The organism is SAR86 cluster bacterium (assembly GCA_023703575.1).
Classification (GTDB): Bacteria; Pseudomonadota; Gammaproteobacteria; order Magnimaribacterales; family Magnimaribacteraceae; genus Magnimaribacter.
Window position 1 is genome coordinate 807,399 of sequence record CP097969.1, and the last position, 57,671, is coordinate 865,069.

General features: G+C 35.3%; 52 protein-coding genes, 1 tRNA gene and 1 pseudogene (1 of these 54 only partly in view). 14 read left to right on the top strand and 40 right to left on the bottom strand.

The annotated features are described in order from the left end of the window. The 8 genes from nqrE to M9C83_04130 all read right to left on the bottom strand — a co-directional run. Nucleotides 1-202: the 5' end (the start) of an NADH:ubiquinone reductase (Na(+)-transporting) subunit E gene (gene nqrE / locus M9C83_04095; protein URQ65842.1), read on the bottom strand. The gene continues 398 nt to the left of window position 1, outside the view; 202 of the gene's 600 nt are visible here — the first part of the coding sequence; its start codon is at nucleotides 200-202; its stop codon lies beyond the left edge, outside the window. After that, complete coding sequence (locus tag M9C83_04100) at nucleotides 202-870, bottom strand: NADH:ubiquinone reductase (Na(+)-transporting) subunit D (protein ID URQ65843.1); 669 nt, start codon at nucleotides 868-870, stop codon at nucleotides 202-204. The genes nqrE and M9C83_04100 overlap by 1 nt, the downstream gene beginning before the upstream one ends. Then, nucleotides 863-1,645, bottom strand: a complete 783-nt coding sequence (locus tag M9C83_04105; GenBank protein URQ65844.1) for a Na(+)-translocating NADH-quinone reductase subunit C — start codon at nucleotides 1,643-1,645, stop codon at nucleotides 863-865. The genes M9C83_04100 and M9C83_04105 overlap by 8 nt, the downstream gene beginning before the upstream one ends. Further along, nucleotides 1,645-2,850, bottom strand: coding sequence for an NADH:ubiquinone reductase (Na(+)-transporting) subunit B (locus tag M9C83_04110; GenBank protein URQ65845.1), 1,206 nt, complete (start codon nucleotides 2,848-2,850; stop codon nucleotides 1,645-1,647). The genes M9C83_04105 and M9C83_04110 overlap by 1 nt, the downstream gene beginning before the upstream one ends. After that, a complete protein-coding gene (locus tag M9C83_04115; GenBank protein URQ65846.1) occupies nucleotides 2,851-4,203 on the bottom strand; it encodes a Na(+)-translocating NADH-quinone reductase subunit A in 1,353 nt (450 codons plus the stop codon). It lies immediately after the preceding gene. A gap of 69 nt (nucleotides 4,204-4,272) precedes the next feature. Continuing rightward, nucleotides 4,273-5,754: a glyceraldehyde-3-phosphate dehydrogenase gene (locus M9C83_04120; protein ID URQ65847.1), complete on the bottom strand. Its 1,482-nt coding sequence runs from the start codon at nucleotides 5,752-5,754 to the stop codon at nucleotides 4,273-4,275. Then, nucleotides 5,755-6,882 (bottom strand): acyl-CoA dehydrogenase family protein, encoded by a 1,128-nt coding sequence (locus M9C83_04125; protein ID URQ65848.1) that lies wholly within the window; start codon nucleotides 6,880-6,882, stop codon nucleotides 5,755-5,757. A gap of 2 nt (nucleotides 6,883-6,884) precedes the next feature. Further along, nucleotides 6,885-8,078, bottom strand: a complete 1,194-nt coding sequence (locus tag M9C83_04130) for an acyl-CoA dehydrogenase family protein (GenBank protein ID URQ65849.1) — start codon at nucleotides 8,076-8,078, stop codon at nucleotides 6,885-6,887. Between the two features lie 82 nt (nucleotides 8,079-8,160). On the opposite strand from M9C83_04130, the gene M9C83_04135 reads away from it, so the two are divergent. Together M9C83_04135 and M9C83_04140 are read left to right on the top strand one after the other, a co-directional pair. Further along, nucleotides 8,161-11,118 carry a DEAD/DEAH box helicase gene (locus M9C83_04135; GenBank protein URQ65850.1) on the top strand — a complete coding sequence of 986 codons (2,958 nt, stop codon included), beginning with the start codon at nucleotides 8,161-8,163 and terminating at the stop codon, nucleotides 11,116-11,118. Beyond that, entirely contained in the window at nucleotides 11,108-12,046 is a 939-nt protein-coding gene (locus tag M9C83_04140) for a CsiV family protein (GenBank protein ID URQ65851.1), read from the top strand. Before M9C83_04135 ends, M9C83_04140 begins: the two co-directional genes overlap by 11 nt. Here the strand turns inward: M9C83_04140 and M9C83_04145 are convergent. Both M9C83_04145 and M9C83_04150 read right to left on the bottom strand, forming a co-directional pair. Beyond that, nucleotides 12,039-13,445, bottom strand: coding sequence for a hypothetical protein (locus M9C83_04145; GenBank protein URQ65852.1), 1,407 nt, complete (start codon nucleotides 13,443-13,445; stop codon nucleotides 12,039-12,041). The genes M9C83_04140 and M9C83_04145 overlap by 8 nt on opposite strands. 3 nt (nucleotides 13,446-13,448) lie before the next feature. Further along, a complete protein-coding gene (locus M9C83_04150; protein URQ65853.1) occupies nucleotides 13,449-14,036 on the bottom strand; it encodes a NifU family protein in 588 nt (195 codons plus the stop codon). Nucleotides 14,037-14,114: 78 nt separating this feature from the next. Between M9C83_04150 and trmA the strand changes: the two genes are divergently transcribed. After that, entirely contained in the window at nucleotides 14,115-15,185 is a 1,071-nt protein-coding gene (gene trmA, locus M9C83_04155; GenBank protein URQ65854.1) for a tRNA (uridine(54)-C5)-methyltransferase TrmA, read from the top strand. An 8-nt stretch (nucleotides 15,186-15,193) separates the two neighbouring features. Here the strand turns inward: trmA and M9C83_04160 are convergent, their stop codons facing one another. Continuing rightward, nucleotides 15,194-16,123: an FAD-binding protein gene (locus M9C83_04160; protein ID URQ65855.1), complete on the bottom strand. Its 930-nt coding sequence runs from the start codon at nucleotides 16,121-16,123 to the stop codon at nucleotides 15,194-15,196. After that, complete coding sequence (locus tag M9C83_04165) at nucleotides 16,120-16,872, bottom strand: electron transfer flavoprotein subunit beta/FixA family protein (protein URQ65856.1); 753 nt, start codon at nucleotides 16,870-16,872, stop codon at nucleotides 16,120-16,122. Before M9C83_04165 ends, M9C83_04160 begins: the two co-directional genes overlap by 4 nt. An 85-nt stretch (nucleotides 16,873-16,957) precedes the next feature. Between M9C83_04165 and M9C83_04170 the strand changes: the two genes are divergently transcribed. Beyond that, complete coding sequence (locus M9C83_04170; GenBank protein ID URQ67395.1) at nucleotides 16,958-18,598, top strand: electron transfer flavoprotein-ubiquinone oxidoreductase; 1,641 nt, start codon at nucleotides 16,958-16,960, stop codon at nucleotides 18,596-18,598. Nucleotides 18,599-18,916: 318 nt separating this feature from the next. Here M9C83_04170 and M9C83_04175 read toward each other — a convergent pair whose 3' ends face one another. From M9C83_04175 to trpS, 13 genes are all read right to left on the bottom strand, one after another. Next, nucleotides 18,917-19,459, bottom strand: a complete 543-nt coding sequence (locus tag M9C83_04175; protein URQ65857.1) for a DUF1285 domain-containing protein — start codon at nucleotides 19,457-19,459, stop codon at nucleotides 18,917-18,919. 2 nt (nucleotides 19,460-19,461) lie between these two features. Next, nucleotides 19,462-20,073, bottom strand: a complete 612-nt coding sequence (locus M9C83_04180) for a LysE family translocator (GenBank protein URQ65858.1) — start codon at nucleotides 20,071-20,073, stop codon at nucleotides 19,462-19,464. Continuing rightward, the gene (gene murB, locus M9C83_04185) at nucleotides 20,070-21,068 is read right to left on the bottom strand and encodes a UDP-N-acetylmuramate dehydrogenase (protein URQ65859.1); all 999 of its coding nucleotides are present in this window, start codon (nucleotides 21,066-21,068) and stop codon (nucleotides 20,070-20,072) included. Before murB ends, M9C83_04180 begins: the two co-directional genes overlap by 4 nt. Beyond that, entirely contained in the window at nucleotides 21,065-21,781 is a 717-nt protein-coding gene (gene kdsB, locus M9C83_04190) for a 3-deoxy-manno-octulosonate cytidylyltransferase (GenBank protein URQ65860.1), read from the bottom strand. The genes murB and kdsB overlap by 4 nt, the downstream gene beginning before the upstream one ends. Further along, a complete protein-coding gene (locus M9C83_04195; protein ID URQ65861.1) occupies nucleotides 21,771-21,947 on the bottom strand; it encodes a Trm112 family protein in 177 nt (58 codons plus the stop codon). Before M9C83_04195 ends, kdsB begins: the two co-directional genes overlap by 11 nt. After that, on the bottom strand, nucleotides 21,944-24,751 hold the full coding sequence (gene msbA / locus M9C83_04200; GenBank protein ID URQ65862.1) for a lipid A export permease/ATP-binding protein MsbA: 2,808 nt from the start codon (nucleotides 24,749-24,751) through the stop codon (nucleotides 21,944-21,946). Before msbA ends, M9C83_04195 begins: the two co-directional genes overlap by 4 nt. Nucleotides 24,752-24,756: 5 nt before the next feature. Beyond that, nucleotides 24,757-25,416 carry an ABC transporter ATP-binding protein gene (locus tag M9C83_04205; protein URQ65863.1) on the bottom strand — a complete coding sequence of 220 codons (660 nt, stop codon included), beginning with the start codon at nucleotides 25,414-25,416 and terminating at the stop codon, nucleotides 24,757-24,759. Continuing rightward, a complete protein-coding gene (locus tag M9C83_04210; protein ID URQ65864.1) occupies nucleotides 25,409-26,653 on the bottom strand; it encodes a lipoprotein-releasing ABC transporter permease subunit in 1,245 nt (414 codons plus the stop codon). Before M9C83_04210 ends, M9C83_04205 begins: the two co-directional genes overlap by 8 nt. A gap of 27 nt (nucleotides 26,654-26,680) precedes the next feature. Beyond that, nucleotides 26,681-28,117 carry a coniferyl aldehyde dehydrogenase gene (locus M9C83_04215; protein ID URQ65865.1) on the bottom strand — a complete coding sequence of 479 codons (1,437 nt, stop codon included), beginning with the start codon at nucleotides 28,115-28,117 and terminating at the stop codon, nucleotides 26,681-26,683. Between the two features lie 24 nt (nucleotides 28,118-28,141). Beyond that, nucleotides 28,142-29,035, bottom strand: coding sequence for an SDR family oxidoreductase (locus M9C83_04220; protein URQ65866.1), 894 nt, complete (start codon nucleotides 29,033-29,035; stop codon nucleotides 28,142-28,144). Between the two features lie 61 nt (nucleotides 29,036-29,096). Further along, entirely contained in the window at nucleotides 29,097-30,347 is a 1,251-nt protein-coding gene (locus tag M9C83_04225) for an MFS transporter (GenBank protein ID URQ65867.1), read from the bottom strand. After that, the gene (locus M9C83_04230) at nucleotides 30,340-30,906 is read right to left on the bottom strand and encodes a hypothetical protein (protein URQ65868.1); all 567 of its coding nucleotides are present in this window, start codon (nucleotides 30,904-30,906) and stop codon (nucleotides 30,340-30,342) included. Before M9C83_04230 ends, M9C83_04225 begins: the two co-directional genes overlap by 8 nt. Continuing rightward, the gene (gene trpS, locus M9C83_04235) at nucleotides 30,906-31,916 is read right to left on the bottom strand and encodes a tryptophan--tRNA ligase (protein ID URQ65869.1); all 1,011 of its coding nucleotides are present in this window, start codon (nucleotides 31,914-31,916) and stop codon (nucleotides 30,906-30,908) included. The genes M9C83_04230 and trpS overlap by 1 nt, the downstream gene beginning before the upstream one ends. An 83-nt stretch (nucleotides 31,917-31,999) precedes the next feature. Between trpS and thpR the strand changes: the two genes are divergently transcribed. Beyond that, complete coding sequence (thpR, locus tag M9C83_04240) at nucleotides 32,000-32,545, top strand: RNA 2',3'-cyclic phosphodiesterase (GenBank protein URQ65870.1); 546 nt, start codon at nucleotides 32,000-32,002, stop codon at nucleotides 32,543-32,545. Between the two features lie 214 nt (nucleotides 32,546-32,759). Here the strand turns inward: thpR and M9C83_04245 are convergent, their stop codons facing one another. Beyond that, nucleotides 32,760-33,341: a TIGR00730 family Rossman fold protein gene (locus M9C83_04245; protein ID URQ65871.1), complete on the bottom strand. Its 582-nt coding sequence runs from the start codon at nucleotides 33,339-33,341 to the stop codon at nucleotides 32,760-32,762. Nucleotides 33,342-33,384: 43 nt separating this feature from the next. On the opposite strand from M9C83_04245, the gene M9C83_04250 reads away from it, so the two are divergent. From M9C83_04250 to waaC, 3 genes are read left to right on the top strand one after another with little or no spacing between them, the layout of a single operon-like run. After that, nucleotides 33,385-34,047, top strand: a complete 663-nt coding sequence (locus M9C83_04250; GenBank protein ID URQ65872.1) for a DsbA family oxidoreductase — start codon at nucleotides 33,385-33,387, stop codon at nucleotides 34,045-34,047. Next, complete coding sequence (locus M9C83_04255; protein ID URQ65873.1) at nucleotides 34,031-34,657, top strand: 2OG-Fe(II) oxygenase; 627 nt, start codon at nucleotides 34,031-34,033, stop codon at nucleotides 34,655-34,657. Before M9C83_04250 ends, M9C83_04255 begins: the two co-directional genes overlap by 17 nt. 38 nt (nucleotides 34,658-34,695) lie before the next feature. After that, nucleotides 34,696-35,619, top strand: a complete 924-nt coding sequence (waaC, locus tag M9C83_04260; GenBank protein URQ65874.1) for a lipopolysaccharide heptosyltransferase I — start codon at nucleotides 34,696-34,698, stop codon at nucleotides 35,617-35,619. 4 nt (nucleotides 35,620-35,623) lie between these two features. Here waaC and M9C83_04265 read toward each other — a convergent pair whose 3' ends face one another. From M9C83_04265 to M9C83_04280, 4 genes are read right to left on the bottom strand one after another with little or no spacing between them, the layout of a single operon-like run. Next, nucleotides 35,624-36,805, bottom strand: a complete 1,182-nt coding sequence (locus tag M9C83_04265; protein ID URQ65875.1) for a phytanoyl-CoA dioxygenase family protein — start codon at nucleotides 36,803-36,805, stop codon at nucleotides 35,624-35,626. Further along, nucleotides 36,805-37,953: a beta-lactamase family protein gene (locus M9C83_04270; protein ID URQ65876.1), complete on the bottom strand. Its 1,149-nt coding sequence runs from the start codon at nucleotides 37,951-37,953 to the stop codon at nucleotides 36,805-36,807. Before M9C83_04270 ends, M9C83_04265 begins: the two co-directional genes overlap by 1 nt. After that, complete coding sequence (locus tag M9C83_04275) at nucleotides 37,954-39,063, bottom strand: esterase family protein (GenBank protein URQ65877.1); 1,110 nt, start codon at nucleotides 39,061-39,063, stop codon at nucleotides 37,954-37,956. Between the two features lie 24 nt (nucleotides 39,064-39,087). Then, nucleotides 39,088-41,241 carry a TonB-dependent receptor gene (locus M9C83_04280; GenBank protein URQ65878.1) on the bottom strand — a complete coding sequence of 718 codons (2,154 nt, stop codon included), beginning with the start codon at nucleotides 41,239-41,241 and terminating at the stop codon, nucleotides 39,088-39,090. A 199-nt stretch (nucleotides 41,242-41,440) separates the two neighbouring features. Here M9C83_04280 and M9C83_04285 point away from each other — a divergent pair, with 199 nt between their 5' ends. Beyond that, complete coding sequence (locus M9C83_04285) at nucleotides 41,441-41,866, top strand: bacterioferritin (GenBank protein ID URQ65879.1); 426 nt, start codon at nucleotides 41,441-41,443, stop codon at nucleotides 41,864-41,866. Nucleotides 41,867-41,874: 8 nt separating this feature from the next. Here the strand turns inward: M9C83_04285 and M9C83_04290 are convergent, their stop codons facing one another. The 4 genes from M9C83_04290 to M9C83_04305 form a co-directional block, all read right to left on the bottom strand. Then, on the bottom strand, nucleotides 41,875-42,111 hold the full coding sequence (locus M9C83_04290; GenBank protein ID URQ65880.1) for a TIGR03643 family protein: 237 nt from the start codon (nucleotides 42,109-42,111) through the stop codon (nucleotides 41,875-41,877). Continuing rightward, a complete protein-coding gene (locus M9C83_04295) occupies nucleotides 42,098-42,748 on the bottom strand; it encodes a hypothetical protein (protein URQ65881.1) in 651 nt (216 codons plus the stop codon). The genes M9C83_04290 and M9C83_04295 overlap by 14 nt, the downstream gene beginning before the upstream one ends. Continuing rightward, complete coding sequence (locus tag M9C83_04300) at nucleotides 42,741-43,043, bottom strand: VOC family protein (protein ID URQ65882.1); 303 nt, start codon at nucleotides 43,041-43,043, stop codon at nucleotides 42,741-42,743. The genes M9C83_04295 and M9C83_04300 overlap by 8 nt, the downstream gene beginning before the upstream one ends. Before the next feature lie 26 nt (nucleotides 43,044-43,069). Then, nucleotides 43,070-43,161: transfer RNA gene (locus M9C83_04305), tRNA-Ser, on the bottom strand. Between the two features lie 214 nt (nucleotides 43,162-43,375). Between M9C83_04305 and nadA the strand changes: the two are divergent. The 3 genes and pseudogenes from nadA (at nucleotide 43,376) to nadB (ending at nucleotide 46,692) form a co-directional block, all read left to right on the top strand. Beyond that, a pseudogene (gene nadA / locus M9C83_04310) lies at nucleotides 43,376-44,293 on the top strand (quinolinate synthase NadA). Beyond that, complete coding sequence (gene nadC / locus M9C83_04315) at nucleotides 44,286-45,134, top strand: carboxylating nicotinate-nucleotide diphosphorylase (protein URQ65883.1); 849 nt, start codon at nucleotides 44,286-44,288, stop codon at nucleotides 45,132-45,134. The pseudogene nadA and the gene nadC overlap by 8 nt, the downstream one beginning before the upstream one ends. Beyond that, nucleotides 45,127-46,692, top strand: coding sequence for an L-aspartate oxidase (gene nadB, locus M9C83_04320; protein ID URQ65884.1), 1,566 nt, complete (start codon nucleotides 45,127-45,129; stop codon nucleotides 46,690-46,692). Before nadC ends, nadB begins: the two co-directional genes overlap by 8 nt. Here the strand turns inward: nadB and M9C83_04325 are convergent, their stop codons facing one another. The 3 genes from M9C83_04325 to M9C83_04335 are packed head-to-tail and all read right to left on the bottom strand — an operon-like array spanning nucleotide 46,693 to nucleotide 50,565. Next, nucleotides 46,693-47,466: an enoyl-CoA hydratase/isomerase family protein gene (locus M9C83_04325; protein ID URQ65885.1), complete on the bottom strand. Its 774-nt coding sequence runs from the start codon at nucleotides 47,464-47,466 to the stop codon at nucleotides 46,693-46,695. A gap of 2 nt (nucleotides 47,467-47,468) precedes the next feature. Next, the gene (locus M9C83_04330; GenBank protein URQ65886.1) at nucleotides 47,469-49,175 is read right to left on the bottom strand and encodes an MBL fold metallo-hydrolase; all 1,707 of its coding nucleotides are present in this window, start codon (nucleotides 49,173-49,175) and stop codon (nucleotides 47,469-47,471) included. Between the two features lie 10 nt (nucleotides 49,176-49,185). Further along, nucleotides 49,186-50,565: an MATE family efflux transporter gene (locus M9C83_04335; GenBank protein URQ65887.1), complete on the bottom strand. Its 1,380-nt coding sequence runs from the start codon at nucleotides 50,563-50,565 to the stop codon at nucleotides 49,186-49,188. A gap of 40 nt (nucleotides 50,566-50,605) precedes the next feature. Between M9C83_04335 and M9C83_04340 the strand changes: the two genes are divergently transcribed. Continuing rightward, nucleotides 50,606-51,184 (top strand): thymidine kinase, encoded by a 579-nt coding sequence (locus M9C83_04340; protein ID URQ65888.1) that lies wholly within the window; start codon nucleotides 50,606-50,608, stop codon nucleotides 51,182-51,184. Here the strand turns inward: M9C83_04340 and M9C83_04345 are convergent. Then, nucleotides 51,181-52,431, bottom strand: a complete 1,251-nt coding sequence (locus tag M9C83_04345) for a Na+-dependent nucleoside transporter (protein URQ65889.1) — start codon at nucleotides 52,429-52,431, stop codon at nucleotides 51,181-51,183. The two genes, M9C83_04340 and M9C83_04345, sit on opposite strands and share 4 nt — an antisense overlap. Next, nucleotides 52,431-53,336 (bottom strand): isopenicillin N synthase family oxygenase, encoded by a 906-nt coding sequence (locus M9C83_04350; GenBank protein URQ65890.1) that lies wholly within the window; start codon nucleotides 53,334-53,336, stop codon nucleotides 52,431-52,433. The genes M9C83_04345 and M9C83_04350 overlap by 1 nt, the downstream gene beginning before the upstream one ends. Before the next feature lie 74 nt (nucleotides 53,337-53,410). On the opposite strand from M9C83_04350, the gene M9C83_04355 reads away from it, so the two are divergent. Beyond that, on the top strand, nucleotides 53,411-54,307 hold the full coding sequence (locus M9C83_04355; GenBank protein URQ65891.1) for an adenosine kinase: 897 nt from the start codon (nucleotides 53,411-53,413) through the stop codon (nucleotides 54,305-54,307). A 40-nt stretch (nucleotides 54,308-54,347) separates the two neighbouring features. Here the strand turns inward: M9C83_04355 and M9C83_04360 are convergent, their stop codons facing one another. Beyond that, entirely contained in the window at nucleotides 54,348-57,500 is a 3,153-nt protein-coding gene (locus tag M9C83_04360) for a carboxypeptidase regulatory-like domain-containing protein (GenBank protein URQ65892.1), read from the bottom strand. Nucleotides 57,501-57,671: the final 171 nt, after the last annotated feature.

The window sequence follows — 57,671 nt, forward strand, 5'->3', positions numbered from 1 at the left end:
CTGCTTTTAAGAAATAATTGAAAATTAAGTTATTTATTGGCACTGCAAGTCCTAATACAACAATAACGGCAATCCCTAAACCAATCGCAGGTTGGATTCTTTTGGAAATGGCAAGAAAAGTACACATGCCAAGAAAAAAGTTGATCGCTATATTCTCAATGAAGACAGCTTTAATAAAAATACTAAGATAAGCTTCTAGCATTAAGCTGCTCCCTTCTCACTTTCAAGACTATTATTAGATATCTTAAATTCTGGTTCTTCTATTTGTTCTGTTTTCCATTGTCTGAGTGCCCATATAGTAAATCCTATGATGAAAAAAGAACTTGCTGGAGTTAAGAAAAAGTTATTTGCAAGATACCATCCACCATTAGTTGTCAGAGGCATTATTTCAATTCCATAAAATGTTCCAGCACCTATGAATTCTCTTATGATGGCAATAACAATTAAGATAACGCTGTAACCAAGCCCATTGCCAAAACCATCAATAGCGCTCATCATTGGCCCATTCTTCATGGCAAAGGCTTCTGCTCTACCCATAACTATGCAATTAGTAACGATTAAACCGACAAATACTGACAATGTCTTACTACTCTCATAATCGAAAGCTTGTAAGACTTCATCTACAAGCATGACAAGTGTGGCTATTATAGATATCTGTACAATGATTCTAATATTCGTTGGGATATGATTTCTTATTAGAGATACAGAAAGATTTGACAAGGTTACAACGGTAGTTAGAGCAACACACATTATTAATGTTATGTAGAGGTTGCCCGTAACAGCAAGTGCAGAACAAATGCCTAAGATTTGCAATGCAATAGGATTGTCATTAAAGATAGGATTGAGTAAAACTTCTTTCGCTTTAGACATCTTTTACCTCGCTTTGCTTAAGTCGGTCTATTAGAGGCCCATAACCCATATCACCAAGCCAAAAAGAAAGTAAATTTGTAACTCCATTACTTGTAATGGTTGCACCAGATAAGCCGTCAACTTGATATTTTGCAAGAGTACTGCTTTTATCAACAGAGCCTTTAATTACAGAAATAAGGATATCTCCAGAATCAGAATATATCTCCTTTCCTTTCCATATGGATTTCCACTTAGGATTATCTATCTCACCACCAAGACCAGGTGTTTCTTTATGATCGAAAAACTCTAATCCAATGATTGTTTTAAGATCTGGTTCAAGAGCTAGATAACCTTTCATAGTTCCCCATAGTCCATAACCTCTCACAGGCAAGATAACGGCGTTTAAAGAATCGAAATCATAATGAAGATAGACTGTTTGGAAATTCTCACGTCTTTTTAGAAGTGCAATGTCATTTTCAGCGGTCAGTTCAATAGATGTAGCTGGATTTCTAGAAAAGGCGCTTTCTTCATAATCAGTTAAACTAATTTCAGAATCAAACTCACCAGTTTCTAGATTAACTATTCGTGCTTCTATAGACTGAAAGAGCTCAGTTACATCAGTTTCATCGTCAAGCAAACCAGCAGCAGAAAGTATCTTACTTTGTTTATCAAGTGTCTTGTTAGCTTCTTGAAGATCTCTAAGTTCAACGGCTGAAAAAGAAATTAAAGCAGAACAAACAAGGCATAGTGAGACTGCGACAATAAGAGTTTTTCTGATTGTATCGTTATTGTTCATTAGTTTGCCCTCCTCAATCTTTGTTTGATATTTCTCTCTTGAACAAAATGATCAATAAGTGGCGCAAATAAATTTGCAAATAAAATTGCCAGCATCATACCTTCTGGATAAGCTGGATTGACAACTCTGATCAATACCACCATTACTCCAATTAAAATTCCGTAATACCATCTACCTAAATTTGTATGAGAACCAGAAACTGGCTCGACAGCCATAAATGTTAGGCCGAAAGCGAAGCCTCCAATTACTAAGTGCCAGTGAAAAGGCAATGAAAACATTGGATTGCTATCTGAACCAATTAAATTAAATAATTCTGATGTTAAGAATGTTCCTAGTAAGACTCCGGCAATTATCCGCCATGAAGCAATCCTTGTATAGAGGAGAACTATCAAACCTATAAGAATAAACAAAGTTGAAGTTTCACCTATTGAACCCGGTATTGAGCCAAAAAATGCGTCGCTCCATGAATATTGAGACTGTATTCCATTAAGACCTTCTTGCGCTCCTATTCCTAATATTGTTGGTGAGCTATAACCGTCAACTGCAACCCAAACAGAATCGCCAGACCAATCTACTGGGTAGGCAAAATAAAGAAATGCTCTTCCAGCTAAAGCGGGATTTAGAAAGTTTTTTCCTGTGCCTCCGAATATTTCTTTTGCAACAACGATACCAAAACTTATTCCAACTGCCACTTGCCACAGGGGAGCATCGGGAGGACAACATAATGCGAATAAAACAGTTGTTACAAAAGCACCTTCATTGATTTCATGTCCTCTGAAAATGGCAAATACTACTTCCCATGCTATTCCTACTATAAAGGTAACAAGGTAAATAGGTATGAAATAGCATGCTCCAAACCAAATACAGTCAACTATACTTTTAGGGTCATAGTTGCAAAATATATCTATAAAAAAGAAGTGCCAATCATCTTTGTTTATAGTTCCCAATTCTTCAAAAGCAGCGAGTGACTGATATCCCAAGTTATACATACCATAGAACATGGCAGGAAATGTAGCCATCCAAACCACAACCATAACTTTTTGTAGATCTACACTATCTCTTACATGAACAGATCCAAAAGTTCTTTTGTCAGAAGAATAAAAAAGATTCTCAACAACATCATATATGGGAAAGTATTTTTCTAAAGAACCCCCACTAGTGAACCTAGGTTTCAAACCATCTAGAAATTTTCTTAATGGTTTCATCTATCCTTCAACCTCAATTTTTGTAAGTCCAGCTCTTAATAAAGAGCCAAAATCATATTTTCCTGGGCAAATATAGCTACATAAAGAAAGATCTTCTTCATCTAACTCTAGTCCCCCTAATGCTTGTAATTTTTCTGTATCCAATAAAACAATGTTTCTAAGAAGCATTATTGGCAGCATGTTGAATGGTAAAACTTCTTCATATGAGCCAATTGGCACTATAGGACGGTCTGAACCATTCATTAAAGCTTTAAATTTAAAAACTTTCTTGGGAAATAAGGAAGAGAGAAATACTGGCATCTTTGAAAATTTTCTTGGACCAGGAGTGAGCCAGTTCATAAACTCTCTATCTTTGGAATTAGGCTCAGCTATTACTGAAATTTGATTATGGTATCTCCCTAAATAAGCAAAGGGGCCGATAGCTTCTCTTCCAGATATGATTGATCCTGAAATAATTCTATTTTCTCTCTGTGTCAGTTCTCCGGCTGTTATTTCTTCTGTAGAAGCTCCAAGTCTTGTTTTAATGTAGCTCGGACTATTTACTTGAGGTCCAGCCAAAGAAACTATTCTATCGTTATCAATGTACCCAGACTTAAACAACTTTCCAATCGCAATAATATCTTGATAACCAATAGTCCAATTAACATTGGTTAAAGAAGCAGGAGAAATAAAATGCATGTGAGTCCCTACGAGCCCAGCAGGATGTGGACCAGAGAATATGTGTCTTTTAAGTTGGTCATCTTCTTGTATTTCAAGCGAAGAATTATTAGAAACAGAGACATGAATTGGACACTCAACTAATTGCTTTAGAACCAAAAGCCCAAAGTCGAAATCTTCTTTACTCAAGTTAATAATTATTTCAGGGTTAGGACTTAAAGGTTGAGTATCAATAGCCGAGATAAATATGTTAGCAGGTAATGATTTTACAGTTGGGACCTTACTGTAGGGTCTAGTTCTAAAGGATGTCCACATACCAGATTCTATAAGCTGGTCTCTGATAACATTTGAAGAGCAGTTTTTTAAAGTATCTACTGTAAAATTGTCAAACTGAACAGAATCCTCTGCTTGAGAAATTTCTATGACAATTGATTGTAAGACCCTTCTGTCTCCACGATTTATTGCTTCAACCCTACCACCTGCTGGTGATGTAACAAGGACTCCTGGATTTTTCTTATCTTCAAAGAGAGGTTGCCCTATTTTTACACTATCACCTTCTTTAACTAACATGGTGGGTTTCATGCCAATATAGTCGCTTCCCAAAATAGCAACAGATCTGCTTTTTTTGGAGTCAACTATATCTTCGGCAGGTGAGCCGTATATGGGTATATCTAAACCTTTTTTTATTCTAATCATTCCCTATTTGATGTATGGGAAAAGTACCCTAGAGCGCGGTGGTATTATAATGATCTGAGGTCTAATTTACTAGGATGTTTCGCTAAAATTTGGATATCGTTGATAAGTTAATCCGACCATCTCTTTTGCCAATCCCAAAAGTTGTGCGGTATATCCAAACTCATTGTCATACCAAACGTAAAGAACACATTTATCTCCATTTACGATTGTCGCAGCTGAATCAATTATGCCTGCATGCCTATCCCCTACAAAATCTGTAGAAACAACTTCTGGAGAATTTGTAAAACCGATCTGTTCTTTTAAATCTGAATGAAACGCCTGTTGTCTAAGGAAGTTATTGAGCTCTTCTAACGAAGTTTCTTTACCTAGTTGAAGATTCATTATTGCGAGAGATACATTTGGAGTAGGAACTCTTACAGCATTTGCTGTCAATTTGCCTATAAGTTCAGGAAGCACCTGACCTACTGCTTTTCCCGCTCCAGTTTCAGTAATCACCATGTTAAGGGCTGCACTCCTTCCTCTTCGAGCTTTTTTGTGGAAATTATCTATTAGATTCTGATCATTAGTGTAGGAATGTACGCTCTCGATGTGACCTGAGATAATATTAAACTCATCATTTAGGACTTTTAAAGTTGGAACTATAGCATTCGTTGTACATGAAGCAGCTCCTAAGATTTCATCATTATCTATAATTTCGTTATTTATACCATGAACAATGTTTTTTATACCTTCTTTTGCTGGGGCAGTAAGTAGTACCTTAGAAATTCCATTGCAACTTAAATGAGTATTTAAACCTTCTTTTGTTCTCCAGACTCCAGTATTGTCAATCAGTAAAGCTTTATTTATGCCGAAGTCAGTATAGTCAATCTCTGAAGGATCGTTGGCATAAATTATTTTTACTTCATTACCATTTATGATTAATTTGTTCTCTTCTTCTATAACACGAATTGTTCCTTTGAAGGGACCATGAACAGAATCAGTTCTCATTAGATTTGCTCTTTTAATGATGTCATCATCGACAGCTTTTCTAACTACTATTGCTCGCAACCTTAGATTATCTCCTCCACCAGAATCTTGAATTAACATTCTTGTTAACAATCTTCCTATTCTTCCAAAACCATAAAGAACAACATCCTGCGCTTGTTCCAATATTGATCCTTTAGTGCCAATCAAATCATTTACTGATTCTTTTACGAAATCTTCGATAGAGAGATCCTTATCATCAAACAGGTATGCTGCAGCAATAATTCCAATGTCAACTTCAGCCGGTCCTAATTCTAGATCACTAAGAGCTACAATGACTTGATAGGTTTCAAATTCACTCATCTCATTGTTTTCGGTTTCTCTTACAAATCTATGAGCATTCATAATTTCTGAAACTGATAAGTTCACCAGTGGCTTTCCATATAAAAGAAGATGGACATTGTCTCTATAGATTCTTCCAATCATAGGAAGCATCTCTTCTGCTAATGCTTGTCTATATTGAAAGTCGCCAAAAGGATCTTTTGGAAGCTCAGGACGAGTCCTTTGATCGGGCTGATTTTTTTTCATCTAAAGAGAGGTATATTTTTTGAGGTGGTAATCTGTATTACCAAAAATCGTCCCTACAGTTGTGAGCCTTTTAAAGTAATGTCCCACATTTAACTCATCAGTAACACCCATACCACCATGAAGTTGAACAGCTTGTTGACCAATAAATTTACCAGCTTTACCGACTTGATATTTTAAGCCTGATATAGCTTTTTTTGCATCAGAAGCTCCTTCTTCATGTTTCATAGTTGCCATGTAGAGGAGAGACTTACATTGTTCATACTCCATGAACATATCCACCATTCTATGTTGCAAAACTTGGAATTTACCTATTGGAGTACCGAATTGTTCTCTGGTTTTTGTATATTCCACTGTTGTTTTATAAAGAACCTCCATCGCGCCTACAGCCTCTGCTGAAATTGCAAGAATCGCTTTATCAATGGCAGAATCTAAAATCTCAAAACCTGAATCTAAATTACCTATAATGTTGTCTTTTGAAACAGAAACATTTTCTATGGTTAGATCTGATGCTCTTCTTCCATCTACAGTTTTATAATTTGTTTTCGACAATCCTTTAGAATCAGAATCCACTATAAATAAAGTTATACCATTTTCGTCTAATTGAGAGCTTGAAGTTCTTGCTGAGATAATGATTTTATTAGCAGAAGGACCGTTCATAACTACTGACTTGTATCCATTCAAAATATAATTTTCACCCTCAGATTTAGCCTCTGTAACAACATCTGATAAATTGAATCTGCTTTGTGGTTCTGCATATGCTAGAGCAAGATGCATTTCTCCTGAAATTGCAGGCTCTAAAATGGATGACTTTTGTTCATCAGAACCATGATCATCAATAAGGCTTCCGGCCATGATCATAGTTTCTAAAAATGGCTCTACTACGAGTCCTTTTCCAAAAGCCTCCATAATTAGCATGGACTCAATTGCAGACCCACCGAACCCTCCACTATCTTCAGAGACACTTATACCTAGCCAACCTAGTTCAGCAAACTTTTGCCAGTTAGATTCACCAAATCCTAGATCAGAATTAGATAAAGATTGTCTCGTTTCCCAGTCGTATTCTTTTTGAACAAACTGATCAACTTGATCTTGAATTAATGTTTGTTCTTCATTAAAAGTAAAATCCATTGTTATAACCCCAATATTGCCTTAGAAATGACATTTCGTTGAATTTCATTACTTCCACCATATATAGATACTTTTCTGTAGTTTAAATAATGAGGCATTACAGGCGCTGCATAGTCCGGTCCAACTGTTTCATTTGTACCAATCTCGTTCTCTAAGTAAAAGGGATGAGCGTAGTAAGCTAACATTTCAACGAAAAGCTCTGAAATAGTTTGTTGTAATTCAGTGCCTTTAATTTTTAATATGGAAGATTCTGCACCAGGAGAGCCACCTTGAGACATTGCTGCAAGTGTTCGAAGCTCGGTAAACTCAGTAGCAGTAAGTTCGATTTCAGTTTCTTCAATTTTATTTCTAAACTGAACATCTTCAAGCAATGTTCCTTCACCTAATGGTATATCTGATGATAAATCCTTAAGTCTAGATAGTTCTCTTTTTAAGGCTGCAATACCCGCTATTCCACTTCTTTCATGAGCTAATAAAAATTTTGCTATATTCCATCCTTGGCCTTGCTCACCTACTAGATTTTCAGCAGGCACCTCAACGTTATCAAAGTACACCATATTAACTTCATGCGAACCATCAATAGTTATTATTGGCTTAACCTCTATTCCAGGTGTTTTCATGTCGATGAGTAGGAAACTTATTCCTTCTTGCTTGATGTCAGTGGTTTCGGTCCGCACAAGGCAAAATATCCAATCAGCATGTTGAGCCAATGTTGTCCAAGTTTTGGCTCCGTTAACAATATACTTATCTTCTTTCAATTCTGCTTTGGTTTTTAAAGAAGCGAGATCTGATCCTGAACCCGGTTCAGAATAGCCTTGGCACCACCATACTTCACTATTTAATATAGAAGGAAGAAACTTTTTTTTCTGTTCATCGGTGCCGAATGTATAAACAACAGGCGCGCACATACCAACACCAAATGGAATAGTTGTCGGTGTGTTAGCTTTTGCTAGCTCTTCTTGAAGAATATATTTCTGAGTGACAGAAAGTTCTGCTTGATTTGTATAATCAGTTGGCCAGTTGATGGCAAACCAACCTTTCTTATTTAGAATTTGTTGCCATCTGACAATTTCGTCTTTTTCAAGAGGAATCCTTTTATCTTGTTTCTCTTTGATATCATCCGGATATTCAGTCTCTAAAAAGTTAACAACTTCTTCTCTAAAAGTAACATCTGCTTCTGAAAATTTTAAGTCCATTTTGTTCCTATGTAATAAAAAAAAATAATTATACACTTCCATATATAATTTGCTTTTTTTTTAGGAAAAAACCAATAAATAAGTGGTAGAAAAGATCACATCATCCTCGGATATTTTAAATCTGGGATTAGACCTGTCTGAAAAAAATTTAGTCATAACTAAAGATTCTCAATCGGCAGTTCAATTTGCCAATTTCTTAAATAAACCCAATGTTCTTGTTCTAGAAAACTCTGAATTACTTCCTTACGACTTCTTCTCGATGGCACCTATAACAAGAGCAAGAAGAATATCGACTTTATCTGCTTATTTAAAAGAAAAAGAAATAACATTAATTTCCTCAATAGCTACATTATTGTCACCTGTGCCCAAACCAGTTCATATATCTCCTCTAAATAATTTGTCAGTCGGAGATCCTTTCGATCCGGAATCAGTAATAAACGAAATAATCCTAAACGGATATACAAGAGAAGATTTTGTATCATTGCCTGGACACTATGCTTTAAGAGGATCTGTTATGGATATATTTCTTACTAGCGGGACAGAGCCTATTAGAATTGAATTCTTTAATAATCAAATTGAAAGTCTAAGAATATTTAACCCTGAATCGCAAATTACTCACGAGAAAATTAATCATATTAATTTCTTGCCCTCATATGAATATCCTTTGAATAGGAATTCTGCTGAAATTTTTAAAAAAGAATGGAGAAAAAGGTTTGAACTCTTTGAAGAAGATTCAGAGTTATTTAGAAAGATAATGAACTTAAGGCATCCGGAAGGAGCTGAAATTTACTTTCCTCTATTCTATGGCACAAAATCTGATTTCATTCCATTTCTACAATATGCCGATCAAATTTATATACAAGATAATGTAAATGAAAAAGGTCATGAGTTTGAAGAACTCATAAATCAGAGATATGAAGAATACAGATATGATCAAAAGCGACCATTACTTGCACCTGAAGATTTATTTTTGAGTATGAATGAACTCAATACAAATATAAAAGATAGCCTCACTTTTGACATAGAGACAGATTATTCAGAAATAATTGAAAATGATGTTCTTCAAAATGAGAGGAAAGAGAAGGCTGATATTTCTTCTTCGAAAATGCCCAATAAAGGTGATCTAGTTGTTCATCTAACACACGGTATTGGTAAATTTCTGGGACTTAAGCAATTGAAAACTTTTGTTGGTGTTAGTGATTGCTTAGAAATTCTTTATAAAGATGAAAGTAAAGTCTTTGTTCCTATAGAACATATGAATCTGATTTCGAAGTACTTTGGTCCGGTTGACAGAGATATTGATTCACTTAATTCAAAAAAATGGAAAAAAAGAAAAGATAAAGCTCTCAAGCAAACTTTTGATACTGCAGCAGAATTACTTGAAGTCCAAGCCAAAAGATATGCTGCAAATGGATATTCGTTTGATTTATATGAAGATGAATACTTAAATTTTATTAAAAAGTTTCCATATGAAGAAACCTTTGATCAAAAAAGAACTATCGATGAAGTGTTACAGGATATGCATTCCTCAAGACCGATGGATAGATTAATTTGTGGAGAAGTAGGTTTTGGAAAGACTGAAGTTGCAATGAGGGCAGCGTTTATATCTGCATTGAATGGCAAACAAACTTGTATCTTGGTTCCAACAACTTTACTGACATCTCAACATCTAGATAGCTTTGAGCAAAGATTCAAAGATACCGGTGTGCATATAGCTTCGTTATCTAGGAATATAACTCCAAAAGAGAAGGATAAGTTGGTTCATAGTCTAGCTTCAGGTGAGATTGATATCGTAATTGGAACTCACGCACTGATCCAGGGAAATATAAGGTTCAAAGATCTTGGGCTCTTGATAATTGATGAAGAGCATCGATTTGGAGTTCGTCAAAAAGAAAAGATCAAATCACTTAAGGAAGAATTGGATATTTTGAGCTTATCAGCTACGCCTATTCCGAGATCATTGAATTTTGCCCTCACAGAACTTAAAGATCTATCAATTATTGCAACAGCGCCAGATGATCGCTTACCGGTTAAGACTTTTACTTATAGTTTCAATGAAAATTTAATCTTTGAAGCCATCCAAAGGGAGAATCTACGGGGTGGTCAAGTCTATTACCTTTGTAATGATCTCTCATTAATAGAGGACAGAAGATTGAGACTTAAAGAAAAGTTTAATGATCTTGTTATCGAAGTTGTTCATGGCCAATTAAAAGCAAATGTTATAGAGGAAATTATGTTGAAATTTAATGCAGGTGAAATAGACATACTTGTGTGCTCTACTATTATAGAGAGTGGTATTGATGTCTCAAATGCAAATACATTGATTGTGGAAGATGCTGATAAATTTGGTCTATCACAACTCCACCAACTTAGAGGTCGTGTTGGAAGAGCGGAGAGACAAGCTTATGCATATTTTTTAAGATCTAGAAATATCATAAATAAGAAGAATGCCGACAAAAGATTCGATGCCCTGATGAGCGCAGACTCTTTGTCAGCAGGATTCCTGCTAGCCCTAAAAGACCTTGAAATAAGGGGAGCTGGAGAAATCCTTGGATCAAATCAAAGTGGTGTATTTGAATCCATAGGCCTTGAGTTATATACAAGGATGATAAAGAAAGCGTCAGATTTCATTAAGAATGGAGACCTTGATTTTCAAAAACTAGATGAATTGCCAGAGATTAATCTAAATAAAAATTGTTTCATTCCTGAAAATTATCTACCGGACATAAATGTAAGATTATTAATGTACAACAAGGTTTCTTTGGCTGAGTCTTCTGCTGATTTAAAGAATATACAAATAGAGATGATCAATAGATTTGGATTATTGCCAGAGGAACTAAAAAACTTTTTCTTTCAAGCTGAATTAAGAATAATTGCCGAAGAATACTCGATTAAAAAAATAAACTTCATGGATAGCAAAATAAATATTTATTTCAAAAATAAAGATCTTGATACATCTTTTTTTAATGACGATACTTTAGAAGAGAAAATAAAAATGACTTCGGACGTGATTAAGACAATTTGCACAAATGCACCTTAAGCTAGCGATTATAGTTCTATTCATTGCAGAGAGCCTATATTCAGTTGATTTCAATGAATATTTAGAAAAGTACCTTGTCGATAAACAGAAACTTGATCACATTAAGGTTGACTTTTTCATCATACAAAATTTGTCAATCGAAGATGAAGATCTTGAAGAAAAGTGGAAAGAATTGGACGAACTTGAGCTTTCAAATCATCTCATCAAAATCAAAACCGAACCTACGACATTTGTGACCTTTCCTGAAGGAAAATTCTCAGATGAGATAACTTTGCCCCCTTTAAAATTTAAAATTCAACCTGAACAACAGAGTCTTAGTGATCAAGTTGCAGAGGTTACGAAACCTGATCCATTTTTATATGAAAAAATTCCATTTCAAAAAGAAATGATAGAAATTGAGAATAATTTAAATAGAAGCAGAGACTATAGAGTCATTTACTATAACTCATGGTACCAACCTGTTTTTAAAGAGAATGAAACTATACCAATATTTATAGATGCTCAAAAAAAAGATAAAAAGGTTCATGGTGAAATAAAGATTTATAAAGAAAGATTTATTCACCTGGTATCAAAATTAAGGTTTTCTCAGAAAACTGAAGAAATTGACAATTCATCAAGAACTCAAGAGATTAAAACATTTCAATCACTTATTAAGGATAAAAATAATACAGAAAGTAAGGGCTTTCTGAATGATAATTATTGGGTAGAAACTATCTTTAATTCTGTAAAAGTTAATCTGAAATATATTGGGGATTTTGTTTATTCATATAATGAAATTAATTCTGAAGAAATAATGGAGCTCCCTAGATTTAAGTTTGTAGATTTATATGAAATTGATAAGGATGTGAAGCTTGAAGTTGATGAGTTAAACTTCATCGATCACCCCTACTTCTCAATTTTAATTAAAGTTACTGAACAAACTAAATAAATTCAGATTTTTCAACTAGATTCTTTTCTAAGCTTTGAAGGATTTCTTTCTTTTCGCCAGTTGCGTCAATTAGCATAGAGCGTGTCTTATCCAATGCTTTTTCAAGAGACAACCAAGGCCCTTTATCATAAAGCCTTTGGTTTACAAAATTCCTATATCTTTCCATGGTATCAGGCATCACAGAGTTAGGCTGATTCACACAAACGAGTCTCTCAGCTAATTCTTTGTAACGTGAATCCTCAAAACCATCTAAAACTTTAGAGCGCTCTTCCCAAGGGAGGGTATGAAATCTTTCCATCCATAAATCATCAGCATCAGAAGGAAATCCTGAATAAACAGTTTGTTCTAGATGTTTGGGTGGAGGATAGTTGATTTGGTTACTTGCCAAGAGTTCACTCACTCTGGTTTGCAATTTAATATTTTCCTTAATCTTTCTTGCTCTCTCAATAAGTTGGTCATGTGATATGTCTAAGTGATTATCAATATTAGGGATATGATCTGATGGCATAACAGGTAGACTCTTATTGATTCTCACTTTCCTAATGGCAGTTCCACTATTTCCTATCTGCTCGAGCAATTCAGTATCAGTCAAATCATTAAGTTGATCTGGATCGAAATATAAATCTGCAACAGCAACTTCATTATTCATTTTAGGGTTCTGACCACAGAATGTAACAGGATAAGTAAATTTCTTTCTACGTATTACTTCCCCTATCATGGCAAATGGTTCTGTTTGTAGAATTTCTAAATTACCAGTCTTTGTCGATCCTTTTATTGAAGCTTGCCAGACAGGTTTAGCCTTTTCCAAAATTAACTTAGCGAGTTCGTGCATTTGTACACAATCAGCCAAGGCATCATGAGCATTTTCAATTTCTATAGAGTTGGCATCAGACCAATCTGTTAATTTCATACTCACATCTCCTTCTTCAAAGATTGGGAGAGTGAGGCTATCAGGGAAAAAGTTAGCAACTAGCTGCAGTGTACTAAGCATATCTAAGCGCGATGCACCAAGAGTATTCGTTATGTATAAAGGGAGTAAGTTCCAAAAAAATTGACGTCGGAAAAGTTCTTCATCAAAACGATGACCATTATAGGTAATGTATACAGGGTTTCTTCCTTTTGACCAATCTAACCAAGTTGATCTCAGAAGTTTCATCATGTCATAGTGAGACATAGATTCTTCTTTTAATGATTCAACTTTCTTATGAACTAAATAGGCTTCTGGAGATGGGACAATCCAAGGTAAAACTTTACATCCTATATCTTGAGAATTTTCTTGATGAAGAGACTCGTCTGTAAGAATTGATCCAATTTGAATGATTTGAGAGAAGTTAATATCAAGGCCTGTCGTCTCAGTATCTGTAAATATATAGCATTTATCTGCATTTAATTGAGACATATATTATTTATAATAGGCATTTTCTCTGTAGCTGTGATCAGTTACATCTTTTACGCCCTTTAAGCCTTCAACTTGTTCTAATAGGGTTTTTTCAACACCATCTTTTAAAGTAAGATCCACCATTCCGCATCCTTGACAACCTCCTCCAAATTGAAGCACCGCTGTTGCATCATCTATAACCTCAATCAAAGAAACTTCTCCTCCATGTGCTGCCAATCCTGGATTTACCTCTGAGTAAAGAACATAGTTTATTTTGTCTTCTATAGAAGCATCTTTACCTAGCTGAGGCAGTTTTGCATTTGGAGCTTTGATAGTAAGTGTTCCACCAAACTTATCAGGTGAATAATCGACCTCAGCATCTTTCAAAAAATCAATGGATTTTTCTTCAAGATACAAATCAAACTTGAATTCATTGATGATTCTATAATCGGAGAAGTCCTCGTCTTGCTTTGCATATGCAATACAAGTCTCCGCTCTGGGAGTTCCAGGTTCGGAAACGAATATTTTTATTCCACAAGTGTCCTCATCTTGACTAGACAGAAGATCATTCAAATAATCTTGCGCTGAAGGTGTGATGGTCATCTCTTTCATAATGCCATTCTATCAAATATATCGACTGTTATAATATTTATAGAATTAAACGTAAACTAAAGATTTCTAGCTTAAATTTTGTCGATTATACAAAGAGAACATTATCTCGAACTTTTTGAAGAAAAGAAAAGCTTATTTATACGTGAATTTACTGAAAAAACTCCAATAGACTTCTTTGAATCTCCCGATAAAGCTTATCGATATAGAGCTGAATTCGGTATTTTGAAAGAGAAAGATGAATATTTCTATTCAATGACAAAAAATGGTGAAAAAGTAGCTATAAAATCTTTCCCTATTAGCAGTCAAAAGATTCAAAGTATCATGCCCCTTTTATTAAAAAAAATACAAAGTAATTCAATAATTTCTCATAAACTTTTTCAAATAGAGTTTCAATCCTCCAGAAATAACGAGGCCATGGTTAGTTTAATTTATCACAAAGAATTGGGAGATGAGTGGTCAAAAATGGCATCAAATATATCCAATGAATTAGACATATCAATTATTGGAAGAAGTAAAAATAGAAAAATAATCATTGGAAATGATTATGTTACCGAAACCTATCAATACCAAGATAAAAAGTTTTCAATTAAGCTCTACGAACAGTGTTTCAGTCAAACAAATCCTTATATTTGTGACTCCATGCTAAGTTGGGTTTTTGATAACATTAAACCAGTTGAAAATGATCTAATGGAGCTTCATTGCGGTCTTGGAACTTTTACAATTCCCTTAAGTAGTTACTTTAACAAAGTATTAGCTACTGAGAATAGTCGACCCAGCATTAAAGCATTACAAGAAAATATTAGGTTGAATAATATTAATAATATCTATACTGGAAGATTATCGGGTAAAGAAACCTTAGAAGCATTTAAGGGAGTAAGGTCATTTAGAAGATTGAAAGATATTGATTTAGCGCAATTTAAAATAGATTCAATTTTTTTAGATCCGCCGCGGGAAGGACTTGATTCATCTACACTCGGAAACATAATAGGAATAAAAAATATTATTTACATTTCGTGCAGCATTGATTCATTCAAGAGAGATTTACAAGCTTTAAAATCCACACACAATATATTAAAACTTGCAATGTTCGACCAATTTCCATACACGGAGCACATAGAGTCCGGAGCAATTCTTAGCAAAAAATACTAGTTTGCTTTTTAGAGTTTTGCTTCTAGTTCAGGTAATGCTTCGAAGAGGTCAGCAACTAATCCATAATCTGCAACTGAGAAGATTGGTGCTTCCTCGTCTTTGTTAATTGCGACTATAACTTTACTATCTTTCATTCCTGCTAAATGTTGTATTGCACCGGAAATACCAACAGCTATGTACAAGTCAGGAGCAACAATCTTTCCTGTTTGACCAACTTGCATATCATTTGGGACAAATCCTGAATCTACAGCAGCTCTTGAAGCTCCAATTGCTGCTCCCAACTTATCCGCTATTCCATTTAATAGACTAAAGTTGTCTCCATTTTGCATACCTCTTCCACCTGATATCACTACTTCTGCTGCAGTTAGTTCAGGTCTGTCAGATTCAGCGATCTCTTCTTTAACAAAAGAAGAAACTCCTGCATTTGTATCGTTTTCGATTGAGTTTATAGATGCACTTCCTCCACTGGATTCACAAGCATCAAATCCAGTAGTTCTGACCGTAATAGCTTTAATTGAATCAGTACTTTGCACAGTTGCTATGCAATTACCTGCATAAATTGGTCGTTCAAAAGTATCTTCCGAAATAACAGCACTTATGTCAGATATCTGAGAAACATCTAATTTGGCTGCTACTCTAGGCATGAAATTCTTACCATTTGTTGTAGCTGGCGCCATTATATGTGAATAACCATCAGATAACTCAACTATTAAATTTCCTAAGTTCTCAGCAAGAGAATTTTTATATGTCTCTTTATTTGCTAGAAGTATATTGTTTACACCAGGAATTTGAGAAGCTGCATCGGCAACAGATTCGCAATCCATACCTGCGACAAGAATATCTATGTCACCTCCAACCTCTTTAGCTGCAGCAACAGTATTAAGCGTTGCTCCCTTTAACTCTGAATTATCGTGTTCTGCTATAACTAATATACTCATGTAATCACCTTTGCTTCGTTTTTTAATTTATCAACTAGTTGTTCAATATCATCTACCATTATCCCTGCAGCCCTCTCTGGAGGAGGAGTAACTTTCAAAGTATTTTGCCTTGGAGATAAATCGAGACCTAAATCAGATGAAGATAATGTTTCTAGTGGTTTCTTTTTCGCTTTCATAATGTTTGGTAAAGAAGCGTATCTAGGTTCATTTAGCCTAAGGTCAGTTGTAATTATTGCTGGCAAGGTTAATGATAGTGTTTGTAAACCACCATCTATTTCTCTTGTAACTTCAACAACTCCTTCTTGTATTTCAACCTCCGAAGCGAAGGTTCCTTGTGGAAGATCTAACATTGCTGCCAACATCTGTCCCGTTTGGTTCGCATCACCGTCTATTGCTTGTTTTCCAAGGATTATAAGATCAGGACTTTCCTTAGAAACAACTTCTTTAAGTGCTTTAGCTACCCCTAATGGCTCAACAGATTCCTCTGTTTCTACTAAAATAGCTCTATCTGCACCAAGTGCCAAACATGTTCTTAATTGCTCTTGAGATGAAGCATCTCCAACAGATACAGCGATTACCTCTTCAGCTTTACCGGCTTCTTTGATTCTCACAGCTTCTTCAATGGCAATTTCACAGAATGGGTTTATAGCCATTTTAGCATTACTCAAGTCAGGTCCACTCTCATCAGATTTAGCCCTTACTTTGACGTTATAATCAACAACTCTCTTAACAGGAACAAGAACCTTCATACTATTTTCCTTATATGGTAAAATTTATACTGCGTATTCTATAACTGCTGCCCGCCTCAATACAATAAATAAAAGTATGGAAAATATCGAAAGAGAATCAATGGAGTATGATGTAGTCATAGTTGGAGCTGGACCGGCTGGATTATCTACTGCAATTAAACTAAAACAACAAGCAATTGAAGCATCAAAGGAGATGTCAATATGTGTTGTTGAAAAAGGTTCTGAAGTTGGGGCGCATATATTATCTGGTAATGTTTTTGATCCAAAAGCATTAGATGAACTTATACCTGACTGGAAAGAACTTGGCGCGCCACTAAATACTCCTGTTAAAAAAGATTCAGTACGGTATTTACTGAATGAAAAGTTAAACTTTTCAATTCCAACGCTATTTGCAACTACTTTTAAGAATCATGGAAACTACATTATGAGCCTAGGCAACTTTTGTAGATGGATGGCGGAGTATGCAGAGGGGCTTGAAATTGATATTTTCCCTGGATTTACAGCCTCTGAATTGATAATCGACAATGGAGTTGTTGTAGGAATTGCTACTGGTGATATGGGAGTTGACGTTAATGGAGAAAAGAAAGACTCATATGAACCTGGCATAAATCTTATGGCTAAATACACGATCCTTTCCGAAGGATGTCGTGGTCACCTTGGAAAACAAGCTATTAGTTTATTCAACCTCAATGAAGACAAAGATCCGCAGCACTATGGTATTGGTTTTAAAGAAGTTTGGGATCTAGACCCTTCTGTTCATGAGGAAGGGTTAGTTGTACATACGATGGGATGGCCTGCAGCGAAGGGAGTATTGTCTGGATCGTACCTTTATCATGGAGAAAATAATCAAGCATTTTTGGGTTATATAGTTCCTCTTGACTATGACAATCCTCATATAAGCCCTTTTGATGAGTTTCAACAATGGAAACATCAAGCATCTATACAAAAATATTTAGCTGGTGGAACAAGAACTGCATATGGAGCAAGAGCTCTCATAAAAGGTGGTCACCAGTCTATTCCAAAAATGCATTTTCCTGGTGGTATGCTAGTCGGAGACGATGCAGGCACCATGAATTTTCCAAGAATAAAGGGTACGCATACTGCAATGAAGTCTGGGATGATTGCTGCTGAAAGTCTTTTTGAAGAATTTTACAAAGAAAATCCTATGACTGACCTAAATACAGTTACAGCTAACTTTAAATCTTCGTGGTTAGAAACCGAACTGCATAAAGCCAGAAACTTTTTACCTTTTATACATAAATATGGAACTCTACTTGGTGTAGCTCTTGCAGGAATTGACCAATTAATATTTAGAGGCAAGCTGCCATTCACATTGCATCATGATCAACCTGATCATGAATGTTTAAAAGAGGCTTCAGAAATGCCACGTATTGATTACCCTAAACCGGATGGTGTTATAAGTTTCGACAAGCTTTCCTCGGTATTTCTTTCCAATACGAATCATGAAGAAGATCAACCATGTCACCTTGTTCTCAAAGATCCTTCAATACCATTGAGTGTTAATCTACCTAAGTATGATGAGCCTGCACAGAGATACTGTCCTGCCGGTGTTTATGAAATAGTTGAGAAAGAAGGAGAAAAGCAATTTCAAATAAATGCGCAAAATTGTGTGCATTGTAAAACTTGTGACATAAAAGACCCTTCACAAAACATAAATTGGATTACGCCTGAAGGAGCTGGTGGACCAAACTATCCAAATATGTAATAAAATCAATTGCTTATAGATAAAAAAAATATTTCACTTTTTTTGCATTTTTTTTTAAAAAAAGTGTTGCAAAATAAAATTTAATCTGTATTATACATTGTTACCTATCAGACCGACTTGGAAACAACTCGAGACGAAGAAAAGGGGGGAAGATGGGTTAGAGAACGGAAGGTGAAAGCTCTAAAAAACAGCTAGCAAAAAAAGTTTTTTAGACCACCAAGATTGGAAGAGAAACCAATCAAGGAGCTAAGCAGAATCTCGGTTTAGACACTTTCGAACTCGAACTAAAGACAGAGCAATAGCTCTGTTTTTTTTTGGCTAATTGAGTCTGAAGAAATTTCCAGAACTGTAAATACCATAATATCCATTAACCTCTTCTGCCATGTCTATCAACTTGTAATATACGTTTCTAGATATTAGCCCCTCTAAATTTTTTCTGACTAGTGCGTATGGTGATGGTTCATCATTAACACCTAAAGTAGCTACTCTAATCGGGTGGTCACTATTTACTTCAAATATTTCATTCGTATTAGTTCGAAAAGTTATTACCTGCTCATGACCTTCACCTGAAAATTCAAAATCTATAATGGTGAATGGCTTATCTTCTACTTCAATCTTTATTTTTTCTACTGGTGTTACTAGAAAATATTCTTCCCCATCTAACCTTAATACTCTACTGAATAATTTCACCATACGTTCCCTACTTATCACCGAGTCCATAAAGTACCATTTTCCATTCCGATCAATCTTCATATGAACATTTTCACATAATGGGGGATCCCAACTTTCTACTGGAGGGAATGTATCTTCATCTAACTTTGAAAGCTCTGTAAAAATTGAAGAAATGGTTGTATCGGCCATGTTTATATAAACTCACTAAGTAATATTTGTAATGCAATTATAACCAGTGCTAAACCTAAAAACTTTTCGAATATTCCAAAAAACTTTAAAAACTTTTCTTTAAAAATATTACTTGTGAAAATATAAGAAACCGAAGCAAACCATACAAAGGTCATAACTGCCATATATAACCCATATAACATAAGACTAAAGTTACTGGAGCTACTCAAAACTATCCCAAATAAAGAAATAAAGAATAATAAAGCTTTTATGTTCGTTATGTTCGTAATGAGGCCTACAGTAAAGCCTCCTGCTCTACCCCACTTATCTTTGTTAATAATATCTTCGTCAAAACTAGAAACATTAAGTAAAGAGGTAATGCCAAGGTATATAAGATAGAAAGAACAAATAAATTTAAGGACAAGAAGGTAAAAATCATTAGAGGCTAATATGATTAACATTCCAGTAACTGCCAGACCAGAATGAAATAAAATACCTGTTCCTATTCCTCCAGCTGTCCATAATGCTATCGTCCTGCCATAACGGATACTTTGTCTAGAAACTAAAAAAAAATCAGGACCAGGACTCATTACAGCAAACATATGTAGAACGACTACCGTAAAAAATTCTGTCATATTAAGGTTGGCTCTATTTCTAATTTAATTCCAGTCATAGAAAAGATTTGATTAATAATTTTGTTAGCAAATTTAAGAATTTCATCTCCTGGAGTTTCTTCGTAAGTCACCAGAACAAGAGCATGCTGATCTGATATTCCTACATTTCCCTCTCTGAAACCTTTCCATCCAAATTTCTCAATTAAAAAAGCAGCAGATATTTTTATATCATCTCCTTCGAGATAGACTGGTATTTCTTCAGTTATATCTAATTTACTGAATTCTTCTTTAGTTAAGACTACGTTCTTAAAAAAACTTCCAACATTTGGGAATTCTTTATAATCAGGTAAGACTTTTTTTCGAATTTTTGAGACCAAATCAAATATATCCCCATGAGTTAGATTGTCCTTATTAATGTTATTGTTATTAATTTCATCTTCGAGAGAGCCATAGGAATAATTGATTTTAGGATCTGTTTTAAATTGAAATGTTACCGATAAAATTATGTAATCAGAACAATCTTTAAAAATACTGGTTCTATATCCAAATCCGCATTCGTTGGCATACAAAACTTTGATTGAACCCGTCTTTAGATCAAAACAAGTTATCTTTTTTATAAAGCTAGAAATCTCTGATCCATAGGCCCCTATATTCTGTATAGGTCCTGCTCCAACTGTTCCTGGTATCAAAGCAAGATTTTCTAATCCAAACATTTTATGCCTTATGGTCCATTCCACAAAATCATGCCAGTTCTCCCCAGAGGCAACTTCAATGCTCATTTTATCAATTTCTTTTATTCCTAATAGCTTGTTGAAAACTACCAATCCCTGAAATGTTTTAGTAGGAACTATATTCGTCCCCTCTCCTAGAATTAGTATTGGTAAGTTCTTTTCGTTAGAAAATGAAATTATTTCATCTATTTGATTAATATCGGAAAGTTCGCAGAAAAATGATGCTGTTTCTGTGGTCCTTAATGAGGATAGTTTAGAAAATGGATAATCTTCTATGAAATTCATTCTAAATCTATAGCTATCTCTATTGCTTGCTTGAGATCACTTTCAGTATCAACACCGATGTGATATTTTCCCGATGATTCGATTGCATAAATCTTCTCTCCATTGTCCATGACTCGCATTTGCTCAAGATTTCTTTTGATCTCATTTTTACTTTGTTTCCATTTGATGAACTTCTGAAGGAAATTTACTTTATATCCATAGACTCCTATATGTTTCTTAGCGTCTTTTCTTGGTAAATGGTCCACATCCCTTGAAAAATCTTTTACTATATTTGAATCCAGCCAAAGTTTTACCACGTCTTTATTTGCTAAGTCATTTGATACAAGGCTTGAATACAAAGTAACCATATTGGCATTTTCTTTTTCAGCTAATTGCGCTAAGTTTTCAATATCCTTGGGTTCAATGAAAGGCTCGTCTCCCTGAATGTTTATTATTAATTCTTCATCCGATAATTTTAGGATATCGCATGATTCAAATAATCTATCAGATCCTGTTCTATGGTTTGAATTAGTTAAAAGAGCCTCTACGTTAATTTCATTGCAGTGATACATAATTTCATCAGAATCAGTTGCCACATGTATAGATTTAGCAGAAGTTTTTCTTGCCTGATCAACTACTCTTTCAATTAAGGTTTTTCCTGCTATATCCTTAAGAGGCTTATTGGGTAGTCTAGTTGAGCCAATCCTGGCAGGAATGATTATTCTATAGCTCATCAGAGAGGTCTCTTGCCTCATCAGGTATCATAACGGGTATTCCATCTTTTATGGGATAAGCTAGCTTACTTTCATTGCATATAAGCTCATCACCAATTTGTTCTAAAGATCCTTTTGAGACAGGACACACGAGTATATCTAAAAGCTTTTTGTCGATCTTAGTCATTTGTTTATTGTAAGTTTATTCAAAATATTTTCAGCCAAATCTTCGTTTTCAAATTTAGCTTCTACAGATAAGTACCAGAGATTATTGGAGTTCATTTCGAGGCATCTTACAGCATCTTTTTCCGTCATTATAATTGGTAATGTATCTCCGAAATCAAGATCCTCCTCTTTAAATTGATAATGATCAGGAAAACTATGTCTTATAGGATTTAGGCCTAAGCTAATTAATGTATTATAAAACTTAGCTGGATTCCCTATTCCTGCTACTGCATGTACATTTTTGGACAATGGCCAGGAATTTGCATTGAACCTTTTATTATCTTTAATTCTTGCCCATTCAATCGGCTGATAATTCATTAGGTAATTTTTATGTTTTGTCTTCAATCTGGTAAGTTTTGATGAACTAACTATAAAATCTGCTTCATCTGTTCTTTTTAACGGCTCTCGTAATGGACCAGCAGGTAAATAGAGTCCATTTCCAATTCCCCTATTACCATCAAAAACTACAATTTCTATATCTCTATCCATCTTATAATGTTGTAAACCATCATCACTAATCACGATATCGGTATCGGTATCTGCAAGTAATTTCTTCACAGCAGCTATTCTGTTTGTAGATATACAAACTGGTCTTAGAGTGTTTCTAGAAATAATCAATGGTTCATCTCCACTAACACTTACAGAGGTTTCATCATTAATAATAATAGGCTTAGTAGATGATCCACCATAACCTCGGCTTACGATACCGGGTTTATACCCGTTCTTTTCAAGTAATTTAGTTAACCATATAACTAGTGGCGTTTTTCCGGTTCCACCCACAACAATATTACCAACTACTAAAACCGGGACCTCAGGTTTCCAGGATAGTTTAGGTTGATCTAAAAATTTATTCCTTCTCCTTCTAGAAACAAATTGCGTTAAGAGTGAAAGAGGCCAAAGAAGCCATAACCATAATTTTTTCTGATACCAACTTTGCTCTATAAAACTAGCCGAAGACAGATCATCAATATTTTCTTCAAAGAAATTTATTTGAGTTTCATTTCTGAGACCATCCTCTTCATCATCTTTAAATTGATTCTTGTGTAATTCTGCATAGTGCCCATCTTGAGAAATTAAGCTTTCATGTGAACCTATTTCAACAATATGACCAGATTCAAGTACCACAATTTTATCTGAATTCTCAATAGTTGATAATCTATGCGCAATTACCAATGTTGTCCTATTTTTTGTCAGTTCTAACAAGGCTTCTTGAATATAATTCTCTGATTCAGAATCCAGCGCAGAAGTAGCTTCATCAAGAATTAGAATAGGAGCATCTTTTAATAGAGCTCTAGCAATAGCGATTCTCTGTCTTTGACCACCTGATAGAAGAACACCATCATCTCCGGCAATTGTTTCATAACCATCAGGTAGGGCTTCTATGAAATCATGAGCATTGGCTTTTTGTGCAGCTACTTTAATTTCTTCAAGTGATTTCTCTTCAGAACCATAATTAATATTATTAGCGATTGTGTCATTAAATAAAGTAATGTTTTGACTTACTAGGGCTATGTGTGATCTTAGGTTCTTTATTTCAAATTCATTCAACAATACTCCATCAATCTTTATTTCTCCTTCAAAATTATCATAAAATCTTGGAAGAAGGCTCATTAGAGTTGTTTTGCCTGCACCTGACTTTCCGACAAATGCAACCGACTCTCCTACACCTATTTCAAGATTAATATTATTGAGTATATTTTGAGAAGATTTAGCATAGGCGAAGGAAACATTACTAAATTGAATTTCACCTTTTATTTCATCAGATTTGAATTTGCCATCATTTTTTTCAATCTCTTCATCTAATTGACTAAAAATATCTTCAGCAGCAGCTAATCCCTTCTGTATTTGGCTATTAATTTCAGATAATTGTCTAACTGGTTTAGCTAACATACCTGCTGCGCTAAAAAAGGCTATAAAGGTTCCTGGTGTCATTACAGATACTACGGAAGCATCAAGAGCCAACCAAGTAACTAGTGCTAACGCCGCAGAAACAAACATTTGAACTAAGGGTGAAGCAATTGAATTTGTTGCCTCTAATTTTAAGTTTTGTTTTCTATTGTTATCACTTGCCTTATTAAATCTGTCTATTTCATAATCTTCACCACCAAAAGATTTAACCTCTTCATATCCATTAATAGTTTCAGATGCAACATGAGTCACATCTCCCATCGCCGTTTGAATTCTCCCACTTATTTTCCTTAACCTTTTTGCTGCGATACTAACTACAAGAGCAATGAAAGGTGCTGCAATAAATAGAAACAATGCTAGCTTCCAGTTTAAGTACATCAGATAAGTAATTAATCCAATTACTAAAAGACCTTCTCTTATCAGAATTTTTAATGCATTAGTTGCTGCACCGGTCACCTGCATAACATTGAAGGTAATTCTAGAAATTAGATGACCAGAACTATGAGCATCATAAAAAGAACTAGGGAGTATAGTTAATTTTTCAAATAGTTCAGTTCTTAAGTTATGAACTAATCTATTAGAGATAGAGGACAATAAGTAGTTTCCTACAAAGAAACCTATACCTCTTACAAATGCGATAGCTATTAAAGCAAGCGGAAGCACTAACCTTAAATCGCCTTCAGGACTACTTACATAATCTATAACTCTTTTTAACCATTCTGTAGCAGCTACTTGAGAGCCTGAATAAATTGCAAATCCTAAAATACTTACAATAAATAGAGGAATATAAGGAAGAACATAGGTCAATAACCTAGCATAGAGCTTTATGCTGGATAATTCTTGATTGCTTTTATCCATCTGCTTTATTCTAAACTTAACAATCTATTCAGTCGACTAGAGACCTTTGTGTCATGAGTAGCTATTAATAGAGTTACGTTTCTTATGGAAACCATGTTCGTTAGAAGAGTCATAAAATTTTCAACATTCTTTGTATCTAAATTTCCAGTCGGTTCATCCATAATTAAACATGATGGGTTATTGGACATAGCTCTTGCTATGGCAACTCTCTGTCTTTCGCCTCCCGACAACTCATTTGGAGTATTGTTTTCTTTACCAAATAGATTCACTTGTTCCAGAAGTTGTAAAGAATTTTCCATAGCTTCAGTATGGTTAGTTCCTGCTAGTAATGCCGGTAACGCAATATTTTCCAATGCTGTCAAATCTGGCAACAAGTGATGGAATTGATAAACAAATCCAATTTCCTTATTTCTAAGTTGAGATCTTTCATCGTAGGTTAGTTCTGTAATATCTATACCTTTTATCTTTACAGAACCTGAATCCGGATTATCTAGTCCACATATCATATGCAGAAGTGTTGACTTGCCTGATCCAGAAGCGCCAACTAATCCAATAGTCTCGCCTTCATGAAGACTTAATGAAAAATTTTTAAAAACCTGCAGAAGTTTGTCATCTTCTCCGTAGGATTTATCTATACCCTTAATACTAATAATCTCTTTATTCATTATTTAATATTTCTACTGGATCGACTCTGGAAGCTAATCTCGCAGGATATATGGTGAATAAAATGCAGGAAATAAATGAGATAACACAAATTGTGGAAACCCATTCAAATCTAATATCTATGGGGAAATAATCAATAAAATATACTTTTAAAAATTGTGTGTTAAACAAGATTTCCAAAAAATTAATTATTGAGCCGAAATTTATTGAAATAATTAATCCTGCAAAACAACCTAATAAAATTCCGAAAGAGCCAACTAGGCCTCCAAAGAGAAAAAAGATATTTCTAATAGTTTTAGAAGTTGCACCCATAGTCATTAAAATGGCGATCTGAGATTTCTTTTGATTAACTGTCATAACCAGCATTGACATCAAATTATAAGCAGATAGCAAAATAAGCATGAATAACATTAAGGAAACTAAAAATCTCTCATTTTGTATAGCTTCAAATAGAGTTCCATAGTTTTGCTGCCAAGTACTAGTCATTATTTCTTTATTAGAAGTTTTTCTAATATTTGCTGCATCAAATCTTATTTGATTAGTCGAACTAAAAAGATCTTGATATTTTATCCTTATTCCAGTCATTGAGTGGTTCATCCTCAATAACTTTGATGCATTAGCAATACTCATATAAGCAAAACTTTGATCTAATTCTGGTGAACCAATACTAAAAATTGCACTAACTTTAAATTTCTTTGTGCGTGGAAATATACCTGCTAATCCCAATCCAGTATCGGGAACGAGAACGTTGACATAATCTCCTACTTCAATGTTTAGTTGGTAAGCTAAGATATCTCCAATGACCAGATTATATTTATCTTCTTCAAGAGTCTGCAAAGAACCATCTACAATGTGGTCACCAATAGAGGATACTGTATTCTCATATTTAGGTATTACACCATAAATATAGACACCTTTGAGAGAGGATCCAGAACTCAATAAACCCTGAGTTTCAATATAAGGAGCAACGCCAATAACCTGAGAATTCTCATAAACAATTTTCTCTATGGAATCATATTCCTTTATTTGGATATTTCCAATGATAGAGGCATGAGGGATAGTTTCTAAAATTCTTTCTTTGAGTTCTTTCTGGAAACCATTCATGACTGACGTCACTATAATAAGAACCAGCACACCAATAGTTATCCCGATGATTGCCATACCAGAATGGAAAGAAACGAATCCATTTTTTCTGGACCGAAAATACTTTAATGCCAAATATAAAGATATATTTTTCACAAGAATCCTATATCAGTTTTGGAAACTTTATGCCGTTTTAGTCTTTTCTTCCTTCTTTTTGTAAGGTGGTACTAGTCCAGCTAATTTCATCAAATTAAACTTAGTTTGCTTATATACAGCTTTAGCATGACTAAATTCTTTGAAACCATCATATCCATGATAAGACCCCATACCGCTCGGACCAACTCCACCAAATGGAAGATCTTCCATTTGAATGTGAGAAATAACATCATTGACTGTAACCCCTCCAGAAGTTGTATTATCTAAGACATAATCTTTTTCAGTATCATCGTTTCCGAAATAGTACAAACCTAATGGTCTATCTTTACTATTAATATATTCCACAGGTTCTGATACATCATTATAAGTTTTGATAGGCAGTACAGGACCAAATATCTCTTCTTGCATAATTTTCATATCCTCAGAGGGATTCAAAACTAAAGTTGGAGGGATTTTATGATGAGGTTGTTGAGAAAAATCTTCATTGGAAGGATTTATTTCAACAATATCTGCTCCTTTTTCTTTAGCATCATCTAAATATCCTTGAATCCTGTCGTAATGACGTTGATTTATTATAGATGTAAAGTCATCATTATCTTTCATTTCAGGGAACATCTCCGAAGTAACTTCTACACTAGCTTTGACAAATTCATCTACTTTTCCTTCTGGTACTAATGCGTAATCTGGAGCTAAGCATATTTGCCCTGCATTCATTGTCTTACCTTGCATGACTCTTTGTGCTGTATCTTTAATTTTTGCATCTTTACCTACAACTACTGGCGACTTTCCTCCTAGCTCTAATGTTAGAGGTACTAAATTTTCAGAGGCGGCCTTCATAACATGTTTTGCTATGGACGTCCCTCCGGTAAAGATCAAATGATCAAAAGCTAGACCACTAAACGCCGCTCCTACTTCAGCATCTCCCACAAATACTGCCATTTCAGCTTCATCAAAGTACTCTTCAACCATCAATTTTAGAAGATCTGAAGTAGCAGGTGTTAATTCTGAAGGTTTATGCATGACTCGATTACCAGCAGCAATAATTCCTGCAAGTGGAGCAAGAGCAAGATTCATTGGGAAATTCCAGGGACTGATAGCCCCAACGACACCTTTGGGCTGATATCTAACTTCAGCTTTAGCGCCTAACAAAGAAAGTGCAGATCCCAAAGGAGCAATTGCAGCTTTTCTTTTTTCTGTGCGCATCCATTTCTTTAAGTTCTTTTTGGCATGCTCCATGGGACCAACAACTGAAGCAACTTCTGTAACTGCTGACATCATAGAATCTCTATTACCAAAATCTTGATTAACAGTTTCTATAATCTGTTTGTCATATTTATTAACCATAGCAATGACTCTATCAAGACGATCTTTTCTTAAGTTTATTTCTGGTGCACCCTCTTTAATATTTAAGCTTTTTTGCAACTCCAAAACACGATGCATTTCGTTGATTGTTTCAGTACTCATAATTTCTCCCTTCTTTTGTTTTACTTAGACAGACCTTTTAGCCTTATCTTTCTCATTAGTTTTTTTAATACTATCTCTTATTGCTTCCCAATCTTCATCTTTCATAGATGCCAAAGCTCTATAAAAGGTTCCTCCAGTCAAATATTCTGCTCCATCTATAGCAATTGTTTGTCCGTTGAGGTAGTTACAACCATCAGACATCAAAAAGGTAGCAAGGTTCCCTAATTCTTCCATCTCACCGACTCTCCCCATCGGATTTTGACTATAACTTCCACTTGAATCAGATGAAGCTTCCTCAGGACTTTGACCTGGAGAAAGTCTTGCCCAAGCTCCTTCAGTCGGAAATGGACCAGGAGCGATCGCATTTATTCTTATTCCTGTCTTCCCCCATTCAGTAGCTAATGATTGAGTCATTGCATGGATACCACTTTTTGACATTGCTGATGGAACTGTAAAGGCTGAACCGGTCCAAACCCATGTTGCAAGTATAGAAATGATATTTCCGCCCATACCCAGTTCAAGCCACCTTCTTCCTACTGAGTGAGTAACATAGAAAGTCCCGTGAAATACAATACTAGCTATAGCATCAAAACCTCTATGTGAAAGGTCTTGTGTTCTTGAAATAAAATTCCCTGCAGCATTATTTACCAATCCATGAATTGGTCCTTCTTCAAAAATATCATTTATAGTGTTATCTACATCCTGAGCTCCCCTAATATCTAAACCGTAACACTTAACACTACCACCATTTTCATCCATTAATTCTTTTGCAGTGTCTTCTAATACTCCTACTCTTCTTCCGCATATAAGAACTTCGGCACCGTATTTTAAGAAATATCTAGACATTTCCTTACCCAATCCAGAACCACCCCCAGTAACCAATATTCTCTTTCCCTTTAGTAAGTCTTCTTTAAACATTAACTCTCCTCATTTAATAAATACACTATAACAAATATTAGACAATTAGCCCTATTGGGGTTTATTGGGAGTTTTCAAATACTTCCAAATTTCTGTCTTCCTTGTAATTTTTATCTCTTATCCATTTGTGGCGTTTATTAAAAAAAATAAAGATGCTAGCTAAGAACATTAATGCGGCACCTAAAAGGTAAGGTAAAGATGGATTAAGCATATAAAGAGGCATAGAAATTAATGGAGAAATAACGTGTCCAATTGGAATCACCATTCCTAAAAAACCTCCTGCTATTCCTTGATATTCTTTGCCTACAGATAATGATAAAGAAGATGATATACCCGGTCCCAACATGCCTCCTCCAAGACCATAAAAAAATAGACAAATATATACTTCCACTAATGTAGAGCTATATGCATACCCCAAAAGAGCAAAAAAATTAAGGATAACACCTAATCTTACTAAAGATCCAGGTGAGGTTTGAAGTCTATCTGCTATAACCAATTGCCCATTTAATACGCCTAATGCCGAAAGCATAAAACCAATGCTAGCAAGAGCTATATAGTTCTCTGAAGAGGGAGTTATGACGTCTTGGAAAAAAAATGAAGAAGTTTGTACTAAGGCAGCATTAGATATACCAAATCCTGCTGATATAATTAAAAAGGGCCAGACTCTGGCATCAAACAAAGTGAGCTTTTTGACCTTTTTCTCTTGGATAATCATTGGGGGAGTTTTTTGTAAGGAAACAAAAATAATTACTATGAACGCACCCATAGCAAAAAAGAAGAACGGAGCAGTATAAGATATTAATAAAAGTAAACCTGCTACCGCAGGACCTAGTATCCTACCCATTGAAAATCCTGAATCAAGTCTAGCAAATGCTCTACTTCTTACTTCAATAGAGCTTATATCAGCTACCCATCCTCCAGATGAGGGTCTGGTTGCGCTCCCGAAGATACCATTCAGTAGTCTCGCAGAAACCAACAAAATAAATAAAAAAGTACCTGTCAACAAGCCGCTTTGTCCTAGTGAGATTGTAAAACTAAAAAGTATCAAAGAAATTGCAAAACCTGAAAGACCAACGATAACTATTTTTTTTCGTCCAATAGAATCGCTTAATGATCCCCATATAGGACTTAGAATCATCCAAGCTAATGCTGAAGTGGCAAAAATTGAACCTATTTGAATTTCATTTAAACCAAGATCTCGTGCAATTGGAGGAATAGTAATAAAGACTATAGATTGTCCTGCTCCAACGCAAAGCAAACCTGCAGCAAGAATCCAAATAGTTTTAGGCAGCTTTTCAAGCACTTTACTCATACGTAATTATGAGTAAAAAAATCTTTTTATTGATAACGTCTTTGAGGACATACTCATAATAACTTGTAAGGCTATGCGACCATTCATGCTCATAAACAGAAGCTTCTTGAGATGAAGAATTGAAAGTCAGACATTTCTTTAAAAAATATGGTTCAGACTCATTATTAATTATTGTATCCAATAATTTTTTTACATTAGTAAGTTCTTTTTTACCAATTGGAGGGCAAGACCATTTTGGAGTACTTACTACCTGAATAATCTCCTCTCTTAAATGAGAATTTGTAATACTTGTAAAGTCATCGTCTTTGATGCTATTCAATAAAAATGGACCATGTTTATCAACACTCCTTTGACTGAAATGATCAAAAAACATTTCTTGGTAGGCTTGCGAATTAACCAAAGTATGAAAAAAAAATTTGTTTGTCATTTTAAATAATTCAGGATCTACTGATAAAGGGATCAGTCTTAGAAGTCCATGGTCATGCAGACGAATGTTGAAATGCTGTTCCTTAACTAACTTAAAATTTTCACTTAAAGATGATACTTTCAGAGTGTCCATTAAAACCCTCTAATACCTACAGAATTCCTTATATCCTCTATGAGTGGTGTTGAGACCTCCAATGCTTTATTGGCTCCTTCTTTTAAAACAGACTCAACATAATCTCTATCTTTTATTATCTTTAGATATTCTTTTTTATAAGAAGACAAAAATAAAGAAAGGTTATCAAAAAGATACGTCTTTGCATCTCCCCAGCCAATGCCTTCCTCGTACATTTGCTGAAAGCTCTTTACATCGTTTTCTTTCGCGATAGCTTTAAAGATCGCAAAAATATTACAATCTGTAATATCTTTTGGAACTCCTGGTTCAAGAGAATTAGTCTTGATCTTCATAATCGTCTTTTTCAAGGAACCTTCATCAGAAAAAATTGGAATCGTATTGTTATATGACTTACTCATCTTTCTGCCATCTATTCCAGGTAATACTCCAGTAAGTTTACTTATCTTTGCTTCAGGAGGTGTTAATAAGTCTCCGTAGTGATGATTGAACCTGAGTGCTATGTCCCTAGTCATTTCAATGTGCTGTTTCTGGTCTTGTCCAACCGGTACTATGTCTGCACCGAACATCAATATATCTGCGGCCATCAAAATAGGATAATTAAATAAACCCATGGTTATTCCTTTATCCACATCCTTTGCTCCACTCATTTCATTATCTGATACGGCTGCTTTATAAGCATGAGCCCTGTTTAAGAGTCCTTTTGATGTTAAACAGCCAAGTATCCAAGCTAATTCAAATATATGAGGAATATCAGATTGACGATAAAAGGTCACTTTTTTTGGATCGAGTCCACAAGCCAGCCAACATGCAGCTATTTCAAAACTTGATTCATGAGTGAGCTTAGAATCTGAGTTTTTTATCAATGAATGATAATCTGCTAAAAACAAAAAAGAAGAAGTGTCATTACCTTTACTTGCTTCAATTGCAGGAAGTATTGCACCAACTAGATTACCTAAATGCGGCGTGCCGCTTGTTGTAATTCCTGTTAAAACTTTTTGTTTTACTGTCACTTAATCTCCGACAAACATTCTAACCCAAGTTAATAATAAAATACTTGATAAGTGTATTCCATTTATTATTATTCTTGTTTGGTATGGCTAGAATATTCTTGGCACTTACGCCAGATAAAGACTTAAATGATCAGATAATTGAGCTTAAGAAAGATCTAAAAAACAATGTCTTAAGTGAAGCTGACATATCATGGCAAAAAAACAGCGATCATCATTTGACCCTCAATTTTGTGGGTTCTATGGAACCCGAACAGATTGAGGAGATGTATCAAGGTTTAACTGAAATAAACTTTATGAACCATCTACAAATTCAAATAACTAATGTAAATTTTTTTCCGAATGAGGATAGTCAATTATTAGTAGCGGTTATAAAACCTACAAATCAAATTCATAAGCTATTTGAGAGAATTGATGAGGTAGTAACAAGAATAGGGTTTGGTTCTTCACTTAAAACATATAGACCTCATATAACTTTAGGTAGATTCAAAGATAAAGATAGACCTCAATATTCCTTTGAAGATTTAGGTGAGATTCAAATTAGCTCGCGCGTAAACAAGCTCGATGTATATGAAAGCGAATTTGATGAAGGAAAAACAAATTATCAACTATTGAAAAGCTTTGAATTTTAGAAGTCGAAGTTGAAGGGCCCAGCGCGGGTTTCTCACTGTGTGGCCGATACCCATTTCAGCTCACAATTTGTTAACCAAGTTAACTTTTTCACCCTTCTTCTTCTGTCCATTTTCTTCCTGATTTGGGTCTCGAGGTCCAATTCTTTCCGAAATATGTCCTGACGAAAAATTTAACAAATTTAAATCTTAATGCAAGTAAATTTTTTTTAAATATTTATCTACCTAGTCTTTTAAACCAATCATCAGTATTTCTTTCTTCAAAAGAATTTATAAAGTTAAATATTTCGTTCAATGAATCTGATACGAATAACTCTTCTTGTGTAGTTTCAGGTAAGAAACCTTCTTCAACAGAGAACTGGGTGAATTCAAATAGCTTTGAATAATATCCTTCAACATCGAAAAGAATTATTGGTTTTGAATAAATGCCCAATTGATTCCAAGCTAAGGCCTCAAAAAATTCTTCCCATGTGCCCACTCCTCCAGGCAAAGAAATGATTGCATCCGAAAGCTCAGCCATTCTGGCTTTTCTATCATGCATTGATGGAACAATTTCAAGAGAGGTGAGATTTTTGTGGCCCACTTCTACGTCATGTAGTCTTTCAGTTATTACTCCTGTGACTGTTGCACCTCCTTCTAAAGCTGCATCAGCAACAATTCCCATCAATCCTTTGCTTCCTCCACCATAAACCATAGAAAATTCTCGATTAGCTATTTCTAGACCTAGATCTTTCGCTCTCTTAGAATAGGATTCCCTAACTCCTTTTGCAGAACCCGCAAAAATACAGATACTTTTCATAATTCCTTACTTTACAATAATTATATAACTTATAATTGAGAGAATGGATAAGTTAAGAATTGATATTGTATCTGATGTTGTCTGTCCTTGGTGCGTCATAGGTTTCATAAATTTGCAAAAAGCAATGACTCAACTAAGTCCTAAAGTTGAGTTTGAAATAAACTGGAAACCATATGAACTTCACCCTGAAATTCCTGAAAACGGATATGACAAAAAACTTTATATGCAACAAAGGTTTGGTGATTTGTCAGGTAAAGCCTCTCCTTATAAACAAATTGAGAAAATAGGAAAATCTCTTGGATTTGACTTTAATTTTTCTAAATCTGAACGAATTCCAAATACTTTCAATGCTCATAGACTTTTATGGAAGGCTAGAGAATTCGGAATACAAACAGAGCTCTCGGAAGCTCTTTTTAAATGTTACTTCACAGAAGGTAAAGATATTGGATCTAAGGAAGTACTTTTGGAAGTGGCCACAAAGGCAGGTATGGATTCCAAAATGATACAATTATTTTTAGATTCAAAAGAGGGTGGCCAAGAAACAGCTGATGAGGAAATGAATTTTATTGAGAAAAGCATTGGGGCTGTCCCAACATACTTCATCAATGAAAAATATATTATTCAGGGCGGTCAAGAACCCGAAACCTTCGTTTCTTTTCTTAATAAAATACTGATCAAAGAAAAACAAAATGAGGTTTCTGGATAAAAAAAATATCAATGCTGCAATAGTTGAAAAAGAGGTTTTTCCTTTCTTTCACACTGAAAATGCATTTATCAAGAGTCTAGACCCTGAGCATATCATTGACGACTTTCCAAATATAACTTCTGGAGGCAGTTATCCTGTGAATGATCTGGTTGCAGGGCCTCTGAAAGAACTGGTTGCAGAGCTTGAGGGAACAGAATTTAAAAATATCTTAGAGAATAAATTGAATGTTGATCTCACAGACGCACAAGTAATTACAACTTTAAGAGGATTTTCAAGATTGAAGGATGGACAAATACATACAGATTCAAAAACAAAAATACTTACAGTTTTGCTTTACTTAAACCTAAATTGGGATAGTCATATTGGAAACCTTAGATTATTAAATGAAAACAATAATTTAAATAATTATATTAAAGAGATTTCTTCTAGTTTCGGTAATTTAGTTGCTTTTAAAGTTACTGAGAATTGTTGGCATGGTTTTGAGCCCTTTGAAGGTAAAAGGCTCTCCATTCAATTGAATTACGTATATCCAGACGCCCTAAAGACGCATAGTTTAAGGCACACAGTAAGCTCTTTTTTTAAGAAGTTAACTCCTAGGAAAAAAATCTGAAAGTTCTAATTATTAAGCTTACTTCCATGGGCGACTTGATGCATGCCCTTCCTGCTATAACAGAAGCAAAAGATCAAATTCCTAATATAATTTTCGATTGGGTAGTAGATAAAAATTTTAGTTCAGTGCCTAACTGGCACCCTGCTATCAATAAAACTATTGAAACGAACCATCGTCAATGGAAAGTAAATCCCTTCTCTGCTCAATCTAGAGATGAAATAAAAAGAGTTATTAAGACCATTAATGATGAAGACTATGATCTTATAATAGATATGCAAAATAATCTCAAAAGTGCATTTATATCTCTCTTGTGTAAAAAATCTGTGATCGGAATGGATGCGAAAAGTTCCAGAGAATTTCCCGCACATTTGGCTTACAAAAAAAAGGCGTCTATTTCAAAAAAATTACATGCAATTGAAAGGCAAAAAAATCTTTTATCTTTCGCTTTAAATTACGAATCAGATTTATCCAAGCATGATTATGGTATAGAAAAAACAAATTTTCTTAAATCTAAAATAGACTTACCTAGCAATTATGCTATTTGTGTTCAAAATGCAAGTTGGCCAACTAAGCAATGGCCTATTAAGTATTGGAAAGAATTAATTACAAAATTACCACAAGATCTGAGTTTAATATTTCCTTCCGGCAATCAAATGGAACTCCAAAGAGCTGAAGAAATATGCAATGTATCATCAAAAGCAATGGCTTTAGATTTATTACCATTGAATGAAATTGCTTATCTTGTTGATCAAGCATCATTTGCAATATGTTCTGATACTGGACTTGCACACCTATCTGCAATTACAGAAACGCCTTCACTTACTCTTTATGGACCAACCAAAACTAGTTTGATCGGTACATATGGTATTAACCAGAATCATTTGGTAGCAAATAACTCTGATATGGAGGATATATCGGTTAGTGAGGTTTTAACCGAACTGAAAGAACTTAATCTTATTTGATTGTCTAATTAGATGATTTTGCTGCTTTAATAGCATCTTTAAGAGTATACTTTTTATTTAGATCTTTTTTACTTGAATGAGGCGATAATTCACCTACTCGAATATATTCTCCCGCATCAAAAGCTTCTCTAAAATGCTTAATACTTCCAAAGGATTCATTAATTCGACCTGAAGCTCCCATTCCAAATCCCTCAATAGTACCGCCATAAGTCGCAGCTTGCATTCCCATTCTATGCAAAAGTTTAGGACTAGCACTCTTTATTATTTCTGGATCAACAGAAATAATCCAATTTTCCTGAGAGCGCATCCAAGATTTAACATTAGACATTGCTGCAACAAATCGTATTTTGTCTGTTTTATTGACTCCAGTTCCATGAAGTAACCTTCCGTCGAACAGCATAATAGTTCCTGCTTTTGCTTCTAGATTTATAGCAGGATTAAGTTTGCCGACCTTTCCATTACTTCCTGCTTTAATTATATTTTTATGACTACCAGGGATTATTAACGTGCCCCCATTATCTTCATTTACATCTTGAGGAATATAAAGTGTATTGACGAGAGCAGGAGCATCTTCGGTGATCCACGGAGATAAAGGACTTTGATCTAAATGCAAAACTTGTGGGTAAAATCCTTTCTCGGCACCATTGGCTAAAAAACTATGACATATCCATCCATCACCTAAAGTTTCATTGAGAAATTTCTCTATCAAAATTCCTGCTTGAACTGCATCTGTATCTTGTTCGATACATTTTCTAAATACTTCACCTTTGTTTATAAGAGTATGAACATATTGCCCAGAGGGAGTCATACTTTTTACGCCAGCTAACTTTTCGCCTTCGGCTTGCTCAAGAAGTCTCTCCATGAATATTCGACACTGATCTTGAGACATACCATCTTCGATAAGTGCATATCCCCATTTCTTAAAATCTTTTCTAATTTGTTTTATTTCTTTTGTTGGCGAAGGAAGTTTTTTTGTCTTCCAAAAGGGATGTTTTCGTCCTACTGTAGTATCCCAATATTGACCATCAAATTTTAAAGGGTTTTTAAAGTCAGGCGGTCTAAGCCAAGGATTATTTGTAAAAATTGAAGTATAAGGTTCCTTCGAATCCAAAAAATCTTTAAAAAGTCTATCTTCATCTGGTGATGATTTTTCTATATAAGATTTTGTAAATTCTTTAATTTCCATCACAATTCAGAGATCAAGTTGCTTAATGAACGAACTAAATTCTGACTTCTATCGGCACCTAAAGCGCCTTCTTCCATCAGACAAGGGGTATAACCAAATGATACATGCTTATTTGTATCGGCAATAGACATTGAGCCTCCCCAACCTGCCCAAAAACAGGCTCCTTCTTCAAGATATCCCATCCAACTTACATTTTCTATAGGTAGGCCAAAACCAATACCCCATCTTAGTGGCTCAACAAGTACAAGATCATTTCCCCTCACTTGCTCCTCTAGAGCGAATTTAATTAAGTCTTCAGAAAAAATTCTTTTTCCTTTATAAGCGCCTCCGTTAGCCATCAGAGCCATTGATTCAGCGATAGACCTGCCGTTACCATGACCTCCCGCTGCAGGTATTTCTGCTCTACGCCATTCTGAAGTATTGGCATCAGGAGCAGTAATAATTCCGTTAGTCATTACTTTCTGCATTACCGAGCCCTCTTCTAATTCAAATAAATCTTCTGGATTGGTTTCAACTGCTTGATGAATTTCTGCAACCCTTTGGTGATGTTCATCTCCAAGTCCAATATGAAAATCAATATTTAAAGGTTCCGCTATCTCTTCCCTAAAGAAGTTACCAACAGTTTTTCCTGAAATTCTCTTTATAATTTCGCCCATTAGATTGCCTACTGATATAGCATGATATCCAACAGCACTTCCAGGTTCCCACCAAGGTTCTTGAGTCTCAAATAAAGCAGCAACTTTATCTGGGTCATAAAGATCATGTCCTGCAACCGGCTCATCCCATCCTGGCAATCCTGAAGAATGGCTCATTATATGGCTCACCAGAATATTCTCTTTTCCATTTTGAGCGAATTCTGGCCAATATTCTGCTACCGGAGTTGAGAAGTCCAGTTTTCCCTGATCAGCAAGTACATAAGCTGCAAGCGATGTAGCATTTTTTGTACTGGAAAAAACATTAACGATAGTATTCTCTTCCCATGGAAGCGACTGAGATTTGTCCCTAGTACCAGCCCATATATCAATGACTATCTCACCTTCATAGGTAAGTGCTAAAGATGAACCTATATCAAGACCAAGCTCAAATTGTTTTTTATAACAGTCTACAATTGATTCAAATTTTTCATCATATCTTCCTTGAATTTCCATTTATTTTTCCTCGTTTAGTTTTGTATCTGGTAATTTTCCATATGCTCTTTCCATATTTGGATCATTTTTAGTTAATTTCTTAAGTGGCTTCCATAATTCAGCATGTAAAGTAGGTGCCAATCTGAGATCTTCCTGCATTGTATTAGAGTCCTTGGTAATAAATTCATCTCCTCCGAAGAATGATTGAGCATATTCAAGTTGTTTTGGTGTTAAAGGAAGATCTATTGGTTCTGACTTACCTCCCAAAAGAGATGCTGCTAAAAATGCATGTGCCTCTTTAGTGCGCTCTTTCATACTTAATCCTACATGATCTGCCCAACGCACTAAATGATATTCATGACGAATATCATTATCCCAAAAGACCCGATGTAAAAACTCGGCTCCATCGTGAAGTTGTATAAAATCTTCATCACCTACTTCAAGATAAATATCTAAACCACTTTTCTTTATTCTTTCTGCATTATTTATTGCAATGTTTGCAGGATTGTCTTTCATGAAGTTTTGAGGATCAAATGGCTTCCCCCAAACATCTTCATAAATTTGCAAAGGAGTCCACCAAGAATTTCTTTTATGTGGTTCTTTAGGAAAATTCAATATTGGCATAATTGCCGGTTCCATAGGAGCTATGGCCTTAAAACGTTCTGGATTTTTTAAACCTATCTTTAAACTTCCATAACCCCCCATAGAAATACCTGTCATCAAAGTATGCTCGGGTTTTATGGAAACTCCATACATCCTTGAAGCCCATAATGGTAGTTCGTCAGTTACAAAAGCTTCCCATGTCCCATGATAGTAACTTATTCTTCCTGATGAAAACGAAACCACTACCATTGGTGGCAAGATACCTTCATCAAACATTTCTTGATAAGTAGCTGCTTGTCTTAAAAGATTATCTCTAGTTCCTCCACCTCCATGAAGATTAATTAGTAGAGGAAGATTCTGTGTATTCCCTTCAAAACCAGGTGGGAGAATAACTGAAACAGGAACTATCTCATTACGAATTTCTGACTTAACATCATGGAGTTGAGTGATGACTTTTTTATTAATCTCTTGCTCACCTGAACAAGAGATTAATAATAAAATGAGTATAGATACAAAATTCCTAGTCATTTAAGAATCATAAAGTAACAGTACCTAGAAATTTCTTTGTATCTCAATTCCCGCAGTTCGTGGATAGCCCCATTGACCAAAACGGCCTCCACCGGTGGCAGAAGATAGATATCCAGATATATATTCCTCATCTGTTGCATTCTTTATAAAGAATCTAGACCTCATCGTCTCATCGGCACTTTCCCATATTAGATTTAAATCTACAATAGTATATGCATCCTGTGAGTACTCATTAAACTCTGAAAAATAAATTCTTGATTTATAGGCGGCATTTGCGCGGTAAGTAAGTGAGGCACCCGATGCCATAGCGCTTGTATAGTTAAAACCCAAGTTAATAGAAACTTTAGGTGCATTAGTTAAATAATTACCCTCTAATTGTTGCTCTCCTAATTGTGGCTCTATACCATTTGTATTAACAAATTCTCCATAAGTTGCATCTAAAAGAGTAATTCCATAGTTTAGTGTCAAAGAGTCGCTAACATTCGATAAAGCTTCTATTTCTAATCCATTAACTGTTGCATCTCCTGCATTTCTCGTAACCGTTTGTATTCCAACAACCTGTAATACTTGGAAATCTGTATAGTCATATCTAAATAAAGAAGCATTCAAACTCGTGTTTTCCGCTAGAGAGCCTTTAAATCCAAATTCTAAAGAAGTTACTTCTTCAGGATCATAAGGATCTGTGCATTCATATGTAGCATAACCTCCGGCCTTAAAGCCTTCACTTAAAGATGCATAAACATTGCTATCAGCAGATAAGTCATGTTGTATAACAGCTCTCGAAGTTGTTGAAGAATATTCTGTAACCACTTCTCTATCACAAGTTTGAGCCGCTATAACCGGCATAGGCATTAAGATAGAAATAAAATTATCTTGTTTACTAGTGAATTCATCTGTTGTTCTTCTCACTCCTAAACTTAATCTAGTTGTATCATTGATATCGAATGTACCATCTGCAAAGTATGCTTCTGATTCCGTATCCATTTTGTCATGTTTAAAATCAAACATACTTGGTACAGGAAATCCTAGGATAGGTTGAGGATTATCGAAATGAGTATGTCTTGACGTTTCATCATCCATATAAAACAGACCAAATACAAGACTCATGGTATCCCTTTCAATATTGAAATTAAGTTCTTGAGTGAATGTTTCAGTCTCTGATATATCAAATGTATCTAGATAAGCACCGGCCGATCCATCTCTGTCCAAATTAAACTGATCATAAAATTCTTGTTTTGCAGTTATTGAAGTTAATGTACCAAGTTCAGTGTCAATCTTTAGAGTCAAAGAAGAAACATCATATTCCCTATCTGTCATGTTGGTACCATTTACTGACTGAGCAGTAGGCGTCTGATAGATTTCATGAGGTTTTAAAGATATAGGTTCAACTGCAATTTGAGGGAAGCCAAAAGCCGCAGCCAGTTCTCTATTATCCGTTAACCATCCATAGGGATCAGGCGTACCTTCTGTCTCAACAGATGCAACCATAAGGTCTGCAGAAACTGTATCGGTTAAATCTGATTTTATTTTTAATCGAAATGCTTGCTTGTCAGTATACCCTTGCTCACCACATCCGGCATTCAGACAGTCATAAAAACCTTCACCTTGTTCAGTTCCATGTACTACCAATCTAAAACTGGTATTGTCAGAAATTCCACCACCAAAGGCTGCCTCAGCAGTAGTAGTATCATATTCTCCGTAACCTAATTTGACATAGCCATCCATATCTTGAGTAGGATTTTTTGTTATGAGATTAACAACCCCTCCGATAGAATTTCTTCCATATAGTGTACCTTGTGGGCCTCTCAGTACTTCTACCCTCTCAAGATCCATTTCACCCAGCTGTGATGAGTGCGCCCTAGATTGAAAAATACCATCAGTGCTTACCGACACACCTGGGTTACCATTAAACTGTCCAATTCCTCTTATCGTTATGTTCTGAGCTCCCAGAACATTAGTAAAATTCATGCTGGGAACTAAATGTTTCAGATCATGCATACTAGTTATGCCCTTGTCCTCTATTTCTGTAGAACTAATAGCTGTGATTGCAGCAGGTGTATCTACTACTGTAGAGCTTCTCTTCAGTGCTGTAACAACTATTTCTTCTACGTCTTCAGCGTAAATTGGTCCAGTAAGTAATAACGAGATGAATAATGGAAAATATCTGAGATGTAACATAAAACTCCCCTTTTTAGTTAACTTTAATAGTAATTTAATACAATTCATATGATATTACCAAGAAATTAAGATTATAAATTTAATTCTTTTACCTTCCTTTTCTTTAGGCATTATTTGACTATGCTAAATCAGAATGATTATCAAAATCAAAACCATTTCCATTGGCTAATTTAGAGAAATATTCTGTTAAATTTAAGTTATGAATACACAAGAAGTTAATACCATATTAAACAAAATAATAGAATATGAATTAGCTGGAGTTGTCAGATACACCCACTCTGCTTTAATGGTAACAGGACCCTATAGATTGCCAATAGTGGAGTTTTTAAAAGAACAAGCTAATGAATCGCTCATGCATGCTCAGCAGGCCGGTGAATTACTTACTGGTCTAGATGGACATCCCAGTCAAAAAATTGCAAAAATTGAGGAGACGAATGATCATTCCATACAAGGTATCCTGGAAGAAAGTCTTGGGCACGAATTACATGCTCTTAACCTCTATAAAGAGTTATTATCGATTGTAGAGGGTAAATCAGTATATTTAGAAGAATATACTAGAGGCTTAATAGGAGAGGAAGAACAGCATCAACTTGAACTAAGAAAAATGCTCAAAGATTTTAGTTAGATACATATTTATCGTTTATTAGGCGACTTGTGTCTTCCAAATACAAATGACCTTTTTGAAAGATGCTTTGTTTTCCTTCCATGTACCCTTGCCCTCCAAAGTTTATATGAGGAATATTTCATCTCTTTTTTCATAAGATCTTTAACTTCTTTTTCAGATAAATTGTAAGTTGCCTCAATTGCTTCAAATGGAGTTCTATCTTCCCATGCCATTTCTATAATTCGTGATATGTCACTTTTGTTCATGAATAATTATTTCAGAGGTGCTTTTATTAGATTCATAAGAATTAAGAAGATCCTGCGCAACAACTTGAGCAGGGATGTTTTTGTATTTCCTCAATATACTTATATAAAATGGTGAGAAGAGATTACCAAAAAATTCAATGAGCCTAACAAAGACGTCCACCCTACTTTTATCTCTAGGACCTAAAAGATGTCCTGGTCTTGCAAAAAAAATTGAATCAAAGCCGATTGCTCTTACTTCATCTTCCATCATACCCTTAATTTTTAGATAGTAATTTAGAGAAGAGCTATTTGCTCCAACAGCTGAAATGATAAGAACATTCGAAATACCAGCATGTGAAGCCTTTTTGCAGATCTCAGTAACTAGATCTAAATCTATTCTTTTAAATTCTTTTTTTACACTGAGTTTCATATATATCAGCTCTAAAAAATCTAAAGGGTAACCAATACATATTACAAGAGACTTGGCATTTGGTAGCTCAGGTAAATTTTCGGAATCAAATAGAGTTTGATTCTCTATCGATTCAGCAGATGAAACTTCTCTTACAAATAAATGATAGTTAAGGTTTCTGTTCTTTACCTCATCAAGAAAATATCCGCCTGTGAGACCTGTTGAACCAAAAATAACAAAATCATTCATTATCGGGGAGTTTAATCATCTCAATATTATTTCCATCAATATCTCTAATGTAAACAGAAGCGGTACCATCTCGGTGCTTTGTTAATTCTCCATAGGAAGATGCCCCATCAAATTCAATAGCAAAATGAAAAGGATGTTGTTCTGGAATGACCAATGCAAGACTGGTATTTTCAAAATCGATCATCGCCCAAGTTTCGTCTTGATAAGAAACTTGAATATCAAAATTCTTCTTGTACCAATCCACAGATTTGCCGATATCTTCTACTTGTATAGCTAAGTGGTGTATTTTATCCATATTTATATTACTAGTACGGGCGCTGATGGCGGATAGTGAGGGATTCGAACCCCCGAAGGGTTTGACCCCTTGCCGGTTTTCAAGACCGGTGCATTCAACCAGACTCTGCCAACTATCCTATAGAACATTGTCTAACCGGAGCGCATTGTAGCAAAAAAGAATAATGCGAAGGAAAAGATCAATAATCTTTTTTTTGGTACAATCGCGCACCTAAAATGGAAGCTTCATCAAGATTTCTCAATACCGAATTAATCGATCGTCACAAGGCTGGATTGAATGGACAGCTTGTGGAAAAAGATAGAGATAATCTCTTTAAATCTATTACTGAAAATCTTGTGATAAATAATGCAACTCTTATTTCCCATTATTATGTTGACCCTTTTATCCAACAAATAACGGAAGAAACAAATGGGTTTATAGGTGACTCCCTTGAAATGGCAAAATTTGGCAGTAACTGCCATACAGAAAACCTTATAGTTTGTGGAGTTAAGTTCATGGCAGAGACTGCAAAAATTCTAAGCCCGGAGAAACATATTTACGTGCCAACTTATGAGTCAACTTGCTCATTGGACTTAGGATGTCCTGCGGCTGACTTAAAAATAATGAAAGATAAATATCCCGAAAGAAAACTTGTAGTTTATGCGAACACATCTGCTGAAGTTAAAGCAATGGCTGATTGGGTAGTTACTTCAAGTATTGCAAAAGAAATTATTGAGGAACTCCATCTCAATGATCAAAAGATTCTATGGGCTCCTGATAAATACTTGGGCAGTTATCTTCAAAAGGAAACAGGCGCTGACATGCTTTTATGGGATAGTGCCTGTGTTGTCCACGAGGAATTCAAGGCATCAGGGTTGAGAGATTTGAAAAAACTTCATCCTGATGCAGGCATATTGGTTCATCCCGAATCTCCTTCAGAAGTCATATCTATGGCAGATGCGGTTGGTTCGACTTCTCACCTTATTAAAGCCTCTCAGGATTTAGATTTTAATAAATTTATTGTAGCAACTGATAAATCAATTTTTTATAAGATGGGACAACTCTCACCTGAGAAGGAGTTCTTTGAAGCACCTACAGGAGGATCTGGCTCTTCCTGTAAAAGTTGCGCACATTGTCCGTGGATGGGTTTAAATTCTTTAACCAACCTAGATGAGTGCGTTAGGACGCTTGCTAATGAAATTAATTTAGATTCAGACATAATTCAACAGGCAAAAATTCCTTTAGATAAAATGATTAGCTTTAATGTCTAAAAGGCACTTACCTAACTTAGTAAAGATAGAAGAATCTGTAAAGCTTGCCTTAGAGGAAGACATTGGCATTGGAGATATTACTGGAGAGTTAATAGATCCCTTGCAAACTCAGAGTGCTATTCTTCTATGTAGAGAGAAGTCTATATTATGTGGCTCAAAGTGGTTTGAAGCATCTTTTAAAATTGTAGATCCTAATGCCAATATTCTCTGGAATATAGAGGAAGGAGCGCTAATCGAAGCTAATACTGAAGTAGCAACTATAGAAGGAAACGCAAAATGTATGGTAGCTTCAGAAAGAACTGGTCTTAATTTTTTGCAGATGATGTCAGGTATTGCTTACAAAACCTATTGTTATAAAAAGAAATTAGAAGGCTCTAAAACTAAATTATTAGATACAAGAAAAACTTTGCCAGGCTTGAGATACGAGCAAAAATATTCTGTTGTGATTGGCGGAGGTCAAAATCATAGGATGGGGTTATACGATGCGGCGCTAGTGAAAGAAAATCATATTGCTTCTTCCGGTTCAATAAAAAAAGCAGTTGAGACTCTTAGGAATAATGAGGTAAAAATTATAGAGGTTGAAGTTGAAAATCTTGATGAGCTCCGAGAGGCAATTGATTCAGGAGCTGATATTGCAATGTTAGATAATTTTGAACAAAAAGATTTAGTAGCTGCTGTCGAAATAGCAACTAATAAGATCAAATTAGAAGTTTCAGGAAACATTGATGTTTATGCTTTGTCTACTATCAAGGAATTAGATATTGATTATATTTCTTCCGGAGACCTAACTAAAAATATATCTGCCACAGATTATTCTCTAATATTTAAATCAATTGATTAAAACAGACGTACTTATTATAGGGAGTGGAGCTGCAGGAATGACGGCTGCTATTGAGTTATCTAATCAATTTAATGTCACCCTCATAACAAAAAATTCTCTGGTAGATAGTTCTACATGGTATGCCCAAGGCGGTATTGCTGCTGTTATTGATTCGAATGATTCAATCGAAGAGCATTTGAGGGATACACTAATAGCTGGCGATGGCTTGTGCGATGAAAATGCAGTAAGGCAATGTGTGAGTCATGGTAAAGAAGCAATTGAATGGCTGAGCAGTCTTGGAACAAATTTTACAACTGATAAATCAAGAGAGAATCTTCATCTTACACAGGAAGGAGGTCACTCTAAAAGAAGAGTTGTGCACGCAGAAGATGCTACCGGAAGAGAGGTGTCCAGCTCTCTTTCAGAGATGGTTAAAAGAAGTAAGAGCATTGAAGTCTTAGAAAATCATATTTGTGTGGATCTCATAACTCGAAAGGAAAAGTGTATAGGTGCATATGTTTTAGATATAGATTCAAACACCGTGAAAGCTTTTAGTTCTGGTGCTGTTATTCTTGCTACTGGTGGTGCAAGCAAGGTCTATTTATATACCAGCAATCCTGATGGTTCGTCAGGAGATGGCATTGGTTTAGCTTGGAGAGCGGGGTGTAAAGTTGAAAACCTAGAATTCAATCAATTTCATCCAACATGCCTTTTTCATCCAGAAGCCAAATCCTTCTTGATTAGCGAAGCTTTGAGGGGTGAAGGGGCTTTTTTGGTCAATCATAACAAAGAGAAATTCATGGAAAAGTATGATGCAAGGCTAGAACTTGCACCGAGAGATGTTGTTGCTAGATCTATTGATAAAGAAATGAAGATTTCTGGTGCTGATAATGTCTTTTTAGATATTAGCCATAAGAATTCAGATGAAATAAAAGAACATTTTCCTAACATATACTCTGAATGCCTTAGATTTGGATATGATCTAACTGCAGAACCAATTCCTGTAGTGCCAGCAGCACATTACACCTGTGGAGGTGTCAAAGTTGACCTAAATAGTAAAACTAATATTGACAATTTATATGCCATAGGAGAGGTTTCTAGCACTGGATTGCATGGTGCAAATAGGATGGCAAGTAACTCTTTATTAGAGTGCGTGGTATTTGCAAAGAAAGCTTCAGATCATATCTGCAAAAATTTTAAGAATCATAATCAAGAAATCCAAGAATGGGATATATCAAAGGTCACAGAGACACAAGAAGGTGTCATCATCCGTCATAATTGGGACGATATAAGAAGACTAATGTGGGATTATGTTGGAATTGTAAGATCTAACAATCTATTAAAAAGAGCCGAGATAGCAATGAAGGTTATTGATGAAGAAGTGAATTACTTTTATGGAAAATATCTGATTAGCTCAGATTTGATTGAATTACGAAATCTGGCTCTTGTAGCTAATTTAATCATTAAGAGTGCACAAAAAAGAAAAGAAAGCAGAGGATTGCATTACTCTCTAGATTATCCGAACCTTTTGAATACAGCCACACCAACTATACTAGATCCTTCAAAAATAAAAATTTGATTACTTTCGATTAAATTTAGGAATTTCTCTAGAGAGGGACGCCGCAATTCCTGCCTTGAAATCTTCAGTCTTTTGCAACCTCACTTGTTCGCTTAATTCCCAATCGACAATTTCTTCTACTTGATCGGCTAAGTTGCCTCGTAAGGTTGATCTAATTGATTCAACTGCCATAGGCGCAGAACTTGTAATTTCCTCAGCAAATTCTTTTGCTGTTTGCATCAAATTTTCTATTGAAGTCAGCTTATCAGCTAACCCAATCTCAAATGCTTCCTCACCTCCTACTCTTCTTGCAGTAAAAAGCATATCCATTGCTTTTTGAGTGCCGATAACTCTCGGCAAAGTCACAGAGCTTCCAAATCCAGGGTGAAATCCAAGTTTTGCAAAATTTGCTGCAAATCTTGCCTCTGGACAAGCTATTCTAAAATCTGCAGATAAAGCTAGTCCTAAACCTCCTCCGATTGCGGCACCTTGGACGACAGCTATTACAGGTTTCTTAGTTTTGAATAATCTTACTGCTTGCGCATACAGCTTTTTATATGGAACCGACTTATCCAACATGTCTTCATCTTGTCCAAAATTAGCTCCTGCACAAAAATTTTTTCCTTCAGACCTTAATATTATCACTCTGCAATCAGAAACTTGGTCAAGCCCTTCATAAGAATCAGCAATCTGCTCAATTAAAAGGTAATCAAAAAAATTATTTGGAGGTCTTTGAATAGTTACACAGGCTATGTTTTCATTTACCTCAACTGATATATCCTTAAAGTCTTTCATGTTTAATTCCTCAAACTACTAAAGAAAGATAGCAAATCTGCCCTACTACCTTCCACTTTTAAAGTACCGTTAACTAACGAGATTGGTAAACTTTTTACACCAGACAGTATAGCCTTTAAATCATTTTCACTAGATTTTATTTGGACAGATGAACCTGTAATCATAAAAGGTTGAACTTCCAAAACTCCTCTTCTTAAAAATAGTGAAAAAGATTTTGGAGAATCTGTAAATGTAAATAATAGCTGAATAGTCTTATTCAAAGATTTTTCTGGTATGACATTAACTTTTAGAGTTTCCATCATAGATTCAATTGGATATTTCTGTATAACCTCCAAACTTGGCAATAAAATATCATTTTCTTGATAATTTTCGTCCAACTGAGCTGCACTACTTAAATAATAATATCTCGAATTTGGATTACTTTCTTTTCTACCTAAAGCTTCTAATGCAGATTTACGAAGAAGTTTAGTTTTTTGATCATCGGGTCTAGATCTTAGTAAATAATCAGTGAGTTGAAGAGACCATTGAAAATCATTAACTAAAAAGGCATCTTCTGCGACTTTAAAGAGACTATTCCAATCACCGGATAATTGAATTATTTTTTCAGCTTCATCTTTTAAAGGTAAAGGTTTTAAGCTCGATGGATTACCATCAAACCAACCAAGGTATCCTGAAAACACATTTTTTGCCGACCATTCAGGCGTCCCATAAAACTCTTTAAGATAAGGAGAATCTCCTAGGTGTTTTGGTAAGACTAATCTTTCTGCAATCTCATTGGGATCCAAGCCCAAATTCATTAATCTCACGGTTTGATCGTGTACAAATTGAATAGCATCTCGATAAGTAGTAAGGAGTGTGTTTATGTTTTCTTTACCAACTATCGGTCTTGTGTGGCTGGGCACTAAATATTCAGGCTCAAGATACCTCATCAAGTCTATACTATTGACCCATCCAACCAGATCTCTATAAGGAGTACCTCTAATGGTATAAAGATTAGGAAAAGTTTTATAAAAGTTATCACCTGGAAATAAAACTTTTTTTTCCGGTAACCAAACAAATAACTGATCATTTGTCTCACCCGGTGCATGGAATAGCTGAACTTTGTGGCCAGCGGCCTCGAATTCAATTTGATCTGTAAATGTTTTTGTTGGGTAAAGAAGGCCAGGCTTTCTTCCGTCTCTTCCTATCTCTAAAAAAGGTCCTATGCCATTATTCTCAACTTGTTCTTTTGGTAGAGCATTTCCGAACATTCTGTTGCTTCTGGACGAAATTATAGGTCTTAAGATACCTATTACTCTAGATAGATAGATTTCGGTAGTAGAATGTGCATATATGTCTGGATTAGAACCTTCGGCAAATACTGTGGCACCATAAGTATGATCTGCGTGGTTGTGTGTATAAATTATAGTTTCGACTGGATTAGAATTGATGGCGTCAAACATATCTTTTACTTCTGTGGCAGTTTCCTCACTTCCGGTAGTATCAATTATGATATTCGTCTTCTCACCTTCAATAAGAATCGAGTTAGCTAAAGCATAACCAACAGCAACATGCACACCATCAGTAACTGTTATTAACTCTCTTTTAAATTCATCAGAGTGTGCAATTAAATCTTCCGGAGTTTGAGGCTTAGTAGATTCTAAGGTTGTTGTTTCCGAACAACTCAAAAATAATTGAATAATCAATAGAAGTTTAATCTGTCGCATCATTAAAAACATTTCAGTTATCCATCTTAAGAACTTTCATCCATCTTCTAGATTTATATCTATATGCAAGCAGCATTCCTTTTAAAAAATAATCAGCAATAAGCGTTGCATAAATCCACTCAATTGGAAGACCTAAACTGTAGAAAATAAAAGCAAGAGGAACCCTAACTAAGACGAGTCCTACTAAAGTTATTACTAAAGGAGATTTAGTATCTCCCGCTCCTCTAACGGCACCGCCAATTGAAAATTCTATTGCCATAAAGGGTTGCATGATTCCTAGCATCCACACGAATACGACGGTTTTATTGATCACATCAATATCGTTAATAAAGAAGCCTGCAAGCTCTCTAGAAAATATTGCTAATAGAATACCTAGCGACCCCATAGAAAGCATAGTTAATCGAGCTGCTTTAAAACCCGAATCATAAGCTTTGTCAGGATCAGAAGCACCTAGATGTTGTCCTGTTAAAGTAGCTCCTGCTATGGCAAAGCCATTACCTACAGTAAATGACAGCATTAGCACATTCACACCTATGTTGTAAGCAGCGACTGCATCCGTTCCATACAAAGCCACTATCCAAAAGAATGAAAGCATTCCAAATTGAAAAACAAAGGATTCTAATCCCGCAGGATAACTTATGGTGATGAGTTGCTTTAAACGATCATATGTCATAGATCCTGCCTTACCTATCGAAACTGCCAGTTTCTTACCAAACCATAATCCTAATACAAGAATTGAGTTGAAAGTAAATGCAAGGCCTCCTGCTAAAGCTGCGCCCACAACTCCCATTTCTGGCATCCCGTAACGACCTTCAACTAATCCTATTAAAAGTACGATGTTTACGATGTTTGTAATAAGTCCTATGTACAAAGGAGTTTTTGCGTCTCCCGCGGCTCGTTGAGCAGTTCCAAGAACCATTGAGATTGCAAACACTGGGGTAAATCCAACTAATATCTGTGTGTACGTTATGGATAGTTTTCTTGATTCTTCATCAAGACCAAACAAACCAATCATAAAATCTGCACCAACCCATAAAAGTATGACTGTGAAAAAAGAAATTAAAAGGCAAATGCCCAGTGAAGCTCTAGTGACCTGAGCTGCCTCATATTCGTCTCCTGATCCAATTGCTCTAGCAACTAAGGCTGTGGTGCCAGCCATAATAGCCATTAACAGAGCTTGAAAGACCCAAAATATTCTCTGCCCGGTTCCTACAGCTGCAACAGCCTCAGCACCGAGTGAGCCAACCGCTTTGATTGAAACAAGTCCTACTGAGGCAAATAACAGATTACTTAGAATTGAAGGCCACGCTAGGCCCCATACACTGAGGGACTCTGGATGAGTAATCTCAGCAGATTCTTCTAGAATATGATCTTTATCAATTTCCTTGGACATAAAAAAGGCTGCTATAGTAGCACAATCAAAATAATCAAAAATGGCAAAGCTTTACTTTAATTATTCTTCTATGAATGCCGGTAAATCAACTATGCTTTTACAGGCCAATCATAACTACATTGAAAGAGGCATGAACCCAAGAATATATACTTCTGACTTAGATAATAGATTTGGTAAAGGAGAAATAGTTTCACGAATAGGGCTGAAAGCAAAATCAAATATATTTACAAGTAAAACAGATATATACAGGGATATCTTAAATTTTAGTAAAAACTCTATTGTTGACTGCGTATTAATTGATGAGGCTCAGTTTCTAACTCAAAATCAAGTAAGCCAGCTGGGTAAGGTTGTCGATGAATTAGATATTCCCGTATTAACTTTCGGTATTAGAACAGATTTTCAAGGTAATCTATTTGAAGGTAGTAAATATCTTTTAGCTTGGGCAGATAATTTGAAAGAAATTAAGACTGTTTGTCATTGTGGAAGGAAAGCTACAATGGTATTAAGATTAAATGCCAAAGGTGAAGTGGTATCCGATGGAACTCAGATAGAAATAGGTGGTGAAGAGAAATATGTATCAGTTTGCAGGAAGCATTTTATTGAAAAAAATATTGGCTAAAGTATTCCGATGATAAAACCGGTTAGGCAAGATGCTAATAAAGCACACCAAAGTGCCTTTCCTGAGACCGATATTAAATCTGCCCTCCTCTCAGGTACCATTGCGCTCAAACCACTTAGTAAAATACCAACGCTACTAAAGTTAGCAAAACCGCAAAGAGCATAAAGCAATATCATTCTGGTTTTATCTGACAGTTGATAATTTTCTGTGTCTGACAAATATAAATAAGCTACAAATTCGTTTAATGCAGTTTTTACACCTAGTAATTGACCTGCAATGATAGATTCACTCCAAGGTATGCCCATAAACCATGCCAAAGGTGCGAAAAGATAACCTAACATTAATTCAAGTGTAATAGGATTGCCGTTCAGGTTTGGTAAAAGTCCAAGCATTGAATTTACTAAAAAAACTAAAGCCATTACAACAATCAACATAGCAATGACGTTTAGGAATATATCAAGACCATTTTTTGTGCCTTGAGTTATAGCATCCATGATACTGGAGTACATATCATCAGATTTCTCATCTGGAAAATCTGTTTTTGCATTGCTTGGTATCATCATGTTTGCATACATAATCGCCGCGGGTACAGAAATTAAGGAGGCAGACAAAAAGTGTCCAATTAATCCAGATCCGTAAATTGGAAAGAGCATGGTTGTATATACAACCATAACAGATCCAGCTATCGTAGACATTCCAACAGTCATGATTATCAGGAGTTCATGACGAGTCATAGAAGATAGATAAGGCTTAATTAATAATGGCGCCTCAACTTGCCCTAAAAAAACATTTGCAGTGGCACCAAGTCCAATAGGACCGCCTACACCTAAAGGTTTTTTAAATAAAACTGAAAGGGCATTGACTATTAATGGTATGACTCTCAAGTGCCACAATAATGCCGATATTGCTGACATTAATATTATTAAAGTTAGGCCACCAAAAGCAAAAATAAATGTCCCTCCTGGATTAGTTATATCAAAAGGTGCATTAGGTGCGCCATCTGCTAAATAACCGAAAACAAATCCTGTGCCGTAATCATTTGCAGCTTTTAAGACCATTACTCCATCTGAGAGAATATTAAAGAAAGAACTTATCAGTTCAATTTTAGTAAGAATTATTGCCAAAATTAGCTGAATCAGAATAGCCATGACAATAAATCTAATTTTTATTGATTTTATACTTTCACTAAATACGGCCCCTAGAGCAAGTAATGAAAATAATCCTATCGTGGGTTGAAGATACTCCATTAGATAAGTTTAATTTCTTTTAGTCTTTCTTGCAGAAAATCTTCGGACAGGATGCCATCTGGATAGTTATTGGGATTAGAATCAGTAATTTGATTTTCCAAGGTTTCTATAAACCAATCTGGATTAGGGTGAACAAAAAAGGGTATAGAGTATCGCGAAGAATAAGATTCTTCCGCCAGAGCGTTAACTCTGTGTGTTGTAGAGATCATATTATTATTAGTCAATCTTTGGAGCATATCTCCAATATTGCAAACTATCACATCGCTATCAACCGAGACTCTTAACCATTCATTATTTTTAGACAAAATTTCTAGGCCTGCTTGTTGACCTCCAATCAATAAAGTAATTAGATTGATATCTTCATGAGGACCTGCCCTTTCGCCTGACTCTTCAATTCCAACTGGCGGATAATGAATCACCCTCATAACACTGTTTCCTTTGTTTGTTACTTTATGAAAGAAATTTGAATTTATACCTAAATCTAAAGCTATCCCTTCAAGTATTTGGTTACCCAAAGCATCGAATTGCAAAAAAAGCTTATTAGTTTTTTCTTTAAAAGATTTAAGATCGGGTACATCGATATTATCAGGCATCCATCTCCTAAAAGGATCGCCATCATCCAATTTTCTGCCGACATGCCAAAATTCTTTCAAATCTGCATGCTTAGCACCTTTTGCAGTTTCAATTTTAAAAGGAGTGTAACCCCTTGCTCCACCAAGCTCAGGATAAAAATATAATTTTTTAGTTTCTTCCGGTAGAGAAAAAAATTGAATGAATAAATCTTGTACCTCTCTAACTAAATCTGTATCTATTTCATGATCCTTTATTCCGCAGAACCCAGATTTTCTGAAGTTATCGCCAAGTTCTTTGGAGAACTTGTTAGGATCTTTATAAAAGTTTTTCAAAGAAATTACTGAAAAAGGAATGTTCAACTTATTTATGTTTGTTATTGATTTATTTGAGTAAGATTATAGACCATATGAATAAAATTTATGGATTTGGCAATGCCTTGATTGATATTGAAATCAGGATTAGTGAGGAACAGTTAAAAACCATTTCCATCCCCAAGGGATCTATGAAACATATTTCTCAAGACGAACTTTCAATCTTATTAAAAGATTTTAAAAGTCAGAGATATTCTGCTTTACCTGGAGGCTCTGTAGCAAATTCCTTATATGCAGCTAATCAACACGGCTCTAAAACCTATTTTTCATGTTCAATAGGTGATGACGAATATGGAGAACTTTTCTTAAAATCTTTCAAAGATAGCGATAAAGCTATGTCCTTTTTTAGATCTTCGCTACCAACTGGTATTTGTTTAATTTTTGTAACTCCAGACGGCGAAAGAACAATGGCAGCAAATCTAGGAGCTAATTTAGATTTATGTCCCGAAAGTATTAATATCAGTGAACTTTTATCCTCAGATTTCTTAGTATTGGATAACTTTTCACTTTCTTCCATGAAAGGAATCGAAACTGTTGAATATTCTCTTCAAGTAAAAGATGAAGTCCGCGTGTGTTTTGGATTATCGGACACTAGTCTTATTGAACAAAATTATGAAAATCTAAAAAAAGTTTTTCTCAATAAAATCGATATTCTCTATGGTAATGAAGCTGAAATTATCAAATTACAGGAGTTAATCAGCAATCCTGCTTTGAACACATTAGTTAGCAAAGGCTCGAAAGGAGCTAAATATAATCAAATAAATATAGAGGCCTCCAAAATAGATGTGATTAACTCTAACGGAGCTGGTGACGCTTTGATTGGAACATTCTTGGCTTACACTGACGTCCTAGAAGATAGATTGGCTCTAAGTAAAGCCATTTCTTATGCAACTAAGGTTTGTATGATAAATGGACCAAGACTTTTAACTTAAAAAAAACGCCACGTGAGTGGCGTTTTTTACTTCAGTAAGATCAGAATTGATATTTAAAACCTAAATTCCATTGATAAGAAGATTGTCCTGCCCTATTTTGGACAAATAAACCATCGTCAGGATCAACACCAACTATATTGTATCTGCCTTGAGAATCATATGGATTATCTTCATCCAAAATTATTTGCCTGCTTCTGTTGCTATATTCCCTAATGATTCCATCCTCATCATCAATGAGATTAAGAAGATTAGTCACATCGAGATAAACAATTACTTTATGATCATTGGCAATATTAATATCCTGTGTTATTCGAAGGTCTAAGGTCCTTATCCAAGGGCTATTAAATGCATTTCTAGGTACAATTTGACCTTTGTAACTTGCCAATCCAGATCCATTTACATGAGCCATTACAGCATCAGCGACGGATGAGCTTGCAAACACAACATTGGGATCTGAAGCTCCAGTAGGTATATACGCTGCATCATATCCACCATCAGTTCTGTCATTTGAAAATGCGTCATCATAACCATCAAAAGTAACACTATAGGGTTCTCCTGATTTTGCGACATATACAAGAGAAAACCTTGTATCATTATTTCCAAAGAACTGAGTAGTGTAATCGAGTCCAGTTATTAATTTATGTTCAACCATAAAGTTTGATCTGGCAGCACTAATATTCTCACCATCTGCTCTTACCGACCTTGCATAGGAACTTTCACTTTGTGCACTTGTCAATTCAAAAATGTCATTAGCTCTCATCTTTGTATAACCAGCAAACCAATCTATTTCACCAAACTGCTTGGTAGTCGTGATTGTCCAGGCCTCAGTAGTACCTTGGTCTGTATTGGTTAACCTATAGTCTCCTCTACCGCCGTAGATTCCTCTACCGTCAGCAAGTGTTCCTTCTCTTTGTAAACCAAGATCAGTAAAAAACACTGCTTGCCTTACCTGATCAAGATTATATTCAAGAGTTATATCCCAACCACTATCCAGTAAAAGATCTAATCCCAAACTTGTTCTCCACGAAGACGGAGCCTCAAAATTAGGATCTGTGCTTTGGGCAACACCGTAAGGATTGTCTGCTGCAGGTATTGAATACTTAGAATCAGGTGAAGTTAACCAGAATGCTGTCGGGTCACCCTTAGGCATATTGCCAGGACAATTCGTAACGCTTTCGTCACCAACACAATTACTATACCATCCACGATAGTCGCCTGTTGCTCCAGTCCTTGAGTATGCATTTCCATACCAAACTCGAGGTATCCTTCCCATAAATAATCCTCTACCACCTCTTAAAGTAGCAGAAACTACACTTTCTCTACTCTCAAATAAATCCGTGAGATCCATATTAAACGAGAACCTTGGTTGCAAAACATCAAAATCAAATTTTGACGCGTTTGAGAAGCCATATTCTTTAACAAAATTTACATTAGTAGCAGGCGCTATTGGAGTCTCAACTTCATCATAACGAAGACCAAACATAACCGTAAGATCATTGTTTACAAACCACTTATCTTGAATATACAGAGAATTTTTCTCGACCTCAAAATCTGCAGCCATAGTTCCGACCGCTTCATGTCCAGCATAAGGCTCGTGTATTCTCAATCTACTCCAAACCCCATTTTGATAATCTTCGAAGCTCCTAAACCTTACCTCACCGTTATATCTAGCAATGAATAGATTTACAACATCAGATTCATCCCTTTCAAAACCGACTGTGTAAACATGGTCATCATTATTGTAATCAGCTTTTAAAGTTAGGAATTCACTCTCAACATTGATTAAATTAGCACCTCTGTATCGATCACCACCTAAAAATACATTATCTCTATCGCCGGTAACAGAGTCAGTAATCGTGATATTCATTTCAGGAAATAAATCATCTCCATATGAGGAATCATCTTCCAACATTTCATAGCTGGTATACTTAAATTTTGTTGAAAGTCTGTCTGACCAATCGCTATATAAAGTTAATGAAGCTCGGTCGATTTCTGGATCTTTATAATACCAATTATTACTAAATACAGTTCTGGACCAGTTGTTGTATCTTTGTGGCAAAAGATCTTCGGAATGGGATACATTTAGAGTAGCTCTATGAGCGTCACTAATTACCGCATCTAATTTAACTGTCCATTCCTCATGGGTTGCGTCGTAAGTTACTAAATTGATATATCCAGCATCATAACCACCATAATTATCAATGGTATATTGTCTAATTTCATTAGCTAGTGCTGTAGTTACAACTCTAGCGGGGTTTTGAGCGCCACTATCTTTAGTCCCAAAAAGACCAGGTAGTGATGAAGTATTTTCTTCATAACCCACAAAGAAAAAGAGTCTATCCTCGATGAGTGGTCCTGCAAAAGTCAGCGCGATAACTTCATCTTCAAATTCAGGAAAATCTTGACCTTCGAAATCACCCACGCTGCCTTCATCTCTTTTTTGATAGTAGGCTGATCCATGAAATTCATTAGTTCCTGACTTTGTAGCGACTGCAATAGAGCCACCGGTTGTATTGCCCCTGGACACATCAAATGGAGTTATATCTACAGATATTTGATCAACAAAATCCATACTAATAGGATTTCTCATAGTTCCGAATCCATTATCATTTAATCCAAAAGGGTCATTAAAGCTTATCCCATCTATAGTGAAGTCATTAAATCTTGAGTTGGCTCCCATAATGCTTATTTCTGCATCTCTTCCAACGCCTCCATTAACTGAAACTCTGGGATCCATTTTTGCAAAATCTGCTACTTGTCGATTGATTGTTGGAACAGCATCCATATCTTCTCTAGTCAGGATAGTACTTGTACCCATCTTAAAAGCGTCGGCAGGCTTCGCAGTTACTATGATTTCATCTGCTGCAGTGGTGCTCGTAAGAGTTACTCCAAAGGATAGTGGATCACCCAAACTCAAGAATAAACCATCTAAGGATTCTGAATTGTAACCTGGTGCCGATACTCTAACGGTGTAAGGACCACCTAAAGGTAGAAAGGATATTGAAAAGCTACCCGTAGAACTGGTTGTTGTGGTTTTAGTAATACCTGTCGGCGTATGTTCAGCTTCAACAGTGGCACCTGAGACATTTACACTCCCCCTCATACCAGATGTTGTGTCAACATCTGAAAATACGGGTAAGCTTAGACAGAAAATAGAAGAAAAAAGAAAAATCTTTTTTAAAATTAGTTTCATAATTAACCCCAAAATTAATTAGACAAAAAGTTGATGTAATCATATACCTAATTTTGATTAAAAAATATAAAAAATCTTTAAAGTAGGTCAAAAGTTTCTTAGATTTCACAATCTATTGTATTAACCCTATTCTTCACCTAAAGAGGATATCAAAAAGTTTAGGATTTATTA

Bases quoted from the DNA above. Each gene is read 5' to 3' on its own strand.
- M9C83_04100 (URQ65843.1), bottom strand. From the start codon at position 870: ATGTCTAAAGCGAAAGAAGTTTTACTCAATCCTATCTTTAATGACAAT.
- M9C83_04105 (URQ65844.1), bottom strand. From the start codon at position 1,645: ATGAACAATAACGATACAATCAGAAAAACTCTTATTGTCGCAGTCTCA.
- M9C83_04110 (URQ65845.1), bottom strand. From the start codon at position 2,850: ATGAAACCATTAAGAAAATTTCTAGATGGTTTGAAACCTAGGTTCACT.
- M9C83_04115 (URQ65846.1), bottom strand. From the start codon at position 4,203: ATGATTAGAATAAAAAAAGGTTTAGATATACCCATATACGGCTCACCT.
- M9C83_04120 (URQ65847.1), bottom strand. From the start codon at position 5,754: ATGAAAAAAAATCAGCCCGATCAAAGGACTCGTCCTGAGCTTCCAAAA.
- M9C83_04125 (URQ65848.1), bottom strand. From the start codon at position 6,882: ATGGATTTTACTTTTAATGAAGAACAAACATTAATTCAAGATCAAGTT.
- M9C83_04130 (URQ65849.1), bottom strand. From the start codon at position 8,078: ATGGACTTAAAATTTTCAGAAGCAGATGTTACTTTTAGAGAAGAAGTT.
- M9C83_04140 (URQ65851.1), top strand. From the start codon at position 11,108: ATGCACCTTAAGCTAGCGATTATAGTTCTATTCATTGCAGAGAGCCTA.
- M9C83_04145 (URQ65852.1), bottom strand. From the start codon at position 13,445: ATGTCTCAATTAAATGCAGATAAATGCTATATATTTACAGATACTGAG.
- M9C83_04150 (URQ65853.1), bottom strand. From the start codon at position 14,036: ATGAAAGAGATGACCATCACACCTTCAGCGCAAGATTATTTGAATGAT.
- M9C83_04160 (URQ65855.1), bottom strand. From the start codon at position 16,123: ATGAGTATATTAGTTATAGCAGAACACGATAATTCAGAGTTAAAGGGA.
- M9C83_04165 (URQ65856.1), bottom strand. From the start codon at position 16,872: ATGAAGGTTCTTGTTCCTGTTAAGAGAGTTGTTGATTATAACGTCAAA.
- M9C83_04175 (URQ65857.1), bottom strand. From the start codon at position 19,459: ATGGCCGATACAACCATTTCTTCAATTTTTACAGAGCTTTCAAAGTTA.
- M9C83_04180 (URQ65858.1), bottom strand. From the start codon at position 20,073: ATGACAGAATTTTTTACGGTAGTCGTTCTACATATGTTTGCTGTAATG.
- murB (URQ65859.1), bottom strand. From the start codon at position 21,068: ATGAATTTCATAGAAGATTATCCATTTTCTAAACTATCCTCATTAAGG.
- kdsB (URQ65860.1), bottom strand. From the start codon at position 21,781: ATGAGCTATAGAATAATCATTCCTGCCAGGATTGGCTCAACTAGACTA.
- M9C83_04195 (URQ65861.1), bottom strand. From the start codon at position 21,947: ATGACTAAGATCGACAAAAAGCTTTTAGATATACTCGTGTGTCCTGTC.
- msbA (URQ65862.1), bottom strand. From the start codon at position 24,751: ATGGATAAAAGCAATCAAGAATTATCCAGCATAAAGCTCTATGCTAGG.
- M9C83_04205 (URQ65863.1), bottom strand. From the start codon at position 25,416: ATGAATAAAGAGATTATTAGTATTAAGGGTATAGATAAATCCTACGGA.
- M9C83_04215 (URQ65865.1), bottom strand. From the start codon at position 28,117: ATGAGTACTGAAACAATCAACGAAATGCATCGTGTTTTGGAGTTGCAA.
- M9C83_04220 (URQ65866.1), bottom strand. From the start codon at position 29,035: ATGTTTAAAGAAGACTTACTAAAGGGAAAGAGAATATTGGTTACTGGG.
- M9C83_04225 (URQ65867.1), bottom strand. From the start codon at position 30,347: ATGAGTAAAGTGCTTGAAAAGCTGCCTAAAACTATTTGGATTCTTGCT.
- M9C83_04230 (URQ65868.1), bottom strand. From the start codon at position 30,906: ATGGACACTCTGAAAGTATCATCTTTAAGTGAAAATTTTAAGTTAGTT.
- thpR (URQ65870.1), top strand. From the start codon at position 32,000: ATGGCTAGAATATTCTTGGCACTTACGCCAGATAAAGACTTAAATGAT.
- M9C83_04245 (URQ65871.1), bottom strand. From the start codon at position 33,341: ATGAAAAGTATCTGTATTTTTGCGGGTTCTGCAAAAGGAGTTAGGGAA.
- M9C83_04250 (URQ65872.1), top strand. From the start codon at position 33,385: ATGGATAAGTTAAGAATTGATATTGTATCTGATGTTGTCTGTCCTTGG.
- M9C83_04255 (URQ65873.1), top strand. From the start codon at position 34,031: ATGAGGTTTCTGGATAAAAAAAATATCAATGCTGCAATAGTTGAAAAA.
- waaC (URQ65874.1), top strand. From the start codon at position 34,696: ATGCATGCCCTTCCTGCTATAACAGAAGCAAAAGATCAAATTCCTAAT.
- M9C83_04265 (URQ65875.1), bottom strand. From the start codon at position 36,805: ATGGAAATTAAAGAATTTACAAAATCTTATATAGAAAAATCATCACCA.
- M9C83_04270 (URQ65876.1), bottom strand. From the start codon at position 37,953: ATGGAAATTCAAGGAAGATATGATGAAAAATTTGAATCAATTGTAGAC.
- M9C83_04275 (URQ65877.1), bottom strand. From the start codon at position 39,063: ATGACTAGGAATTTTGTATCTATACTCATTTTATTATTAATCTCTTGT.
- M9C83_04280 (URQ65878.1), bottom strand. From the start codon at position 41,241: ATGTTACATCTCAGATATTTTCCATTATTCATCTCGTTATTACTTACT.
- M9C83_04285 (URQ65879.1), top strand. From the start codon at position 41,441: ATGAATACACAAGAAGTTAATACCATATTAAACAAAATAATAGAATAT.
- M9C83_04290 (URQ65880.1), bottom strand. From the start codon at position 42,111: ATGAACAAAAGTGACATATCACGAATTATAGAAATGGCATGGGAAGAT.
- M9C83_04295 (URQ65881.1), bottom strand. From the start codon at position 42,748: ATGAATGATTTTGTTATTTTTGGTTCAACAGGTCTCACAGGCGGATAT.
- M9C83_04300 (URQ65882.1), bottom strand. From the start codon at position 43,043: ATGGATAAAATACACCACTTAGCTATACAAGTAGAAGATATCGGCAAA.
- nadC (URQ65883.1), top strand. From the start codon at position 44,286: ATGTCTAAAAGGCACTTACCTAACTTAGTAAAGATAGAAGAATCTGTA.
- M9C83_04325 (URQ65885.1), bottom strand. From the start codon at position 47,466: ATGAAAGACTTTAAGGATATATCAGTTGAGGTAAATGAAAACATAGCC.
- M9C83_04330 (URQ65886.1), bottom strand. From the start codon at position 49,175: ATGATGCGACAGATTAAACTTCTATTGATTATTCAATTATTTTTGAGT.
- M9C83_04335 (URQ65887.1), bottom strand. From the start codon at position 50,565: ATGTCCAAGGAAATTGATAAAGATCATATTCTAGAAGAATCTGCTGAG.
- M9C83_04340 (URQ65888.1), top strand. From the start codon at position 50,606: ATGGCAAAGCTTTACTTTAATTATTCTTCTATGAATGCCGGTAAATCA.
- M9C83_04345 (URQ65889.1), bottom strand. From the start codon at position 52,431: ATGGAGTATCTTCAACCCACGATAGGATTATTTTCATTACTTGCTCTA.
- M9C83_04355 (URQ65891.1), top strand. From the start codon at position 53,411: ATGAATAAAATTTATGGATTTGGCAATGCCTTGATTGATATTGAAATC.
- M9C83_04360 (URQ65892.1), bottom strand. From the start codon at position 57,500: ATGAAACTAATTTTAAAAAAGATTTTTCTTTTTTCTTCTATTTTCTGT.